We start from the raw sequence: 57,671 nt of genomic DNA, 5'->3' as shown, positions 1-57,671 counted from the left end.
CATGATGAATAATAGTACTGGCATAATATACTCCATCGTGCGTAAAGCCTTTACCGTGTCTATTTTTAGGTGCGATGCCACCTGTTCAAAGCGTGAGGCCTCATATGTACCACGTAAATAAGCTTTCACTAGGCGAATAGCTTGTAGATTTTCCTGTAGTACACGATTTAATCGGTCCACACGCTTCTGTACGCGACCAAAATAAGACACACCCTTTGCAACCATAACAACAAGGAACACAAAAATAATCGGTGCACCTATGACTAAAAAAAGGGCTAGCTGTGCATTCACGACAAAAGCCATGACGATACTACCAACTACTGCAAGTGGTGCACGAAGCATAATACGTAGACTCATAAAGAGCACTGTCTGTACCTGTGTCACATCATTTGTTAGCCGAGTAATCAAAGAGGCCGTTGAGAACTTTTGATAGGTAGCGAGTGTGAACGATTGAATTTTCTCAAACATTGCATTTCTTAAATCAAACGCAAAGCTTTGCGCGGTATGCGATGAAAAATAAGAATTAACTATCCCTGCTATAAAAGCTACGAAAGATAAAACGAGTAATACCGCTCCCCATTGCCATATCATTTCAGGATTTTGGGCTCGTACGCCTTCATCTATTACTTTGGCCATAATGAGTGGCTGAACCAACTCCACAAATAATTCCAACAGCATTAAACATAAAGCAAACATTGCAGTCCATTTATATGGTTTTATATACGAAAAAATTTCTCTCACATTTGTTCACCCCTTTTTTGAGAAGAAACATCTTTACATCTTAATATAGTTCTTATTACTCTTCATTATAGTATTTTTATGCTTTTTCACCTGCGATAGAAAGCCAAGTTACACAAACAAGCATAACAAAAACACCTATTAATTGCCAAAAACCCAATGATGTACCAAACATAATTACAGAAATAACCATGGCCGTTAATGGTTCAATACTAGATAAGATGCTTGTCTCTACCGCTGATATGTATTTCATGCTACTCAAAAATAAGATAAAGGCTATTGTGCCAAAGACAATTAGTGCAAGCATTAGACCTACAACCTTCAAATCCATAAAAACAAGCCACTGATTCGATTGCCAAATGCGACTGATTATGCCTAACGTTAGACCACCAATTAGCATTCCCCAGCCTACAACAAGCAGTACACTCCATTCTTTCATGAGACGTGCTGGATACAGCGTGTAGAAGGCAAAAGTTAAACCTACTGCCACTCCCCATATTAAGGCTTTATTACTAACTAGCAAAGCATCAAAAGAAGCGTTCGTTAGTAATAAAAATAACCCTGCTAGTGTACCAATAATCCCTAACACTTGATATTTAGGTGGCCATTTCTTTAAACTAAGAGAGACATAAGCTACTACAAAGATTGGTGCTAAAAATTGTAGTAAAGTAGCTAGTACTGCATTGCTTTCATTGATTGCTGCTACGAAGGCATATTGTACACCCAACATCCCTGCTACACCAAAGATGATAAGCTGTTTACTCCATATTTTTTGTTGCCATATCCCAAAGATATTTTTCCCCGTTAACACTAAGTATATGAGTAATACAATACCCGCAATTGACAAACGAATTGTTAACATAAAGGAAACTGTCAATGGTGTATGATTGAGTAACCATTCCATTAAAGGACCTGTTGCACCCCACAACATCGCACCCGAGATAATAAAAATCAAACCTTTTAATCGTTCCATCCCAATCCCGCTTCCTTCCTATATACGTACTAAAATTTGTTGTTTTTCTTCAAAACTTTTCTTATATTTTGTTAGTAAAGTCCTATTTTTTTCTCTATCAAATATTTACAAATATATTCATAATGACTAATTCCCGATAATTCTCTATAATAATAGTATATATTGATTACCCAAGGAGATTGAATAAATCATGAGTCAAATCCATAAATCATTTTCGATTGATGAACATTATTTAAATTCACTTCCTTTTCCTGCATTTGTCATAAACCAAGACGGACAAGCTTCTATTTGGGGAAAGAATGCTGAACAGCTATTTGGTTTTTCTGCTACTGATATTAAAGGACATACTACTTCATTCATACATGAAAATCTACTACGTCAGCTTTCATTAGAGACGTTCAAATCAATACTTCAAAGTGAGGATAGTACGTATTTAGATAAGATTCAAGTGTATACAAGTGCCAATGAAGAAATTACTACGGCATTGTTAGCTAAACCGTTAATCGAACAAGGTGAACACCTTATCCTTATTATGTTGATGTTACCTGAATTAATGATTAATTCCGTATCTAATAGTCGAACTTTTACAGACTTAAAACATGGTTTAGACTCAACTTTCATGACTGTGACACTTGACCAAGACGGGTTTATTTTAGAATGTAATGCTGAATTTCTAAAAACAAGTCAATGGACACCAAAGCGCGTTATCGGTAAAACATTTTGGCAACTGTTCCCTGATAATGATGTAAGTGAAAAAATCACCAATAACATCTGGCGCAATTTAAACAATTGCAATACATGGCAAGGTGAAGTCGAAAAAGTTACAAAAACTGGCCAGTCATATTGGGTACTGTTAACAGCTATCCCAACGTTTAATCTAGAAACCAATGAACAACAGTTTATTTTAATTGAAAAAGATATTACGAAATCAAAAACAATTCAGCATCAGCTTGAAAAAATTGCCTATATTGATACCGAGACAGGTCTAATGAATGCCCATCGTCTTGAAAAAGTGATTGCTAGCATGATTGAAGAAGATAGACATTTCTCATTTGTATATTTAAGCATCGATAAATTTTACACATTAAAAGAGTTACATGATCAACAAATTAATCAGAGTCTGATTATTGAATTTACAAATCGTATAAAAATGTATTTCCAAGACAGTGCAATGGCACGTATCAATGAAAATGATTTTGTTGTCATAACACCTTTAAGTGAATGGTTTATTCAAGGCTTCTTATCTTACTTACAACAGCACCCAATATACAGTAGTAATATCGCTGTGCCTATTTCCATTAGCGGTGGCATTACACGCTTCCCTGAAGATCAAACAACCTTCTCTCAATTGATGAAGGCATCGATTGCTACTATTACATCGGTACGTGAAGCAGGTGGCGATAAAATTGTGTCACTATCAAAAGCAACACATAAAGCTTTAAATCGTAAAGCTTTAATAGAAAAACGTTTACTTCAAGCGCTTGATCAAAAGAACCTTAAGGTACTTTATCAGCCACAAGTTGATGTTTACACGGGGAAAATTACAGTCGTAGAAGCACTAGTGCGCTGGGAAGATGAGGTAATGGGGGTTGTTTCACCAGATGAATTGATTCCAATTGCTGAGGAAACAGGACTCATTAACAATATCGGTTCATTTATGTTAGAAAGAGCTTGTGAGCAGGCATTAATTTGGAAGAAGGCTGGTCTGCATTTAAAAGTAGCCATCAACTCTTCAGTACGTGAATTCCGTGATAAAAACATGGCCAAATCAGTACTTGATATGCTAGCAAAAACAGGTTGTCCAGCTAGCCTTATTCAAATTGAAATTACAGAGAAGTTTGCTTTAGAGGCAGAAGCAGCAACCTTTATTACGCAGCAAATGCGTAAACTTGAAAACGAAGGTATCGTTTTCGTATTAGATGATTTCGGTACTGGCTATGGTTCATTCCGCTATATGCAGATTTTGCCAATAGATACATTAAAAATTGATCAAACATTTACAAATTCACTATTAAAATCTGAAAAAACACAAAAGCTAATGCATGGCATGGTGCAATTAGGCAAATCAATGGAACTTAAAGTGGTTGCTGAAGGCGTGGAAACCGCTGAACAAGCAGACCTTTTAATGACATATGGCTGTGATGCTATTCAAGGTTATTATATTAGTAAGCCTGTTACACCAGAAGAAATTGAGACATTACTTGTAAAATAATAGTATGTAGGCTGTCCAAGTACTGGACAGCTTTTTAGTTTAAACATTTAGCAGTTTTATCTTTTGTATACTTTTCTTATTTTCATTTTACTCGTATATATTCCACGGAATATGAGTTGCATGAATACTTCCGCAAATACCAGCCCCATAACAATTGCCCCGGTAATTAAAAACGCCTTTAAACCATATTGCAAGCCTTGTAAATAATCATCTTCCACAACATTCCGCATCGCATTGTATGCCATCCCCCCCGGCACAAGCGGAATAATACCAGCCACAATAAAGATGATCATTGGCATTTTAAAGCGCCGAGCATACAAGTGTGCGACAATGGCAACTACAAACGAACCAAAGAAAGATGCATTTACTACATCCATTCCGTACTCTGTTAATACATAATAAATAAGCCAGCCTACTACACCAACAAAACCACAGTGAAACAGTGTTTTCCGAGGTACATTAAAAATAACCGCAATACCTGCTGTTGCAAAAAAACTGACGATTAATTGTACGATTATATCCAAATCATCCGCCTCCTAAAATGATAGGATGACGGCAATAGCTGCACCGATTGCAAATGCTGTTAAAAACGCCTCTGCTCCCTTTGCCATCCCTGACATAAAATGACCTGCCATTAAATCCCTCACCGCATTAGTAATTAAAATACCTGGTACAAGTGGCATGACCGAACTAATAATAATCTTGTCTATTTCCGCACCATATCCAGATTTTACGGCAAAAAAAGCAATCAGACCAATTATTAACGAAGCAGTGAATTCTGAGAAAAATTTCACCTTCGTTAAATAATTCATCCACACTAGTACAAGGAATCCGAGCCCCCCCGCTATAAACGCAGCAGGAAAATCCGACCATCCTCCTTTAAACATTATAAGAAAACAACCACTCGCCAGAGCAGCTGATAAAACTTGCATATAAATTGGTAAAAAATAATTTGTTTTTTGTATCGACTTTAACTCGTCATGAGCCTCATCTAATGTTATTATGTGAGATGTGAGTCTACGAGATACTGAATTTACCAAGGCAATTTTTTGTAAATCTGTAACCCTACTGGAAATCGAAGTGATTCTCGTCGGCTGTGTCTTACCTAACGAAAAAATGATACCCGTTGGTGTAGCATAACATTGAGCATCAAGCATATTTTGAGATTGTGCCATACGCAGCATCGTATCTTCCACACGGTATGTTTCTGCCCCACTTTCAATCATAATACGACCTGCAAGTAGCAAGCAGTCAATTGTTAACTCATTATCGGCTTCTTGTAATATCATTACAGTTATCTACCTCCTTCAAAAGGTTCCTTGCCAATAGTAAATAGTATCGAACTGCAAATAAAAACTCAACCGTAAATCTTCAACATTTTTTTACATAATTCGTAGATTCATATAACTTTTCCGATACTTCACACGTCTGATTGTATAGATAAATAATTTACAGAGGGGAGCGTATCCACCAAGATGCAGGAACGCAGAAAACGACGCGGCCCAATGATTGATTTCCTATTAATCGGCCTCATTATTACATTAACATCCATTATTCTTGTCATTATCCTTTCAAAGGATGACTTTAAGTTTCAAAAAATTAGTGCTTCGAAAGATTCAAACTCAGATTCTTTAAATAGTAGTTTATCGACTGAAAGCTCTGCGTTTCCAGGGATACGTATTGTAACAGACGTTTCGAATGATAAACGCACACCATTTGCCATTCACTATCCACAAACAGAAAATAAGGTCTTTAATGATGCCGTAATAAAGTACATAACGGATTCAAAAGAAAACTACTTGTCGGAAATGAAAAAAAATGATACTAAAAGTGCAATGGGTGAATTAAATATCAGCTTTGAGACTTTTCCATATCACAAGCAATATTATTCTTTTGTCCTTACAAAAATGCAGTATCTGGGCGGAGCCAATCACGAAGTTTCTACAAAGACATTTTTCTTTAACAATGAAACAGGTGAACAAATCGATATAAAAACATTATTGCAAAATGACGAAAATAACTTGTCCACAATTGCTGCGCATGTCCGTAAAGATTTACAGCAAAATCCTCAACTAAAAGATGAACTCAATAAAGATGAGTTACTTTCAGCAACGGAGCCAAAATGGGCAAATTTCGAGCGTTTTGCTCTTGTAGACGATGCGTTACTCTTTTACTTCGATGAATATGAAATTGCCAACGGTGCAGCTGGTGCCCCAATTGGGAAACTGCCCCTTTCACTTATTAACCCTTTACTAGCATCTGATTTTCAAATTGAGATGGAGACTATGGAACCGACGGAACCAGCAACTCCAGGAGATCCAAATGTTAAGCGCATTGCATTAACTTTTGATGATGGTCCACATCCGATTGTAACAGAACAGATTTTAGACATTCTTGATAAGTATCATGCAAAAGCTACCTTCTTTATGCTTGGCAGTCGTGTACAATATTATCCAGATATCGCCAGAGATGTTCTTGCACGTGGACATGAGGTTGGGAACCATACTTGGAACCATCCTGTATTAACAAAACTACCTTCAGAACAAGTCTTAAAGGAGTATTCTTCAACAGCGGCAGAAATTGAATTAGCTATCAATCAAGGCGCGACTGTCTTTAGACCTCCTTACGGCGCAACAAACAAGAACATAAATGCTCAAATTCCAATTCCGGTAGTACTATGGAGCATTGACACAATGGACTGGAAACATCGCAATGCACAGCAGTTACTACCGTATGTAAAAAATAATCTGCACAATAATGCAATTGTCTTAATGCATGACATTCATCAATCAACTGCGGATGGACTTGATGCTGTACTTGCCTATTTACAAGAACAGGGGTATGAGTTTGTGACAGTTTCTGAAATCCTGCCGTATCGTCAATAAGCAATGACACCGGATAGTTAAAGAACGTTTATCACGATTATCTAAAGAAGAGGCTGGAACAAAAGAGAAAAAGTGTTAGATCGACATCAGTCAATCTAACACTTTTTTGCTGTGAACGTTGATGTCCACTACGGCGGACGTTCCGGAGGCGTGGCCTGAGCCTGTAGTCTCAGGCGTCACGCTAATCCCCCAGGAGTCGCCGCCTTCGCTACCATCAACTAGTGCTCTCTTCTAAATTTTATTTATGCCAAAAGGAAGAATGTCTAAATTTTTTTCATTTTAGATAGCAAAAATTTAATACCTTTACTTCTCTTTCTTAAAATTTAAAGTTTTGTCCCAGCCTCGTTTTTTATTTTATTGGCAGAGTGTCGAGCGATTTGAAGTCCTTCAGCTGATAGCTCTTTACCTCATTGCGGGCAACTGTGTATAGAACATCATCTATATAGACGACACGCTGTACGACTTGCTCCCAATCTTCATACTGATCGCCTGAATTTTCACTAATGATATTGCCTTTTAAAACGATACCCTTTTCTGCTGTGATTTCATATATTTGTGCGCCTTGGCCCTGATATACGATGTCATCTCCTTGCCCTGCTTCATACAGTACAACTGGGAAGCCATAGTAATTGTACTCTGTATGACGGAATAACGCTTTAGGATTATACTGCACTTCTGAGTTTGAACCTTTCCCACCAATCTTGACCATTGATTGCTCTTTTGGATTTTGGAAATCTGATACATCAAATAATGACATTTTCATATTCGTTGTAACGGTAAAGTTACGCTTTGAATAAGCGTCATAACGCTCTTCTGTATCATAACCAATACCGATTAAATGTGTGTCATCCAATGGATGTAAATAGTTGCTATAGCCAGGAATTTTCAATTGGCCTAAAACAGTTGGTTTTTTCGGATTCTCTACATCAATGACAAAGAGTGGATCAACCTGCTTGAATGTCACGACATATGCCTTTTCTCCCATGAAACGAGCTGAATATACTTTTTCACCAGGAGCTAAATCCTTCACTGACCCAAGCTCTTTTAAATTTTCATCTAAAATGAAAAGGTGGTTACGTGATACATTTTGTTCATCCCACATATTACCCTCTGTTGTGACGATGCGGAAATTACCTTTATATTCATCCATTGAATATTGATTCAGTACAGATCCCTTAACTTCAGTTGCACCTACAAAATTCAATGCTGTTCCAGCAATATCCCATTTAAATACTTGTGTATCTACTTGAGTTGGCATCCAAATTCTATCCATAACCATTCCGCCTACCATATCTCCACGGTTTCCGTTATAAATCGGTGTCGTTAAATACAGTGCATTTTCGGACATGTATAGCCCGCTACTACCGCCTAAATATCCCTTCGTAGTGGCTGTTGCTTTGGCCCCATTTTTCAAATCCACAGCGGTAATCAAGCTATACGTACCATCCATAGTGTTTGGTAATATAGAAATTTTCTCAAGCGGTAAACTTTTATAGTCCTTGCTGACCGAACTATCATAAGTTTTTGGCTTTAAATCCAATGTCTCGCCTTCTTTTAGCATCCAATAATTAGGGTGCATATTACCAATTAAATACAAAGTGTCTTTCGTAATGCGTATATCCTGTAAGAATCCTTCTTGTGCGACCTCACGTAAAAAATTAGGATTTTTCGGATTTGTTATATCATAAAAAGTTGCTGTTGTCATACTCGTGCCTGTTTTTTCGATATATTCATCTCCGATTGCTATTAACACATTATCGTACAAGGCTAGCTTTGAAATATACTGTGATTCTTTTAGCTTGACTGTCGTTGCTAATTTTAAATTTTTCGGATTGCTGGCATCTACAACAGTTATGCTTTGATCTTTTACCGCATAGATTATGTCATTTTTGACAACGACAATATCCCCTTCTTCTACACCCTCTACTTGATTATTTGTCGTAGAGGAGTTGCTTGAATCGCTCAGTGAGTTTGCTTTATCTTCGCTACTTGTATTATTTTCTGTACGTGATTCAGATTCAGCTTCACTATTAACATTCGCTAAAATTGCTTTGAAATATTGTTGCAGTTCTTCCTCAGACTTTACAGCTTCCAACTTCTCTACAACCGTAAATGCAATAACATGTGATGTTGTTTTAAGCTCACTTGGTGCAAATGCTTGCTTACGGACATGTAATTTATAACTTCCTGGCGCCAACTGACTAACGATAAGTGTTTTATTATCTTCTCCCAATGTAATGGTCGCAGTCACTTTTCGCCCCTTATCAGTTGTTACATAGACATTTTCTTCCGTAATATTGCTACCTTTTAATGCTTTAGAGAATGATGCCTTCCAGCTTTGAGTCGACATAACCGTATTAACTGCCTTTGCCTCAGCTTTTGGTACCATCATAAAAGTAGAGATACCTGGCAATATAGCTAGTACGGAAATAATCAGAATTGCTATCCACCGATTTTTCATGTTTTTCCACTCCTTCATATACTTGTTTAATCATTAGACTTACAAAAGTTAGGAAAGTTACATTTTTCTGATAATTTTTTCATAAAAAAACGAGGGGAATGAATCCCTCTCGTTTACTCTTCAAACGGCCATTTAGGTAACATTTTAGCTAATGGTTTATCATTTCGTCTACCAAGTACATAATCTGCCTGCATTATTGTATGAATTTCCCGTGTACCCTCATAAATTACCGGTGCTTTTGAGTTACGTAAAAAACGCGCAACAGGATATTCATCCGAATAGCCGTAAGCTCCATGAATTTGGAGTGCGTCATCCGCTGCTTTATTGGCAAAATCACAGGCTTGCCATTTCGCAAGAGATGTCTCTCTTGTATTACGGAGACCTTTATTTTTCAACTCACCAACACGATAAACAAGCAAACGGCTCATTTGATAGCCGGCCTCCATCTTCGCAATCATTTGCCCAACTAGCTGATGCTCACCAATTGGCTTCCCAAACGTTTCACGCTCATGGCAGTACTTCACGCTCGTCTCAATACATGCTTGAATTAGTCCAACTGCACCGGCAGCTACTGTAAAACGACCATTATCCAGTGCTGACATCGCAATTTTGAAGCCCTCTCCTTCTTCACCTAGCCTATTTTCTACTGGAACGCGTAAGTCTTCGAAAAAGAGTTCGCCCGTATTGCCTGCACGAATACCATACTTCCCTTTAATGGCCTTGGAAGTAAAACCAACCATTGAACGTTCAACAATGAAAGCACTGATGCCGTGATGCTTTTGAGCTCTATCTGTGTATGCAAAGACGATAAAATGATCGGCCATATCACATAACGAAATCCATGTTTTTTGTCCATTCAGCACATAAAAATCACCATCACGTATAGCTGTAGTTGACATTGCTGCTACGTCTGAACCTGCGCCTGGCTCCGTTAATGCAAACGCACCAATGCGCACACCCTTTGCCTGGGGAACAAGATATTGCTTCTTTTGCGCCTCTGTACCCCATTGCATTAAAGTCATGCTATTCAAGCCAGTATGCACCGATACAGCCGTTCGAAAAGCTGTATCTCCTCGTTCAAGCTCCTCACAGACGATGGCAAGCGCATTATAATCCATGCCACTGCCTCCGTACTTCTCAGGAACACAGACCCCCATCAACCCAAGCTCTGCAAGTCTTGACCAAATGCTAGCATCGAAGCTTCCTTCTGCATCCCATGTTGCAATTTCTGGTATTATTTCATCATCAACAAACTGGCGTACTGTTTTACGTAGTATTTCTTGCTCAGTTGTAAATTCGAAATTCATGGTCATCACCTACCATTTCACAATCATTGCAGACTTATGAGACGTCTCTTTAATAACAACGCCACGTTTTGCCATTTCCTTAATATACGCATCACCAGGTACAATTGCCTCTGGCGCGAATACACCTCGATTCGTAATCGAGCCTTCACCAATCATTTGTGCAACTACCGATATTGTATTGGCTGTGGCACGGGCCATTGCCGTCTCGTTAATCGTCAAATCTTTACGTACAATCATTTCATACTCATAAGTAACCTGTTGTTGTGCTTTTTCACCTGCCACAATCACACGTAACAGCACAGCATCTGGCTTTGTTCCAAGCTCTAATTGCTTCTTAAGTGCCTCTCGTACTACAGCTCGCACAGGCACCTCCATATTGTCTACCTCAACCTTATTACTAGAATCTAAGAATCCTAAATCTGCTAACAATTTAAACTTCTCAGCATGCCCTTTATAACGAATCGTTTTATACTCTAGTGTTCGAACATTTGGGAATGTTTTATATAATGTCGATATGCCACCAGATGTATAAAATGCCTCAAGTACCCCAAAACCGTCGAAATAAATAGGCTCGACACCCGTTAAGGATGGCACCTCTTGAAGTTTACCTTTTTGAATCATTTTAGAAGGTTCCGTATAGTGGTCAAATACACCATCTAAAGAAAATACGCGTGTATAGTGAAGGGGTGGCTTTGGCTCTGTTGGTATACCACCGACATATAACTTAATAGATTCTACTTCATCTAATTTTGACGCACCATAGCCTGCTAATATATTCACCATGCCTGGAGCTACACCTAAATCAGGAATAATTGTAACACCCTTTGCTTTTGCTTCCTCGTCAAACTCTAAAATCTTTTCTGTCACACCACCGATATGACCACCTAAGTCTACAGAGTGAACACCCGCTTCAATGGCTGCTCTCGCTACTCGCTCATTGAATGAATAAAATAAAGCATTCACAACGACATTTCCTTTTGAGATAACTGACGTCAACGAGTCGTCAGATTCCGCATGAAGCTCTACGACTTCAACTCTATCTGTATGCAACGTGTCAACAAAGCTCTGTGCCGTCTTCACATCAATATCTCCTAGAAATACGCGTTCTACATTGCTATTTTTAATTAAATCACGAGCTACCTCTTTCCCCATTAAACCTGCACCTAATACAACAACTTTCATCATTGAACATCCCCTTTCATTGATCTGTTACTCTGTATCGATTTGTGCTCTTTGTAATTTCCCGCTGTAATCTATATAAATGCTCTTCCATTCTGTATATACATCCAATGCGGCAACGCCTGAATCGCGGTGACCATTCCCCGTGCCCTTTGTTCCACCGAATGGCAAATGAATTTCAGCACCTGTTGTGCCTGCATTTATATAAACAATACCTGTGTCTAAATCACGTTGTGCACGGAAAATTGTATTAACGTTTTGTGAGAATATAGAGCTAGATAAGCCAAATTTCACACCATTATTTACTGCAATTGCTTCATCTAAACTTGCAACTTCAATGAGAGAAACTACCGGCCCAAAAATTTCTTCCTGCGCAATAATCATATTAGGTTTCACATTCGTAAACAATGTTGGTTCATAGTAAAACCCTTTATCATAAGGTTCCTCATTTAAAATCCTTCCACCAGCTAGTAATGTTGCACCTTCTTGTTTACCAATCTGTACGTAATGATTTATTTTCTCAAGGGCAGCTTTACTGATAACAGGACCGATTTTTACGCTTTCATCTAAGCCGTCTCCAATTGTTAAATGCTGCATTGCTTCTAAAAGAAGCTTTTCTAATTCTTCTCTTACATCTTTATGCACGATAACGCGACTACATGCTGTACATCTTTGACCAGCCGTGCCGAACGCACTCCATAAAATGCCTTCCGCTGCAAGGTGTAAGTCTGCATCGTCCATGACAATAACAGCATTTTTCCCACCCATCTCTAACGAAACTTTTTTCAAATGTTTACCACCAAGTTCCGCTACCTTACTCCCTGTCGTAGTAGATCCAGTAAACGAAATCACTTTTACATCTGGATGCTCAATTAATGCTGTCCCCACAGTTGGTCCTGTACCAAAGACAATATTTGCAACACCAGCTGGCAAACCTATTTCTTGAAAAATTTTACCCATTTCGTAAGCCATCATCGGTGTTTCATTGGATGGCTTCCAAATAAACGTATTTCCTGCCACAAGCGCAGGAAACGACTTCCATGTAGCAATGGCAACGGGGAAGTTCCAAGGTGTTATTAAGCCCACAACCCCTATAGGAGCACGTACACTCATGGCAAATTTATTGGCAAGCTCTGATGGTGTTGTCTCCCCAAACAATCGTCGTCCTTCTCCCGCCATATAATAAGCCATATCAATACCTTCCTGTACTTCGCCTCTTGCCTCTTCAATAACTTTTCCCATTTCTTTTGTTAAAACAGTAGCTAGGTATTCTTTCTTTTCCTTCATCTTTTGTCCGATGGCATATAAATAATCTGCACGTTTTGGTGCTGGCACTAGTGCCCATTCTTTTTGTGCTTGCTTTGCTACCGCTACCGCCTCATCTACCTCACTTGCCGTTGAGCGCGGTATAGTTGCTAAATGCTCACCGTTTGCAGGGTTCGTCACTGCTATACTTTGTAAATGCGAATGGCTTAACCATTCACCGCCAATATAGTTTTTAACATCCATTACAAACACCCCCTGAAAGATTTCAATGATGCCTCAGCTGAATTACGCCAAATTTGAAGTAGGCTACTGACTGCGAGATGCATACTAGTTTAGTTGTTGAGCCTATAACTCAACATTTGCAATTGAAAACGTCCACCGCTTTCGTGAAGATAGGATTTTCATATAGATGCCACACGTTTTAGGTTAACAACTGCGTAATCCCTTCAAAAATTGACTTCCGCTGGAGGATTTACCTTCATTCAACTTTGTTATTTGAGCACCCATTGAAGAAAGGATGGACCCCACATTCAATGTACAATCCCCAAAAAATATCTCGCTGAACGAAAATAAATAATACACATTCTAGTTTTTTATATTCGACATTTTCTAGCTTATTCCCTTTTTTTCTAAAATAATTAATTATGCAGTGAAACTATTGTGCCTTATAATCGTATACAGTAACAACAAAATTACTATTGGAGGAATTGCATAATGAATAACCATGAAATTGACTACAAAATATTTGGAGACGACATGCAATACGTGCAAGTTGAACTAGATCCACAGGAGACCGTGGTTGCGGAAGCAGGAGCTTTAATGATGATGGATCAAGCTATTGAAATGGAGACTATTTTTGGCGATGGCTCTAAAGGGAATGCGCAAAGTGGCTTTATGGGGAAATTACTAGGTGCAGGAAAGCGTATAGTTACAGGCGAAAGCTTATTCATGACCACATTTACAAACGCTGGTACAGGGAAACGTCATGTGTATTTTGCATCCCCTTATCCTGGTAAAATCATTCCAATGGATTTAAGTCAATTGAATGGAAAAATTATTTGTCAAAAGGATGCTTTTTTAGCAGCCGCTAAAGGCGTTTCTGTTGGTGTCGAATTCCAGAAAAAAATTGGTGTAGGTTTCTTCGGTGGAGAAGGTTTCATTATGCAAAAGCTTGAAGGTGATGGTATGGCCTTCGTACATGCTGGTGGTGCTATTCATCAAAAAACTTTACAACCTGGGGAAGTTTTACGTGTTGATACAGGATGTTTAGTCGCTATGACATCCGATGTAGATTACAATATCGAAATGGTTGGGGGCGTAAAAACCGCTTTATTTGGTGGTGAAGGTATTTTCTTCGCAACTTTACGTGGCCCTGGTACAGTCTGGGTTCAATCATTACCATTCAGCCGCTTAGCGAGCCGTATCTTTGCAGCAGCGCCAATTTCACAGGGCGGTGGCGGCAAATCTTCAGGCGAAGGCGGAATTGGTGGTCTATTTGACATGTTCAATAAATAATAAGTACCATTTATCTTTTAGTCACTAGCAAATACCGGTCAGTTGATTTCCCACCTCTGGGTATCTTACTGACCGTTTATACGGGTTAAAGTGAAACTTCAAACAGTGGGGTTTTCTTGATCCCCACTGTTTGCTAGTTGAACCAATCGGGTTTTTACGGTCAGTTGGTCGCCATCCTATGGGTATCTTACTGACCGTTTATACGGGTTAAATCGGAGCACATCTCTAGTAGGTTGCGCTCCGCTTTTTAGTCTATTCGATTGGACACAGCCTTACCCTGCCCGTATGCCGTAAGTGCGTTGACATTTAGCGTCAGCATCGCAGTTCTCGTTTTCAATGAAGCACTGCCAATATGGGGAAGTGCCACAACATTCGGAAGCGTCAATAACGGATGATCCATCGAAATCGGCTCATATTCAAAAACATCTAGCCCTGCTGCCCAAAGCTTGCCATTTTTCAAGGCGTCATAAAGTGCATGCTCATCAATAATGCCTCCCCGAGAAGCATTAATCAGTACTGCATCATCCTGCATCATCGCCAGTTCTTTCGCTCCGATTAATCCTACTGTATCGTTGTTAAATGGTGTCATAATTACAACAAAATCTGATTGTTTTAAAAGATCCTCAAGAGGTACATATCGAAAACCATACATTTCTTCGGCCTCATGGCGACGTCTACGATTATGATATATTACCTTCATGTCGAAACCTTTTGCTCGTCTTGCAACTGCCTGACCGATTCGTCCCATTCCGATAATCCCTATAGTTGTACCTGACACATCCTTACCTACTAACTGCATTGGGTACCAGCTTTGCCATTTGCCATCACGCAAATAACGCTCACTTTCTGGAATTCTTCGTGCAGTTGCAAGCAATAAGCCAAATACTAAATCGGCTGTTGTATTAGTTAAGACACCTGGTGTATTTGTTGCCATGATACCTCGTTTGCGCAAAGCTACCACATCAACATTATTGAAACCAACTGCTAAATTTGTCACGAGCTTTAAATTGGGTGCATGTGAAAGTAATTCCTCATCGACCTGATCCGCAATCGTTACCCATAATACTTCACAGTCTGCAACAGCTGCTAAAAGTTTGTCTCGTGGAATAACGATTTCTTCCTCCTGCCACTGCTCAATATCATAAAACTCCTCTAACGGCTCGACAATATGCGCCGGAAATTTACGTGTAATAAATAATTTCTTTTTCATGTTTCCAACACCCCTCAATTCATTTCCCCATTTCGCCTTTAGCGTATCACTAATAAGTCCAGTGCTCAAGCATCCATTTACGTCCGATGGCGGCTTTTAAAGCAAACAAAACAATCAATCTCTAGCAACTTTCTGTTTCTATCCATCACTCTAATCATTCTATCGATCATTTTAAGGTTTCTATCCGTCACTCTTGCCATTCTATCCAGCAATTCAATTTATTTCACTACAAAAAAACTATGCACATTCTCAGTGCATAGCTTTCCATCTATATAGTTAAAATTCTTTTATTGTTGTATCTAGGCGACTCGCAACTTTCTTCAATTCTTCTGAAGACTCACCAATGGCTTCAATGATATTCGCCAATTCCGTTATTTGATTGCCCACATTTTGGAAGTTTATGATGGATTCCTCCACCGAGCCTGATATGGCATCGAAGGCTTTCAAGGATTCAACGTTTTGTTCAATACTGTTATTCACTAGTTCTTGAATTTCTTGAATCGCTTGTACAACCTGATTTGTAATACCAGTCGACATCCCAATTAAATCCGCAATTTGTTGCACTGAATTTTTCGTTTGATCTGCTAGTTTACGTACCTCATCGGCAACTACCGCAAAACCTTTTCCATGTTCACCTGCACGAGCAGCTTCAATGGCTGAATTTAGGGCAAGTAAGTTTGTTTGTCCTGAAATGTTTTTTACCATTTCAACAACCACATTAATTTTAGAGGATGAGTGATTTAATTGTTCCACCATCTTCGCCATGTCAACAGTCTTATCATTTATTTTTCCAGTTTGCTCATTTATTAATACTATTTTTGAATAACCTTCTGTTGATACCTGTTGCATTGTTTTTGCATCATCTATGCTTTCCTTCAAGAATGCTTTAACTTGCTTCGTACTAGAAATAAGCTCCGTCACTGCCTCATTCGTTTCATGGGATTGGCTGTCAATCTGCGTTGAAATCCCACCTACAATTCCCTTTATATGGGCACGTACATTGTTTCGTTGCTCCTCTAATAACGTATTAGCGTAATGATCGTATTCCTCTAAGACAATTTGTTGCTCGAAATTACAAATTTTACTTATAGCATCACAATACTTTTCTTCTTCACCTTTCGATAAATGCAGCTCATAAACAATCTTCCGTAATGATTTTTCAAGATTTTGAAATGCAGCTAAATACCACTTGGGATACAAATTAATCTTGACATGCATCTTTCCAACACGTCGCCGCTTTTCTAAGAACGCTTCATCAATTCGCCCTTCAAACATTTCTATTATATGATGACGTAACGTTTGGCGTAAACGCTCACTCGAACTGTGCTTTTGAATAACTTCTCGTAAAGCAGGAACACTTTCAACTACATTATAAAAAGCCTCTACCACATCGACAACATTTTGCTCAATATAAGGCTTCAAGCTTCTAATGAATTGTAAATCTTGTTCGGTAAGATTGACGAGCTCTAACTGAAGCAAACGTTCCTGATCTTGAATAAAAACCCCTGTATTTGATACATCACTAATCACAATTATATTTTGCTTAGGTCTATTCCCAAATTGAAACATTTTTCCACCCCATAATATTATCTTGTGCCACCCTATACCTTTTTTCCTAAACCCTATGCAATAGTTACAAGTATTATTATCTTATATAATTTTGATTATAATGTATATTTTCTCTTATTTACAATGAAAAAATTAAAATTCAATATAAATAAACGCCAATTACTAGTTCTTTAAAACTACCAACGCAATGATAAACCATTAAAAAAAGTAATCACACTCGAAAAATACACGAAATATATGATTAAAATTATCTATATTCACAAAAAAACACTCATCCTTGTGAAAGATGAGTGACTTTTCGATTACATAAATATAATAATACTTAAAATAGCCGCCAATACCAAACGGTAAATTGCAAATGGCATCAGTTTAACTTTTGAAATCAGTGCTAAGAAGAACTTAATGGATAGTAAAGCAAATATAAATGAACTAATAAAGCCGACTGCATAAAAACCAAAGTAATCCATTGACAGCGTATCCCAGTTTTTCAGTACTGATACAAGACTTGCCCCTGCCATAATTGGGACCGCCATTATAAATGTGAAATCAGCTGCTACACGGTGACTAATCCCAAAAAGGACCCCACCCGAAATTGTGGCACCAGAACGTGAGAAACCTGGCCATAGAGATAAACACTGAACTAAGCCCACTTTGAAAGCTAAGCCATATGAAATATCATCTAACGAATCAACCTTTGGCTTTCTCGGTGCAAATTTATCGGCAACAATCATTAAAATTGCGCCAGCCACTAATGCATAGATGACATGCTCTACTTTAAATAGATGATCGTCTATAAAATCCTTAAATGCGAAACCTAATACTACTGCTGGTAGCATACCAACAATCACATGCATTAAGTTGAATCGTCCTTTCATCGATCTTGATTGACCATCAATATTGTATAAACCAACTAGGCTTAACATGCGCTTCCACATCACGACGATTACCGCTAAAATTGAACCTAGCTGTACGACGATTTTAAATGTGTTAGCTGGATACTTCCCTAAAAATTCTTCTGTTTTTAACCACATATCATCCACGATAATCATATGTCCTGTAGACGATACTGGTGCAAACTCTGTCATTCCCTCAACAAAGCCTAAAATAAGTGCCTTTAACAACTCTAAAAAATCCACATCGTCACCTTACCTTTTAACATTATTCAACAATCGTTGCGCCAGCTATATGCCAGCCACATTACGCAAGACGTAATTAATTTTTCCAAACACCCACTAATTATAAGATACTCTTTTTCCATATACTATAACTTTTTATCGAAAAGTAATATCCACTACCCAAAGCTCAGATCGACTCCCTATTCGCATCGGTGGACCCCAGAACCCAAATCCTGATGAAACAAGTGTATGCATTTGATCCTTCAACTTATAACCATAATCAAGCTCAAATACACGTGCCGTAATATAGTGATTTGGCCACATTTGACCCTTATGCGTATGACCTGACATATGAAAATCCACGCCCTCCTGCGACGGAGTTTCAAGATCATTCGGTGTATGATTCATGACAAACCACGGCAAAGTATCAGTATGTCGTAATGCATCTAATTGCTGTCTTTCTTTATTTGTAATATCTTCTTGTCCCGTTACTATAAACGCATTTCCAACTCGAATTGTTTCATCTCTTAAAATCTTCACACCGGCTTTATCCATTTCTTCTACAAATTCAGGGATTTTCTTGCCGTAATATTCATGATTGCCAAGTACACCGTAAACACCGTAAGTAGCAGTTAGTGATTTCATCACCTCTGCCATTCCTTCTTTTACAAACCATTTAGGATCATCATCAACAATGTCCCCTGCTAAAAAAACAATATCTGGTTTGGCTTCATTCGATAAATTAACAAAACGTTGTAAATGCTTTTTATTTGAAAGCACCCCTAGATGAAAATCCGAAGCAACGACGACACGCATCGAAGACAGTTCACTCTCTTTTTTATCCATCGATATTTCTAAATTACGTACTACTGGAGAATAAGCGAAATATGAACCAACTATACATAAGAAGACTAACAAGGCCATCGCTATACTTCCTATTATTTGTACATTGTTAAATGGCGTTAACCAAATAACAATTTGTGCTACCAAACAAAGCATCAACCCATACTCAAATACAAACATCCAATAATTCCCGACTATTGAAAACACTTTTAACGATTCATGTATCCGTCCAATAACAATACTAAAGGCTATAACATATAGTACCGACCAATACAATACCGGATAATTGAACCACTTCATCGCAACAAGCCACTGCTTTGCGCCCCACCCTAAATAGAAGGTTAACGCGCCATATATACCGACTACAAATATTCCCATTGTCACTTTCGCCATATAAAAGTCCTCTACTTTCATATATTCATAGTTGATTATAGCATTACAAATTAAAATCGTATTTTCAAAGCCCTTTTATTTTTTATTTTCTTTCAGTAACATGATATATGTAAGAGAGTATTTACGTTTAAACAAGCGAAAAGGGGTGTTATTCGAATGGTAAGATATAAATTTGAATCAACAGAGCATGAGTTATTCCGTAAAACCTTACGTAAGTTTTTAGCTGAAGAGGCTGAAGTACACTATGCGCAATGGGAGAAAGATCATCTTGTACCACTAGATTTTTGGCGCAAGTGTGGAGAAATGGGCTATCTATGCCCTCAAGTAGAAGAACAGTACGGCGGCCTAGGATTAGATTTTAGCTTTAGTGTTATTATCCAAGAAGAGCTTGAACTTATTGGTTCTAGTCTGATTGGAATTGGTCTGCATAATGATATTGTCGTTCCCTACATCGAGGCTTATGGGACAGATGCCCAAAAATCTCGCTGGCTACCGAAATGTATAACAGGAGATTACATTACGGCTATTGCCATGACAGAGCCAGGCACAGGCTCTGATTTAGCGAATATCCAAACAACAGCTTTACGTGACGGTGATCATTATATTGTCAACGGACAAAAAACATTTATCACTAATGGCATTCATACAAATTTAGCAGTTATAGCGGTGAAAACTAATCTATCTGCGGTGAAAAAACATCATGGAATAAGCCTTCTCGTAATAGAGGAAGGTACACCTGGATTTACCAAAGGTCGAAAACTAGAAAAAGTCGGGATGCACGCGCAAGATACCGCCGAATTATATTTTGAAGATTGTCGTGTTCCAGTAGAAAATCTGCTTGGTGAAGAGGGAAAAGGCTTCACCTACATGATGGAGAAGCTGCAACAGGAGCGTTTAGCAGTAGCTATTGCTGCCCAAACGGCAGCTGAGGATATGTTAGCTTTAACAATAGATTATGTAACATCACGTCAGGCTTTCGGAAAAGCCATTAGCGACTTCCAACATACACAGTTTAAAATTGCGGAAATGGCAACAAAAATTGAACTGGGCAAAACTTTTTTAGAATCTTTAATAGAAGAACATATTGCTGGCAAGAATGTTGTAACCAAGGTTTCAATGGCGAAATACTGGATTACCGAAAATGCGCGAGAACTATCTGCGCAGTGTATGCAGCTGCATGGTGGTTATGGCTATATGGAAGAATATAAAATTGCAAGACGTTATCGTGATATTCCTGTAATGTCGATTTACGCTGGCACAAATGAAGTGATGAAAATGATTATAGCAAAAAATTTAGGATTATAAGAAATTGGTTTATTCTTTTGTAAATTGCACATATTTTTTCGACGAAAGCAAAGCAACAGGAGCACAGAGGAGGTTCGGTGCTCGCCCATGGAAAGTGAGCGGAATGATTCGCAAAACAGCAAAATAAAATAAAAAAGATCAAAGAAATAGGGCACTTCCTGTTCAAGATTAACAAGAAGTGCCCTATTATAAGTTGAAGGACATTAGATAAATTAAAGTTATAAGTTTTTCAGTGTCCTCGCTTTCTGCCAACTGCCCTTTTTACACGAACGGTATACGAACAATCACTTTAAATAAGTCTCCATCAACGTCTATGCTCATTCGCGCCCCGTGTAAATCCACAATTGATTGTGCAATGGCTAAGCCGAGACCTGAGCCCTCAGTATGACGTGAAGCATCCGCTCGCTTAAAGCGCTCAAACAATTCATCGGCATTTTCACTGATTTCATATTTTGCAACGTTCTTAACGGTGATTTCTGCATCACCATTAGCTGTACGCTTTAATGTAACATAAACACGGGTACCTTCTAATGCGTATTTCAATACATTGACAATTAAGTTATCAATGAGTCTCCACCATTTTTGTCCATCAACATTAGCATAAAGTGGTTCATGTGGCATCGCCATTCGTAAATCTAAACGTGCTTGCACTAAGTCCTCCTCATGCTCACCAACTGCCTGCTGGACAAGCTGTGTTAAATCAACCCGACTTCGATGAAGCTCAATATTTCCACTTGCCATTTTCGATACTTCAAAGAGATCCTCAATCAGTACTTTTAGACGCTCTGATTTTTTATCGAGAATATGAATATACTGCTTGCGCTCTTCATCTGTAATATCCGATTTCTTTAGTAAATCTGTATAAGTAATAATGGATGTTAACGGTGTACGTAGATCATGGCTAACATTCGTAATAAGCTCTGTTTTCAAACGTTCACTTTTAGCCTGCTCATGCATTGACGTCCGAACACCTTCGCGTAAGTGATTAAGATTTTCAGCATGTTTAGCAAGCGGTGATTTTCCCTTTATCTTTACATCTCTATTCAGACGCCCATCTGCCATGTCTTTCGTATCCTTCATAATACGGTTTAAATAACCCATTCTGGATAGAAAAACAACCATTGCTGGTATACCTACAATCGCACAGACCCCAAATACGAATACTGGAAACCCGCCAGCTATCATCGTAGCAACAAGACTACCACCACCAAAAAAGGCAGCTGCAACCATCACTATGGAATGTAATGCGATGGAACGATTTAAAAATAGATCAGTTAGGGAATCTCCTAACCCCCATAAATAACTGTCTTTCAAGTTATCTCCCAATTTTTTTACTGTATTCACTCGTTCATACAACCAAATAAGTTGTACCAAAAACGCGATACCTAAAATAATTAAAACTAATAGTGTAAATAGAAAATTAGTGAAAAAATTTACATAATTAGATTGGTAAGCATGTTCAATCGCTTCAAAAGTAGCATACGAAGAAAACCAATACATACAGCCCGTAATGAACAATAAAGCGACTTGGATGTCAATTCGTAGCTTATTAAGATGATTTTTTTCTGGGAAGCCTTGCACGGTTTGAAGTACTTCTTTACGCCCTTTCCATGCAAAGATTGCCGCTATAATACTTGTAAGCCAAATAATAAAAAACATGTATTGATTACGTGTAAAACGTTCATAGCCTTCCATCACATCCGCTGATTGTGCTGCTGACTTAGAGATTGTGATAGTACCTATGTAATCGGTGGTTTCCCTGAATGAATCTGAATCTAAAGAAGCTTCATTACTATAAAAAATGTGGCTCAAACTATCACTAATATTCCAAGTACTTAATGGATGCTGTTGTGTATACTTTATTTTGTATGCACTACTATCGGAAACATTACCTGAACTGAACATTTTTCCAGTTTCAGTATTTGTTAATTCATAAGACCAGTAATTATAGTTTTTAGCGAAATTTTTTGCTTCCACTTGCGCAGATTTTATATATTGATCAACAAGTGCTTCCTTTTCTGCTTGAATTTTCTCCCGAACATATTCATCGTCTTGAAAATTAGTCGTAATGTCCTTAATTTTTTCATCCCGCTCGTTTTCAAGCTTTGTCATCAATTCAGTCGCATTGACATCAGCCGCTTCTTGAATACGCCCCTCATATTGCGCATGAATACTTGCTACTTGGTCACTTAGTGAACCATAGTAATTACGATGTTCTTCAATTTCATTTGTTGTGACTTCTATCTTGCTCTTTAATTCATCAGCATTTGGTCTATTCAATACCAGCGGCCCCAACTCGGATTGAAAATTATCAAGCTCATGTTGAAAATTTTCTGATTGAAAATAAGACTTCCCGATATACTGATAGCCAATCTTTGTAAATGTAAAGACACCAAAAATCAACCAAATTAAACAAATAAGTGCGAGAAGAGATTTCCACTTTTTCCCCATTACAATGACTCCCCTCTAAAAAATTCTTTCTAGCAATTGTAAAACTTCAGACGAACGGGTATTTACCATCTGATACGCATAGACACCAAAATAGATAAGGCCGATAACCCCAGCCACAAAACCTGCTATTGTTAGATAATGTTCTATTTTATTTTTCCATTTTATAGCCAACGCCCCATACCACCTTTAAATAGCGCGGGTTTTTCGGATCTGCCTCAATTTTTTCACGTATTTTGCGGATGTGTACAGCCACAATATTTTCCGCATTGTAGGCTTCCTCATTCCATACACGCTCATAAATTTCTCGAATCGAAAAAACACGCCCTGCATTTTTCATTAGTAATTCTGTAATTTTATATTCAATTGGCGTTAAACGAACAGGCTCGCCTTCCAAAATAACTTCTTTAGCATCCTCATCTAATACCAGACCGTCAATCTCAACTTTTGCCGTTCCATCATTGTATGTCCCAAGTTGTACATAACGTCGTAGCTGCGATTTAACACGTGCCAAAAGCTCTAATGGATGAAATGGCTTTGTGACATAATCATCGGCCCCAACGGATAAGCCATGAATTTTATCGCCGTCCTCCGCCTTTGCACTTAGCATAATAATTGGAATATTGCGTTCTGCACGGATTTTAAATGTTGCAGTAATGCCATCCATATTTGGCATCATAATATCTAAAATTATCAAATGGACTTCATTGCTTTCAAGCTTCGCTAGCGCCTCTACACCGTCAGCCGCTTTAATCACATCGTAGCCTTCGTTTTTTAAGTAAATTTCAATACCATCACGAATATCTTGATCGTCATCTGTTACAAGAACTGTTAACTTCGTCATGATATACACCTCGCTCTCAAATAATAGTGTACCTTTCAAATCTTAAAAACCTGCTAGCATAAAAATGAAGAAATTCTTAAGCTTTATTCTGATCTTTCTTCCCTTGCAAGCATGACAGTAGCGGCAAGCAACATTGCTCCCCAAATTAAGACGTCAAATTTAACTATTCACCCGTAAGGATTACGCCCCGTATTGTTGCAGCAACAGGTCTGTTAGTGATAAATTTCGGCAAAGTGGTACTATTTTTTCTAAAACCACTTTTAATTAATATTTAGGCTTGTACGCATAACTATCATAAAGATTTGTCCTTATGTACTTCATTATCCAGCTATATACCGCGCCACGCTATTTGAAAACGGACCTCATGCACTGAACGAACTATCATTACAACTACAGGCTATGCTTCTAGCTGTCCATTAGCTTTTTACTAAAAATTGTGTACACTGCAAGGGGTTTTTCTGCAAAAGAGCTAACGCAACCCCAATCATCATTATCACTAACTATACAGTTTTATCCAAAAACAGACAATTCCTATTTTTCTTCTTTTCTCATTCAACGTTATTAGGTTTTCTGTTAAAGAGAAGTTATAATAAAAACAACAGAAGGAGCGAGCGATTATGTACAAAACAATTGAAGAAACTGCTATTGACCTTGGTATGTCAGAACACCAAGTACATCGTCTTGTTTACGAGGGACGTATCCACTCTGTCTATGACGGCACACAAGTGCTTATTAACAGCGGACAATTTAGCACTTACTTTGAGCAATTAGAGCGCATTAAAGAGGAAATCGAAATTTGGCGCAATACACCTATTCCAGAAGATATTGATATCAAAGATGAAGACTAAAAATACCAGGCACCCAAACAATTCAGAATTGTTTGGGTGCCTGGCACTTTGTTAAATCGTTACGACAAATCCCGCTCGTTTGCCAATAATCTCTGCGTAATCCTCGACCATAACACTTGCCGTTGGATACATACCTGCACCAGGTCCAACAAGTGTTAATGTACCGATGTAATTTGTGTCCAACGCTACTGCATTATTGACGTCATCAACGGGGTAAAGTGGGTGCTCTTTATCTACTAGTTGTGGGCCAACTTTTGCTACCACACGCCCATCAGCAAACTTTTCAACCTCTGCCACGTGACGATAACGCAAGCCCTTTTCACACGCTTCTTTTACTTGCTGTGCCGAAATACTATCAATACCAATTACTTCGACATCTGCCCAATCTGGTTGCTCACCAAATGCTAACGCACTCAAAATCATTAATTTTTTGAAGGCATCTTGACCTGATATATCATTATATGGGTCAGCTTCAGCATATCCTAATTTTTGTGCTTCTATTAGAGCATTGTCAAAGGACCAACCCTCAGCTCGCATTTTCGTTAAAATATAGTTACAAGTACCATTTAAAACTCCTTGGATACGACTTACATCATTTACAAGCAAAATATTTTTCATCGTTTTAATGACAGGTACGCCACCAGCTGTTGTTGCCTCGAATCCAACAAAGACACCATTTGCTTTAGCTAGTTCCTGCAACTCTAAACCACGCTTCGCAAACATCACCTTATTAGCAGTAATGACATGACATTTATGTTCGACAGCACGTTTCAAATAGCCAAAAGCGGGCTCTTCATTGACGATTGCTTCGAAAACAACCTGCATACCTGGCTCTGCTAAAACCTCATCCATACTTGTTGTCATCAAATGTGCTGTACCGGGTACGCGTTCACGGCTAGCGTCTGTAACTAAAATTTTTGCTACTTCTAACTCTATACCTAATTTATTTTTAAGCTCTTCACGCTTTTCCTTTAAAATATGATAAATACCTTGACCTACTGTTCCAAATCCTAAGATCGCTGCCTTTATAGTTGCCATTCCTGTTATTCCCTCCAACGTACACTTCCGCGGTTTTAATAAAGATAAAAATTTGTGCCTCACACAAATTCTAATAATTCGAAATTCAACTTAAAGAAAATTGTAACGTAAATAAATACTTTGCACAAGAAAAATCTTTCTAGGATGGACATTTGTTTTCTCTAGACGTGCAAAAGAAATCGTTTTCATTGCCTTTATTATACGTTTTTTTGCTTCATCTATAATTTTTGAACAAAAAATGACGATTCCTTTATAAAAAACTACGTCTTTCTTCTATTATATATATGTATGTAAAGTCGTAATATAGAATTGTTCTTTTGAAAGATAGCAACAAAATAATTTTTCTTTACACACGTTTTGCTAACGAACCAAAATATCCAACAGCTATTTCTTTTCCAACATCAAAATTACTGCTGTTTTAATCTGCTTAACAAAAAAGCTCATTCCCTATAGCAGTAGAGAATGAGCTAATATTATATTAAGAAGAGTTAGCTTGCTGTTGTTAATAATACATAACGGTAATGTGCTAATGCTACTTGTACAAGAATCTCTTCTTCTTGTGTAAAGTTTGGTACAGAATATGTACGTTCTACTAATTGAAATGTACCATACTTCAAATAATACTCTGTTGCTGGTAAAGAAATATGATTTGTACCATAAGCTTGATACGTCTCGTAAACTTCTTTCACTGTGTAGCTTTCTTCTTTAGTATGCACAATTTCCTTAAAAGCAGTATGCCCGAAAGTTTGATGCCATTTTTTTTCAACTATCGAAAGTAAGCTTTGAATGGAAATATTATTCACAAACTCATGACTTTCATTTAATTCGTAAATAAAATAAGACGCGATGTTATGTGCACTATAAACATTTCCCATTTCAAACACTCCTTTTCCGATCATTTTAATAGGATGGGAGTAGTTGCTGGCTATGCTCCTACTCTCCTATCCAGCTATATATTCAAAAGTGGGGGAGCACTTATGAAAACAATTTTATGTTTAAAGCATTTTCCAACATCACATCAACTACCTTTAAGTTCAAGAGGATGTGTGTTTTTTTGAGAGCTTATAGCTCTTACAATGAACATCTATCGAATGGGATGAGAAGTCATTTACAACTACATTTACTTACGTTCTTGGTTGGTAGCCCTCGAACCTTTTACTTAATCCCTAGTATATAGCATGGTTTTAGAGAAGTCAACAATACTTATATAATTACTAGGTATTATTTTTAGAAAAATTCATATAAGCAACCGAATGAGGTATGCGCTTTATGGAGCAACGTTTCACGTATTGCCAAATGAGGCTTTTCACATGAGAAAATACGAAAAACGTGACATCACTTAAGCATCAATATTTGAATGCTTCTTTATTAAAAATTAAGCTTCTACTTCTTGTTGCGCCGCAGTTACTTGCGCAATAGCTTGTTGTAAATCGGCAATAATGTCCTCTATTGCTTCTAAGCCTATGGATAAGCGGATGAGCGACTCAGATACTCCTGTCTGGATTAATTCTTCCGCAGATAACTGCTGATGTGTTGTAGAAGCAGGATGAATAATTAATGATTTTGCATCTCCTACGTTTGCAACATGTGAGAATAATTTCACACTGTCAATCAGTTTACGACCTGCTTCACGTCCACCTTTTATGCCGAATGTAAGCACGGAGCCGAAGCCATTTTTCAAATATTTCTTCGCTAAATCATGAGTAGCGAAATCTTCTAAACCATTGTAATTTACATACTCCACAGATGGGTGGTTGCGTAAATATTCAGCTACAGCTAATGCATTTTCATTATGCTTAGGAATACGCAAATGGAGCGTTTCTAAACCTTGTAAAAAGTTGAATGCAGCATCAGCGCTTAATGTTGGTCCGAAGTCTCGCAGTAATTGCACGCGCAGTTTTGTAGCAAATGCAGCCGCTGCCGTATCGATACCGTAACGTAAACCATGGTAGGAAGCATCTGGCTCTGTAAAGCCAGGAAATCTTCCTTGTGTCCAGTCAAATTTTCCTGCATCTACAACAACGCCACCTAAAGTTGTTCCGTGACCGCCAATCCATTTTGTAGCGGAATGAACGACAATGTCTGCACCAAAATCAATTGGTGTAGAACCATATGGTGAAGCAAATGTGCTATCGATAATTAATGGTAAGCCATTTTCATGTGCAATGTTAGCTACTGCTTCAACATCTAGTACTTTTAAACTTGGGTTGCCGTAACCTTCAGCAAATATAGCTTTTGTTTTTTCGTTAATGGCTGAACGGAAATTTTCTGGATTTGTTTCATCTACAAAAATAGTTTTAATACCGTAGTTTGGTAATGTATTTGCTAGTAAGTTATATGTGCCTCCGTATAAAGAACTTGCTGCTACAATTTCATCGCCTGAGCCTGCAACATTTAAAATCGAAAATGCGATAGCTGCTGCACCAGATGAAAGTGCTACTGCAGCTGTTCCGCCTTCTAATAAAGCAACGCGTTTTTCAAAAACATCTACAGTTGGGTTGGTAATACGTGTATAAATATTACCCGCTTCTTCTAGAGCGAAAAGACGTTGCGCATGAGCAGTGTCTTTAAATACGAAAGCTGTTGAACGGTACACGGGAACTGTACGAGAGCCTGTGACTGGGTCTGGCTCTTGGCCTCCGTGTAATAATAAGGTCTCTGGTTTAAAATTTGTCATTTTTGTTCCTCCTAAAATGGTTATTTTTTTACGATGGTACCGGAGATGAGGAGGATTTTCTGTAGAAAACAAAAACCCTCTTCAGTTAAGAAGAGGGTTGCGGTTGCAAGTTTTCCTCCCCTTATCTGCCAGATCCAAGTATGAATCTGTAGGAATTAGCACCTTAGCAAGTAGGTTACTCGCTGGTTGCCGGGCATCATAGGGCCTATCCCTCCGCCGCTCTTGATAAGAGTATGTGATTCAATTTCCATCGTTGTTACACAGTATAAACATAGAGTTTTTTTCTGTCAACAGTAAAATTTGATTTTTTCTGAAACTTCTGTCTGCTCCGTAACGTAATATGAACACATACACTACTTTAAAATAGATTTTTCGAGAGGAGTATTTTTATGGTAAAAGCCTTGATAATTTTTCTTATTGTTGGCTATCTAATCGGCTGTATTCATGGCTCAAAAGTAGCACAATTGTTATCGGGGGTAGATTTAAAAAAATCTGGGCATGGCAATGCCGGCGCCTCAAACGCAACACTTTCACTCGGATGGAAATATGGCATATTAGTGGCGCTTATCGATATTGGGAAAGGCGTTGCCGCCATTATTGGTGTACATCTCTATTTAGCTGGTGCTTTGCATTTAACTGAAGTACAAATTTGGCTCTTAACATATACAATTGCAGCTGGAGTAATTTTAGGGCATAATTTCCCATTCTATATGGGTTTTAACGGTGGCAAAGGAACTGCTTCGATAATAGGGATTTTGCTTGCCGTCGATTGGAAAATCGGACTATTTGCACTCATCTTATTTGTCATTTTATCATTTGCCACAGATTATTTAATCGTCGGCGTCCTAGAATTTTATGTTGTATTTTGTACAGCTACTTTTTTATGGATTCCAGGAATAGGACCAACAATAATTGCACTTATCCTTTTTGGCATAGCACTTGTCTTACATATTGAAAATATTAAACGACTGATTCATGGTACCGAGCCTAAAGTAACTGCTGCCTTTAAGAAAAAGAAATAAGCACTATCACATTGGATATTTTTGTATTTTCTGTGACCATCTATTCTCTCGTTATAACTTAATATTGCTACAAATAGAGGGTTCTTTATGTTCTTGCACTTTTTACAATAATTAGACAAAATTACTTTCTTAATAAAGCATTTTATGGACCGATGTTATAGAAAACTAGAGTCATATTTATCGTTAGAAAGGATGAATTTATATGTCTACTCTCGAAAATGCAGCACCTAAACGCAATTTGAAGCCACTATGGATTGGCCTGGCATTCGCGGCACTTATTATTATTACATTTTTACCGAATAGCGGCGATTTACCCATAGCAGGCCAACGTGCTTTAGCGATTTTAGCTTTCGCAGTCATCCTTTGGGTAACTGAGGCAGTATCGTATCCTGTCAGTTCTGCCATGATTATTGCTCTTGTTACAGTTATGCTTGGTTTAGCCCCCTCTATGGATGATCCTACAACAGATTTAGGTACTTCAGGGGCGTTAAAAATGGCCTTAAGCGGATTTAGTAACTCTGCAGTTGCTCTTGTTGCCGCAGCTCTATTCTTAGCCGCTGCCATGCAGATCACTAATTTACACAAACGACTGGCTTTATGGATTTTATCGCTAGTTGGCACTAAAACGAAGGCAATTGTATTCGGTGCTATTTTAGTATCAATTGTACTAGCATTCTTCGTACCCTCTGCTACAGCACGTGCTGGTGCAGTCGTACCAATACTACTTGGCATGGTGGCAGCATTTGGCTTACCACGAGATAGTCGCCTGGCCGCCTTACTCGTTATTACATCTGTCCAAGCAGTTTCCATTTGGAATATCGGCATTAAAACAGCCGCAGCCCAAAATATGGTTGCCTTAAACTTTATTAAAGAACAGTTCGGTGTAGATATTTCTTGGGGTGCTTGGTTATTATACGCAGCGCCATTCTCAATCATCATGTCAGTGGCTCTTTTCTTCATAATGATTACGTTAATTAAACCTGAGACAAGCAATATTGAAGGTGGTAAAGATGTCATTAAAAAGCAACTTGCTGATTTGGGTCCATTAAAAGCACCTGAAATTCGTTTAATCATAACATCGGTAGTACTTTTATTTTTCTGGGCAACAGAAGACAAGCTTCATCCATTCGATACTACAACTGTCACAATTATTGCTATTGCGATTCTATTAATGCCTAAAATCGGTGTTTATACATGGAAAGAAGTTGAGCCACATATTCCTTGGGGGACAATAATCGTTTTCGCAGTTGGGATTATGTTAGGGACAGTGTTGCTCAGTACGAAAGGTGCGACATGGTTATCAGATACTGTATTCGGTTCATTAGGTCTTGATTCTATGCCAATCCTTGCAACAATCGCGATTGTTACACTTTTTAATATTCTTATTCATTTGGGCTTTGCCAGTGCTACAAGTTTAGCTTCCGCACTGATTCCGGTATTTATCGTATTAGCTTCAACATTAACTACAAATGTTGATCAAGTCGGTTTCGTGTTAGTCCAACAATTTGTCATTAGCTTTGGTTTCTTATTACCGATTAGCGCACCCCAAAACATGCTTGCCTACGGTACAGGTGCCTTTTCAACGAAAGATTTCTTAAAATCAGGCATTCCATTGACGATTATCGGGTACCTTTTGGTCCTTTTATTCACAGCGACATATTGGAAATGGATTGGATTGTTATAATAAAAAGAAAAGCCTTGAGAGACAGTTGTCTTCCTCAAGGCTTATTTTACATATATTTTTATTTAGCAAAGGATGGATCTTTCATCGTACCGTTCTTTGCTAAGTTAACGTGCCATGACAATGCTTTTTCTAAATCATGTGGTGTTTGGTGACCACCTGTCGCTTCATTTGCTGCATTAAAGTACGCCCATAATTGTTCCCGATAATCTGGATGTGCACAGTTATCAATAATGCGACCAACTCGCTCTTTTGGTGCTAGGCCACGTAAATCTGCTACACCTTGTTCTGTGACAATAACATCTACATCATGCTCCGTATGGTCGACATGCGACACCATTGGCACGATACTTGAAATTTTACCGCCTTTAGCGTATGACTTCGTCACAAAAATTCCCAGACGTGCATTGCGTGCAAAATCACCAGAACCACCAATACCGTTCATCATTTTTGTACCTGATACATGTGTAGAGTTCACATTACCATAAATATCTAATTCAAGCGCCGTATTCACGGATATTAAGCCGAGTCGACGAATAATTTCAGGTTGATTAGAAATTTCCTGCGGACGTAATACTAATTTGTCTGCATATTTTTTAAAATTACCGTATACACGGTTTCCTACTTCTTCAGATAGGGTAATAGAAGTAGCAGATGCGAAACTAACTTTACCGGCATCAATTAATTCAAACACTGCATCCTGTAATACTTCTGAATACACTTCTAAGTTTTCGAATTCAGAATCTTTGAATCCTAATAATACAGCATTTGCTATTGAACCGACTCCTGATTGTAATGGGCGTAAGCTCGTCGTTAAACGATCTGCTTTAATTTCCTCGCGCAGGAAATTCAGTAGATGGTTAGCCATAATATCTGTTTCTTCATCGGCTGGGACAATTGTTGATGGTGCATCTAGGATATCTGAAATCACAATACCTTTTACTTTATCTAAATCTAGTGGAATACCAATAGTACCAAGGCGATCCGATGCATTCTGCAGAGGGATGGGTGCACGTTTACCTTGAGGACCTGGCACGTAAATATCATGGATACCTTCTAATGCATCAAGTTGCGCTACGTTTAACTCAATGATTACTTGGTCAGCCTCTTGTACAAAAATTGGAGAGTTACCAACTGAAGTTGTCGGAATGAGTAAGCCGTCTTCTGTAATAGCAGCCGCTTCGATAATGGCAAAATCGATTGGACCAATGATGCCTTGGCGTACAAGTTCAGCATTGTGTGACAAATGTGCGTCAACATATGCGATGTCACCGCTGTTAATTTTGTTACGAATACCAGAATCTGCTTGGTAAGGTCCTCGCTTGCGAATTGCGCCGGCTTCTGCTAGGTATTGGTCAACTTCTGGTCCAAGCGATGCACCTGTGTATACATCTACCTTGAAGTTCTCTGTTTTTGCTTTCTCTACAAGTGCAAGCGGTACCACTTTTACATCACCAGCACGTGTAAATCCACTCATCCCAAGTACCATGCCATCCTTAATCCAAGATGCGGCTTCTTCTGCTGCTACAACTTTACTTCGTAGCTGTTCATTACGAAGTTTTTTCGCTAACTTTTCTTCCATTCTTTATTCCTCCCATTCGTATTTACTCCAACTAGATTATTTACCCTATTTTTTTGGTTCTCCCCACCAATTTTACAAGGCATAAAATTAAATAATCTGTCGCATACATAATTTTACACTATTCAGAATATTTAAGCCATATCTTACAAAATATTTTACTTTACGAGATTTTCTAACCATAAAATAAATTATTTAAAAATAGTTTTAACTGGAAATTAACCGATTACTTATAAGGAATATATTCGATTTTACAGGAAAAGCGTGATATGCTTTTGGTATATATACAAGGGAAAAAAGGAGAAATTATGATGGTGAAACAATTATTACGTAATCATTCTTCAGTTCGTATTTACGATGGCACACCTATATCAAAGGAGATTGTTGAAGATTTAATAGCTACTGCTCAAATGGCAGCAACCTCTCATTTTGTACAAGCTTATAGTGTTGTTTGGGTAACCGATGAAGAGAAAAAAGAAAAATTAGGTTTACTATCCGGTAATCCACGCCAATTCGAAACATCTGGCGGTGCCTTTGTTTTTTGCGTAGATTTCAAACGCCTAGAAATGGCCGGTAAATTAGAAAACGTTGACATTATTGCAGATTCAGCGGAGAACGTACTTGTTGGAGTAGCCGATGTATCGTTATTCGCGCAAAACTTCGTGATTGCAGCAGAATCTATGGGATACGGCATTTGCTATATCGGTGGTGTACGTAATAAGCCAGAGGAAATTAGCGAACTATTAAATCTACCAGAATTCGTTTTCCCACTGTTTGGCTTAACGATTGGTGTTCCCGCTCGCCGCAACGAAGTAAAACCCCGTTTACCAGTAGCAGCAGTGCTTCATGAAAATGAATATAATGCACAGAAATATGAAGAACTTTTACCAGCTTATAACGAAACATTGGAAGCTTACTATAATAGTCGATCCTCAAATCGTAAAATCGATAATTGGACTAAGCAAATGGCTGACTTTTTAATTGAACAACGCCGTCCATTCATGAATGATTTCCTAGCAAGAAAAGGTTTTAATTGGAAATAAATATATATTCAATAAAGTAGGGTTACTATTGTATGGTATTAACCCTACTTTTTTCTATTATTATAAAAGATACTCTTGGATATAGTAAATTTTTCTTAGTAGATAGGTTTAATTATGGTACAGATTAAACGAAAAGACTCTTCCCTTTTCCAACAATTCCATTACTATTAATACAAGGTGCTCTATATCGAAGGGAGTTTGTTCAAATGTCCTATGTCAATAAACATCTTGCACGTACCTTAGAACAGCAACATAAAAGAAGTATAAGAGGTTTATTTTTAAAAATTCAAGACTTAAATAATGAATGTACGCTATTAAGAAAACGACTTGAACCTCAAATTGACTTATCTATTTATAAAGATGCAGTGGATTATGTTGATCAATTCGTGTCTCATACGTCCATACTAAATTTAAAATTCATCACGAATACACAAAATCTAGAAGTCGTTGTATTACATGCCCTCTTATTAGAGCATATTTTACATAACGAAACAGCTCATTCATTCGAATATGAAAATCAATTGCTTCAAGGCTATATTCAAGAAATTTTAGCATTAAATGATCATGCCTCAACACTTTTTACGAACCACCATGAAAAGATGCTTTATTACATTCATTCACAAACTATATAAAAAAGACGATCATTGCAACTAATTTCATTGCGCTGATCGTCTTTTTGATTATTGAAGCCCTTTAATAATTAATGTGCGAACTGGTAAGAATTGCTCGCCTGTATCTCCATACGTCAGGATTACTTCATCACCTGCTTGTAAATAAATCGCAAGTGGTTCTGTCTCTGCACTGATTAAATAGTTTTCACCATTATCCAGTAAAAACGAAACTAGCGTAAAGTCGCCTAATCGTTCTTTGTGAACGCGCAACACTTTCCCACTTGTATCTTTTTCCTCTGCATTTGAACTACCTTCGACCGAGCTTCCACCACGGTTAAGCGCCGTTTTATATAATTTCAACGCTTCTTTTGGCGTTGTGGCAAAGGCTGAAATTTCAGGGTTTGCTGCTGATACGATGAAGTAGTTTTGTAGGAAACCATTCGCATCGAGTACCGCTGTTAGCCAGCTTGCTTCACCGTAGAAGTTATACAATACAGGCATTTCACCTGTCCATTTCTTCTCAATAAATTTCTTTTCAATAATTTGCAATGCCCCTTGAGAATCCATATAAGAAGCATCTTGATTACCCGTGTAATAAGTAGCTTGCCCTGTTCTCGCGTTCGTTAACGAGTAACCTAGCATCGAGTCAACACCCTCTTTTGGACTTGTAAAGTCAGTGAAGTAATACATGTCGCCAGCTTCATCGAAAATCGGGCTGACATTTGACTCTGTCCCTTCATCTGAAGGTAGCTTCACATCTTTTTTCCCAAACATACTATTCCAATAACCATGAACATATTTACCAAAGTAGCTATTTTGTAGACTTACTGTTTCAGGTGATACTGCCCCATCTATAAATTCTGGAACATCCGCTAACTTCACAACCTCTGATTTTCCGGATAATGCATCAACCAACACTATCCCTTGCACGTCAAAGCCATTGCGCGCTGAAATAAATTCTCCGTAGGAGCGAATATAGTAAGGCTTACCATCGTCATCAACTTCAAGCTGGACATCCCCGTAAAAAATTAGGAATGGATGTTGTAAACGCATATGACGTTCTAAATTAGCATTTAAATAAGCTGAAGGAATGTATTTCATTTCTTGTGCAACAAACTTTGGATTATCTGCGGAGTCAGTAGCACTCATTGTAAAGTAGCCAGGCGTCGTATCGCCATTCATCCATTTAAAGAAACCAGAAAATTCAACTGGTGCGATATAAACATACTCACCATTTACCTTTTGAATTTGTAAACGTCCCAACTCATAATAACTTGTGTTTGGTACTTGCCCAAACGCTTTTTTCATTTTATTACGGACAAACTTTGGCGGCACACTAGCAGGTGTTTGTGTTTCATCGAAAGGTTTAATTTCAACCTCTTCCTTCATTTCCGCAGATTTGAATTTATCATTTGCATTCCATAAAGGAGCTGATAATACATATGCTGCAACAACTAGACTTGCCAAAAATAAAGTTCCTTTAATTTTTCGTTCGATGCCACTCGCTAAGAGAGCACCACCTAATGTTAATAAAATGATTGCTGGCCAAAAGACAAGCCAGTTTACATCAATTTTTGTTACATACAGTGTAATACCAGTCGCTAAAAATCCTAGAATAAAGGCTCCAATAAAAAAATATCCGATAACCTTCTTCGACTGACCATCTTCTCGCTTTTTTGTTATAAGCGGCGTTAATAAAACACTCGCAATTAGTGCAATGACTGCTGAGGCTATTAATAGCTTGGTCATTCCATTCACCCTCTCTTCACTTACTGTCTTACTTATTTACGATTACATAACGCAAAAGTTTCAATCATAAAAATATTATAGAAACAAAGGAATTTTAACATAAAAAGAGAATTTCAAGTGAAAGGAGTTGGAAACATGGCTAAAAAGATAATAATTACTTGTATTACTGTGCTCGGCCTTTACTATATTTTTTTCTTTTCCCATATTACGGAGAGTATGAAACTCATATTTAAAGTCATTCCCATGATTTTAATTATTTTATTGGCCGCTACGCAAAAAGTATTAGACATTAAAAAGTATCAAATGCTCATCATTATTGGTCTTATTTTTTGTATGATCGGTGACTATACGCTACGTTGGTTTTTGTTTGGCTTAACAAGTTTTTTAATTGGGCATATTTTTTATATCTTTGCGTTTGCAGGCACAAACACGCGAAAGGTGCCGGTATCGGCGAGAATTTTGCTTCTTGTATATGGCTTAAGTATGGCCATTTGGATTGCTAGTACAGTCTTTAAATCCGGCGAAACAGTGCTAAGCATTGCTGTCCTTGCCTATATTTCAGTAATATTAATGATGGGTTGGACATCTATTCGTACCGGCTCAACTTTTGCGACTATTGGTGCTATGCTATTTATTGCATCAGATTCTTATTTGGCCATTAATAAATTCGTTATGCCTTTACCATTTTCACACGAAGTTATTATGCTGACATATTATAGTGCGCAATTGCTAATTGCACTAAGTATTCTTCAATATTCCGAAATCCGAAGTAAAGTGATACAATAAGGTGCCAGGCACTCAAACAATTCAGAATTGTTTGAGTGCCTGGCACGACATATACCATTAGGAGGCCATTGCAATGAAAGAACAAGTAATTGAACGTTTAATCCGCTACGCTAAAATTGATACACAATCAGACTTCACAAGTGAAACAACGCCTTCCACACAGAAGCAGTTTGACTTATTACATGTACTTAAAGAAGAGCTCGCAACAATCGGTTTAACCGATATTACATTAGATGATAATGGCTATTTATTTGCAACACTAGAAGCCAATACGGATAAAGATATTCCGACAATCGGCTTCTTAGCGCATGTGGATACAGCTACTGATTTTACAGGCACAAACGTTCTTCCTCAGCGTATCGATAATTATGATGGTGGTGACATCCGATTAAATGAAAACCTAGTCATGTCTCCAGTGGATTTCCCTGAACTAAAAAATTACATGGGGCAAACACTTATCACAACAGATGGAACAACGCTGTTGGGAGCCGATGATAAGGCTGGCATCGCTGAAATTATGACAGCAATGGAATACCTAGTGAAAAACCCTACAATTAAGCACGGGAAATTACGTGTAGCCTTCACTCCTGATGAGGAGATTGGCCGTGGCCCGCATAAATTTGATGTTGCAGCATTTGGTGCAGATTATGCTTATACAATGGATGGCGGACCACTTGGTGAGCTTCAATATGAAAGCTTTAATGCAGCAGGTGTAAAGGTTATTACAAAAGGAACGAGTGTACATCCAGGCTCGGCAAAAAATAAAATGGTCAATTCCATCACAATGGCCATCGCCTTCCAAAACGAAATGCCTACTGATGCAGTACCTGAAAAAACAGAGGGTTATGAAGGCTTCATCCACTTAATGAACTTCAAAGGCGCTATTGAACATACAGAGCTTTCCTATATCGTACGTGACCATGACCGCCAAAAATTTGAAACGAAAAAACAAATAATGCTTGATGCGGCAGCTAAAATTCAAGCACAATATGGTGAAAATGCACTCACTATCACTATTGAAGATCAATACTATAATATGGGTGAAAAAATTGAGCCTGTAAAAGAAATCGTTGACATCGCACGTACGGCAATGGAAAAATTAGATATTGAAGCTAATACTCTACCGATTCGTGGAGGTACTGATGGTTCACAACTTTCTTATATGGGCTTACCTACGCCAAATATTTTTGCAGGTGGCGAAAATATGCATGGTAAGTTCGAATATGTATCAGCAGAAACAATGGAGAAAGCTTCGCAAGTTATTATTGAAATTGTCCAACTTTTTGAACAGCAAGGTAAATAAACTACCCTTTTTGCTGGCTGTTTAAAACAGTAACAACATAATTTTTCTTTACGGAGAAGGTTTTACGACTTTCTTCGTAATTTTTTCAATGTTAATAACTGAATTTTCTCATTACATAAGTAGTTAGCGTGTTAAACTCAAATTGGGGTGAAATTGTTATGAAAGAAATTGCATTAGGCATTTTAGCTTCTCTTTTTTTTGCTGTAACATTTATTTTGAATCACGCGATGGAGATGCAAGGAGGTAGTTGGCTGTGGAGTGCATCATTAAGGTACTTCTTCATGGTGCCATTTTTACTTGTTATCGTCTTCTATCGAAAGGGCTTTTCACAGCTTACAACTGAGATGAAAACACAGCCTATAGCATGGCTTCTTTGGAGTTTTATTGGCTTTGTGTTATTTTATGCACCTCTCACATTTGCAGCAGCATTTGGGCCAGGCTGGCTCGTTTCTGGTACATGGCAATTCACGATTGTTGCAGGAGTCCTACTTGCTCCTTTCTTTGTGTCAGTAATCGCTGGGAAAACTGTACGTCAAAAAATCCCGTTAATTTCATTACTAATATCATGTATCATTCTAGTCGGCATTTTGTTGATTCAAGTACCTCAGGCTCAGTCCGTTCCTTTAAAAAACCTGATGCTCGGCATTTTACCAGTCGTAGTAGCAGCATTCGCTTATCCACTTGGCAATCGTAAAATGATGGACATTTGTGGTGGAAGAATTGATACGTTTCAACGCGTGCTTGGCATGACGATTGCATCAATGCCAGCATGGATTGTAATGGCGTTTTATGCAATCGTAACTGTTGGACTCCCATCAAAAGCCCAAGTTCTACAATGCTTATTAGTCGGTATTAGTTCAGGTGTCATTGCTACCATTCTATTTTTCATTGCCACAGACCGTGTACGCGATCATCAAGGCAAACTGGCCGCTGTGGAAGCGACACAATCCACAGAAATTATTTTTGTGATTATCGGTGAGGTACTCTTGTTAGGAATTGCCTTCCCAGATCCTATTGCACTTGCCGGACTCGGTGTCATCATTGTCGGTATGCTATTGCATAGCTATTATACAATGCTACTCGGCAAAAGGAATTCCACCGAACAATCATTATCTTTAGATTAAAAAGGACCGTCCAATCAGTCCCTAAAATCAAACAGGTGAGGAAAAACGAATTGTTTTCCCTCACCTGTTTTTCTATTATTAAGATTTCCGCCCTTCACTCAAAAAAGCAACGGAATATTATTTATAAGACATTAGTCGGGCGCTATATCCATCGATTAAACCATAGCCTGGTGCGAAAAATTCAACCGAGGATATTTCCACAACATTATTAAACGTACCTGCTGGTGTTATTGTGAATGTGTAATGAATGGCACGAACAAATTCCTCTTCTTTCATTCCATGCCTCATTATAGTCACTTTCGAGCCTTCTGTAACTGGCTTTTCAAATATATATTTGGTACCATCCATTTCATAATTAAAGGTTTGTTCTGTTTCATGATAGTCAATGATTCGATTTTCTTTCTGCGCTTCAAAGCGATTATTGGTCATTTTCTTATAAACCGTATTCCCATACACTAACTGCTGAAGTGTATCGTTTGGCAAGAAAGACGTTGTAATAATCGGTGATTCGTTCGGTCTGATGGTAGCTAGAGCTTTTTTCGGTACGTGATATGTTTCCCCACCTATCTCAACCCAAGCTGTGGCATTTTTTTCTGTCAATAACGACACTTCATCAAAACGCTTTAGCTCTTTTTGCTCTCTGTTACCTTCACCAATAACCCCATATCGAATATATCGTTTCCCTTGAGTTTGCACAGGTTGGAGCAACGCTACAGGAATATATGTAAAAATAAAGTCTTCCCCCCATGTTCCAAGCACTTGCACTCTAAGATATCCATTTATTTCAAGTCCTAACGATTGAAAGACAGTTCCTTTTGAATACTTCCCCCCTGCGCTTCCTCCAGCTATTGGACCTCTTAAATGCTGTACATCAGCTGTTAGCTTATAGAGTCCTTCATCTCTTTTGGTTGTTTCGGCAATGCGAATATCTGTGGCATCAAGATAGCTCTTTTCAGTAAGCCCATCAGTTCGAAGATATTCGTAGTATAAATTTTCACCAATAGAAAGATTATACCTAGGGCCTCTATATTCAGAACCATCGAAATAATGTGTTCCATAGATATAGTCATTGTCTTGACGACTGATGTTAATATAGCCGGGATTATCGTAAAAAGAAGCGCGGATATTCAAAGGTACTTTCTTAAAAACAACTAAATCCGTTGCTTGTACACGATAACCCGAGCTCATCCAATAAAATGTTTTATTTTTATACTTTTCGATATTATAAACTCGGAAATAGTTGTTGCGCTTGACTGTCATCGAGCTAAACGTACCGTTTGCATTCTTCTTGTACACTTTTACATCTTTTGTAAAGGTCATTTTCCCCGTTTGCCCCTTGACAATTTGTGCCCCGTCCCACTGTACTTCCGCTTTAGAGGATGATGGGTTTGTTAAAAAGGCGATAACTACGAGGAATGTGAAAAAATATTTCTTCATTTACTTCCCCCACTTAGTTCTAAATTGAATTCCCATTTTTTATTATACTATACCCAGCCTGTTACTGATTAACTAATACCCTTTCTAAAGACAATCAAAAAAAGAGCGACTTATCCATATAGGCATAAGTCGCTCTGAGATTTTCACGTTCCCAAAAAATGAGGGGGGTTTTAGGAGCGTTTTCATGAACTAGCAAACTTCTGGAGAAAAGTAGCTAAAGTCCATCCTCTCTACACTCGTTTTGTAGAAGAGGAATAATCTTTATACGATAATGATAATCATTATCAATTAAAATGTCAACAACTATCTGAAAATTTTTTTAAGTATTTTCTCAAATGATTTACAATGCCTTTTTAAGCGTGCGTCGATACTGCCATTGCTTCACTTGAAAATATAAAAAACAACCGATACAAAAGCCTGCAATTGCCACTGCTGAAGCAATAGCGACCATTACTGTAAAAACATAGCCTACTATTTGCCAATGTAAAAGGAATGCTATAAATCCACCCGCTAAACAAGAGCTTGCAATACTCGAATTGAATTTTTGTTGTTGTACATCCTCTGGAATATACGCAGATGGAGTCTTTTTCAAAAATAACTTTCCAAATCGAATAATTGGATTAAAATTGCATATTACTCCAAGTAAATTTGCTACCAAAGGAATCGCTAATATCCAAGCATGCCCTGTGGTCCAAGTCAGGATGACACTCAAAAGAATTGTCCACTGATTAAGTCGAACAAGCGGTCTTGGAATTGCATATGGCTGTGACAATCTAAAACCCACCTTTCAGATATGTTTAATGCATATTACTACACATCATACTATTTGTGAAGCAAAAATGAATAATTTATAATTAAGAAGAGAGAATCATCATTGACGTACCGATATTCATTGTATTCGGAGGTCAGTAAAGCTCTGAGCGCTACTACCAGAGGCCTTATAGTCCGGACGTCTCTTATAGAATAAAGTGAAAAGAAAAGGTGATGACAATGCCAGCTTTAACGATGGATCAAGTTAGACAACTAAATTCCTACAGTATATATACAACAGAGCCTAAGCGCACATTATTTACATTGGCTGATATACATAAAGACTTTTACCACACTGATTTTTTAAACCTAATGATGGGCATTACAGATGCTGCAACCGAAACCGCAGCTATTTCCCACTTCTCTCGCCGTTACGGTATGTTTTTCGCCATGCAACTGTACATGCTTGCAGCCTATGACGAGGTTTGGGATGGTAAGCCAATCGAGATTCGTTTTGATGCAGCAAAAGAATTTAATAGTTTTACCGTCGCTACGTTTGTTAATCCAAACGATTGGCGTTATGTGAATGAGGATGAACGTCAGGCGGTCATTGAGAAGATTCTGTATGATGGGCATGTCATTGTACAACAGCTACGTAAAGTAACATCGATATCTCCGCTGACAATTTGGGAGAATTTCTTCGGGTATTTGTTGTGGCATTATCATATGTTGTTGTCTAATCCAGGTCTCGCTGATCAAGCTATGGAGGATATTGAAATATTAGAGAATCCTAAAACATGGTCTCGCTTCTCCCAAAAATCATGGTGGGCTGAGTATACGGGCGGCCAAAGTCCAACTAACTTAGTAAATATACCTTTACGTAAATCCTGTTGCTTTTCTAAAGACATTCCTGGTTTAATGGCATGCGGTTTTTGTCCACTTAAAAAATGATAAAAAAACCTTACCCTCACATTAAAAGGAAATGAAAGTGCTAATAAAATAGCTAAATCTTTGGGGGTTGATAAAAAGGCAATTTTTAAATGGGTTAAACAATATGAATACAATGGTGTTGAAGCTTTTATTTAGCCATATACAAATTACACACTAAAGTTTAAAATGGATGTACTAAATTTTATGATTGAAAATGGTACGTCCTTAATCGAAACGGCAGCGATTTTTAAGATACCTGCCCCTTCAACAATTAGTGCCTTCAATCAATGAAAAAGGGGCGTCCATCCATGAAAAAAGAATTCAATAAACAATCGAAACAAGCACCAATTGAAGGTTCTACCGAAGCACTTGAAGCACGTATTAAACAACTAGAAATGGAAAATGAGTATTTAAAAAAATTGAATGCCTTAGTTCAAAATAAGGACAAAGCACAAGTAGTCTATGCGTTAAGGCAGAAATATTCGGTGATAGCACTTGTAAAACTCGCTGGCATTCCACGAAGTACGTACTATGATTTAGTACAACGTATGAATCGACCAGATCCAGATGCCGATTTAAAAGCAGAAATAAAGGCGATTTATGAAGAACATGAAGGGCGTTATGGCTATCGTCGTATTCGTGACGAGCTAGCGAATCGTGGGCAAAAAGTAAATCATAAAAAAGTGCAACGAATCATGAAAGAACTGAGTTTAAAGTGTAATGAGGGAATTTGAAAGTATAGAGCATTTTAAAATAGCATTAGAAAAATATATCAATTACTATAATACGAAACGGATTAAGGCAAAATTAAAAATGAGTCCGGTGCAATACCGAACTCATTTTACCCAAGCTGCCTGAAATAACCGTGTCTAACTTTTAGGGGTCACTTCAAAGGTAAGGTTTTTTGTTTATCTTAGCAACCAACATGAATAATGGCACTTAGACATTCAACAATTTACTACTCTGTGCCTGATGCTATTTTTCATAAACAACGAACCAATCATGTTGTTCTTCATACATCGATGTTCCTAAGTAGCCCTGCTTTAATAGAATTTGTTGTCCATTTGTATCCCCCATCGGCAGAGATTTTTTTTCACTAAAGATAGGTTGTTCGTGGTGTAAATCTTTATAAAAGATATAGCGTAATTTATCAACATACTTAATCTTTAAACCCTTTATCACTAGCCCTTGCGAAAATTTATCCTTTAAACTTGGTATATTATAAGGTTTGACTGTTGAACAAACGTAATCATAACTTGCTAAATCGATATGATTCATCACAACTTTTGCTAACTTTTTTTGTAAACCAAAGCCTTGATATTTCGGTGAGACATTCGATATTTCTTGATATAATACTCGATGAAATTGATCCTCGGCAATGCCACAATCATAACCTAAATGTTCTTCCTCAATAGGAGGATTTAATAACGCTCGGAAGGCAATTAATTCATCCTCCACATAAGCGCCCATCATCATGCCATTGCCGCTTAAAATATACTCAAATTCCTCAGTACTTAGTGGCTGCAATATACTTCGATCATGCAATGATTCATAAACCTCTTGTTGCAATTCTTCAATAACATGTAAATGCTTTCTTTGTAATTGTGTAACAAAAAACGGCGTATCCCCGAGCATTCCTTCATAAACCTTGTCCATTTCGCCGCCTCCTTAGGCTGTTACAACTGTTGAGAACGCACTTAATTCTTTAATAACTTCATCATCTACGTCTACACCTAATCCAGGCTTCTCTGTTAAACAAATGAATGGTACATCGTAATGTAGGTTCCCGATGTCCTTCGCGAATTTAAGAGGGCCAGTTAATTCAACGCTTGTCATAATTTTTTTAGAAAATGCCACATGGAAACCTGCTGCTGAGCCGACAGATGACTCCACCATTGATCCTATTTGACATTCAATACCTGCCATTTCAGCCATTACTGCTAGTTTCATTGCAGGATAGATGCCACCACATTTCATTAACTTAATATTTACTTTATCTGCCGCACGCTTAGCAATAATCTCACGCATCTCGCGTACCCCTCGAAGGCCTTCATCAATCATTAAAGGGATATCTGATTTTGACTTAATTTCTACCATTCCATCTATGTCTTCACTGTCTACAGGTTGTTCTAACCAATCTAGATTTAAATCCTTCAAATCGCGTAAACCTTGCAGTGTTGTGGAAGCATTCCTCCATCCTTGGTTTACATCCACACGGATAGCAATGTCCTCACCTACACGTTTACGTACTTCCTTTATGCGAGCAACATCGCGTTTTACCTCAGTACCCACTTTCATTTTAAAAGACATATATCCCATTTCAACGCGTTTAGCTGCCTCATCAGCCATTTCTTTAGGTGTTCCAATACTTAATACATGCGTAATAGGGAATTTCTCATGATAGCGGCCACCTAAAAGTTGATAAACCGGCACTTGCAATGCTTTCCCAGCAATATCAAAGCAAGCAATATCAATAGCCGCCTTTGCTGCTGGCACACTTTTAATAATTTGGTCCATTTTATCGTGAATTTTTTCGATTGCCATTGGATTTCCCCCTATAATAGCAGGTACTAGTTGGTGCTTTAAGACTGCATAAGTGCTTTCCCAGGACTCACCTGTAACATGCTCATCAGGTACTGCTTCTCCATACCCTACGATGCCAGTATCAGTCGTCATTTTCAAAATGATTGAGGGCATTGTATCATATGTAGCATAACTAATGATGAATGGTTCGACTAATGGTAAATTAATGGCAAAAATTTCTACTTGTTGAATTTTCATTTTCTATCAAACTCCTGTATAATTTATAGTTGTCGTTAATACGTCGTTAATTACTTAAAAAATATAGAAAAGGAAAGATGCTCATGTCTACAAAAATAGCCGTACTATGCTCCGAGGCATTTAAAAAGCGTATACTTAGTATCGCACATAATATAGATGACATTCAATTAGAATTTTATCTATATAATCAACCTGCTGATGCCCCAACTTTGCTGAAGCAAATTAAACCATGTGATGCCCTTTTATTAGGAGGCACACTTCCCTATCTCCATGTTCAATCATTACTAAAAACATTACCAATTCCTTGGAATTATATGAAACAAGATGAAACAGCTATTTCCACAACATTATTATCACTTATAACCAATCATACCATCTCTTTAGACAGAGTCTCCATCGATGTTATGAATCCTATATTTGTAGATAACGTTCTCACTGATATAGAATATAGCGGACCAAAACCATATGTCTACCCTATCTCAATTGCAGAAGCACCCAATCTTATTTTGCAAAAACATATTAAATTATGGCAGGAAAAGAATATTGATTTCGTCATAACAAGTATTCATACTGTGTTTGATGAATTACAGGATCTGAATATTCCAGCAATGCGTATGTTGGATGCAACAAGCTCGATTATCCAATACTTAGAAGAAACAAAATCACAATCATTACTTACAAAGTCTGAATCTGTCAAAGCTGCAGTTGGACTCCTTGAACTGAGTGACAATAACGAAGCCAATACCTACATTTTAAATCATATTACGGCCGCTACACATTCCACCTTTAAGCAAATTACGACAAATTATTTCGAACTTTATACAACCGCCGGACATTTACAAAATGCTTTTGAAAAGGAGAATATGCATAAACTAATACAACAAGTAGAACACCCTTTTAAGCTCGCATTTGGCTATGGCCACTCTATTTTTGAAGCAGCTCAAAATGCAAAGTACGCATTAAAATTTGCCAAGCCTTTTGAAATTTATATACTAGATGAACATAAAAACTTATTAGGACCTTTTCCAAATACTGAAGCTAAAATATCCTTAAAAACAAATGATCCTTACATTTTACAATTGGCCAAGCAAACAAATTTAAGTCCGTTAAATATTTCTAAAATTATAAATTTCAGTCGAGAAAGACAATCTTCGCAGTTTACATCTCATAATCTTTCTGAATATCTACAAGTTTCTCGTCGAACAACAGAACGCATCATAAAAAAATTAGTTGATCAAGGCTATGCCAAAATAGTTGGGGAAGAGATGCCACACCAACAAGGTCGTCCTCGCACAATCTATGAACTGAATTTCGCAACCTATTAAAATTCAATTATCAGACAAAGGGCAGTATAACAAGCCCCTTTGTCTATTATCTTACTAGAATAACACTTTGAAATTTAGATTAAAAAGTTGTGCTCCCCTTCTAGGACTAACTACAAACCTCACATATCATCACTTTTCTGAAATCAATTTCCGAATTAATCTGCTACCACCATATTATTAATATCGTTATCTTGTGATTCTTTCTTGCGCTGCTTAGCTTCTTCTATTTCTTCTGGCGTCAACTTCACAATTTTAAAACCGAGATAACCATAAATAATCGAAATAATTGGAACAATGAAGTTAATGATAGCATATGGTGCGTATTCCATTGCTCCAACGCCTAATGTTGCAAGTATAAATACTCCACATGTATTCCACGGGAAGAATACAGATGTCAGCGTCCCGCCATCCTCCAATGCACGAGATAAATTTTTCGAATGCAAGCCGCGTTTTTCATAAACGTCAGCAAACATTCGTGAAGGCACAACGATAGAAATATATTGTTCAGAACAAGTTGCATTAGTCGTAATACATGCAGCAATCGTTGAAGCAATAAGGCTACCCGTAGATTTCGCAAATTTTATAACAACATCCATAAGCGCCTTCAACATGCCGGAATATTCTAACACTCCACCAAATGTCATGGCAACAATTGTCATTGAAACCGTATACATCATAGAATCTAAGCCGCCACGATTAAATAGCTCGTCCACCATTTCATTACCTGTGGATATGACAAATCCTTCTTGCAATGCATGGACAGCCATTGTCGGAGTTCCACCTTGTACGAAAATTTGTAGCAAGAATCCTGAGATTATTCCGATAACTAATGCTGGAATAGCGGGTACCTTTTTAGCAACCATAACAATTACACCAATAGGTACTAACAATAACCACGGTGAAATCACAAAACTTTTTTCCATCACGTCCAGTGTTGTCATTATTTTCTCAGAATTCATCGATATATCCGCAAAGCTTCGGCCCATAAAGCCGAAAGCGAGAAGTGCAATGATTAATGCTGGTATTGTTGTATAAAGCATATGTTTTATATGATCAAACAAGTCTGTATTAGTTAGACCTGCTGCTAGATTTGTTGTGTCAGATAATGGGGACATCTTATCACCAAAATATGAACCAGAAATAACTGCTCCTGCAATCATGGCTGCTGGGATTCCCATACTTAAACCGATACCCATACCAGCTACCCCAATAGTCGCCATTGTTGACCAAGAGCTACCAATTGCTAGCGAAACAATCGCACATAACAGCATTATCGTTACTAAGAACCATGCCGGAGAAATTAATTTCAAGCCATAAAAGATCATCGTGGCAACAACTCCGCCACCGATCCAAGCCCCGATTGTCAAACCTACTAAAATGATGATGACAATTGCTGGCAATGCTAAACGAATCCCTTTATACATCATTTCCTCGATTTCTATCCACTTGAAACCATGTTTTTTGGCAATAATTGCTGCTACAGTTGTTCCCACAATTAGTGGTACATGTGGACTTTGCTCTAATACAACTACTGTTAGAAGCATTGTAAAAATCATTATAGCAAAAGTCAAAAGTGCCCATCCTGCACTAATATCCTTTTTCATCATCATCCCATCCCCTTTTTTTGCACCAATAACCAGTTTGGAAATTTAAAGACGCAAATATTTTTTTACGATTTTTAGCATAATATTCAAAAAATATAAAGTCAACGCAAAAAATTTATGCTTCTCTAGCAATTATGCCTGTTAAAGCGAAAAAAAACGTTTCCAAATAGCTTTTACAAGCAATTCAAAACGCCGTATATTTATGCATTCAGTCTTAAAAAAGCTGAATCAAAAGTATATTATTACTTTTGATTCAGCCATTTTCTAACCAAGTTTTATTCGGGATGTTTTTCTAACACGCAAGCAAGCACTTTCGACGCATCAATTAATGCACTACGTTCGAACGTCATTTTAGGATGATGTAATCCTGGCGCTAAATTGGCACCTATACCAATCATTGTTGCTTTTAATTCAGGTTTTTTAACTGTATAGAAATGGAAATCGTCACTGCCAGGCGTTGTAATTTCTTCAGCTAGATAGCCTTCACCCAATGTTTCAATAATAGCATTTTTTGCCATTTGAGCAGCAATTGAAGAAACCTCTGCTCCAGGTGTAAAGTCAATCCATTTCCAGTCCATACCAATTTCATATTGCTGTTGTATCGATTTCAAACCAAACTCAATACGGTTACGCAGTAATTCCAGTTGATGATTTCGTTGAGCACGAATATCCATTGAAAAACTAGCACTTCCGGGAATGATATTTGTACTACCGCCATCCGCAACAATCTTCGTTAATTTTGCAGAGTGTGGCTCGAATGGTGATAAATGAATACTGTTTAACATTAGTTGGATAGCCATAATGACATCTATTGCATTTTTTCCTTGATGTGGTCTTGCGCCGTGTGCATCAATACCACGGATTGTTCCATCTAAGAAATAAGCTGCCCCATGATGTATTGCAGGCGATACCTTCCCTAGCGGTAGCTCTTCTATAGGTCGTAAATGAACACCAAACAAATGTGACACACCATCAACTGCTCCACGCTCAAAGGCTGCGCAAGCACCATTTCCAACCTCTTCTGCAGGCTGGAAAATAAAGCGCACTCGATGCTTCAATGGGCGATCTTTCAGTAGTAATAAAGACCCTAGTATCATCGTAATATTAGCGTCATGACCACACGAATGATTAGCTTGCCATTTACCATCTACCTCTTGCCACAACGCATCAATATCTGCACGGACTGCTACAACTTCATCTCCTGTACCAATTTCAGCAATTAGCCCTGGCACATCACCTAGTAAACGATAAGTTACCTGTAATTCATCTAGTATAGACGCAATTTTTTTAGTTGTTTCAAACTCCTTCCAACTTACCTCTGGATTACTATGAAAATGTTCAAACCATTGATACATTGTGTCTTCTAGCATTGCTGCACTTGTCATAACTACACCTCTATATAGCTTTTTTCTTCACCATTATACATGATAGCTTTTCAGAAAAGTAAATACACTTTAAGTACCATATAAATTCAATAATTTACATATTCCTAATACACTGCTCCACATGGCAGGTGGCCATCTTCGTAAAAATTTCACTCATGTTATGCTCTTATGTAGTATTATTGGTAAACAATGACTTTACACAATATGAAAGGCTGTGTTAAAAGTTTTCTTCACTTTTATCACAGCCCATATCTTTTATAAACTTGTAAAAAAACCTTCTGGGTATTCTTCATGATGGACTATTGTTAGTTGCTCCTCATTTTTTTCATCATTTATTTGAAAAACAGGCTCTTGATCCATTAGATATGTTTCAAATTTTGAGTTTAAAAATTTTATCATTTTTCCACCCCCTATATTAATTGAATTTTCTGATAAAAGAATTATACAATAGTTTTACAAAGAAAAGCAATGATTAATGCTTTATATGCATAATAAATATGAATTCAATCTCAATTTAAGATAAAAAGTAAAAGCGTCTCAGATATACCTCTGAGACGCCTTATTTTTTCTTTTTTATGCCGTTACACTCTTTGAAGCTTCATCACCGTTTCCTCCGTATTTATGCTGTGTTAGATACTGGATAACTACCAATACAATAAAGATTGCTAATCCGGCCCAATCAGAGAATTTCTCTGGATAGATGAGTAATAAACCAGCAGCAATAGCAATAATACGTTCAATCCATAGCATTTTACGATACCAGAACCCTATTACCCCTGCCCCGATAGACACCATGCCCGTTACAGCCGTAAATACTACCCATAAAATTTGCGGAATCGTTGTATCAATCATCAGTAACGCAGGTGAGAACACAATCATATAAGGAATGATAAAAGCTGCAATGGCAAGCTTTGCAGAATTAACACCCGTTTTAATCGGATCTCCACCAGAAATACCAGATGCAGCAAAGGCCGCAAGTGCTACAGGAGGTGTTATATCTGCGATAATACCAAAATAAAAGACAAAGAAATGTGCTGATAATAGGACAACAACTGGCACTAGTTCTTGTGGTGTATTCGGTGATAACAACGCCACAATTGCTGGAGCAGCTATTGTTGATGTAATAACATAATTTGCTGTCGTAGGTGCACCCATTCCAAGAATTAAGGAAGCAATCATCACGAATACAAGTGTTAAAATGATACTACCTCCAGCTAAAGCTACTAAGCTATTCGCTAAACTTAAACCTAGGCCTGTTTTGACAACTACACCTACGATAATACCCGCACAGGCTGTAGCAGCTACAACACCAAGTGCTGTACGTGCACCTTCAACTAATGCATCAATAATATCCTTAGGTTTTAAACGTGTATCTTTGTTAAACATCGCCACTCCAATTGAAATAAGAATACCGTATAGTGCCGCATGCATAACAGGCGTACCCGTTAACATTAAAATGATAATAGCAATAATCGGTAATAATAAGTAAATCTTCTTAAACACTTCTCTACGATTCGGCATTTGGTCGTCACGTAAACCGCGTAAGCCAACGCGTTTTGCCTCGAAGTGCGTCATAATCCAAATTCCTGTAAAATATAACAACGCTGGGATTGCTGCTGCTTTGGCAATATCCCAGTAAGTAATACCACGACCGATAAATTCTACCATTAAGAACGCTGCAGCCCCCATAATCGGCGGCATTAATTGACCACCTGTAGAAGCAGCTGCCTCAACAGCGCCTGCAAACTCTTTTCGATAACCAAGCTTTTTCATCATCGGTATTGTATACGAACCTGATGTAACAACATTTGCCACAGAGCTTCCTGAAATCATTCCTTGAAGGGCACTTGAGAATACAGCAACTTTCGCCGGACCACCAATCAGTTTCCCCGCAAATGCTACTGCTAAATCGTTGAAGTATTGCCCCACACCGGTTTTTACAAGAAAAGCCCCGAATAATAAGAACACAAAGATGAATGTCGCTGATACACTAATTGGTGTACCTAAAATCCCATCTGTCGTAAAGTACATAAGGTTGACAATACTTTCTATATCCTGTCCTCGATGTGCCATAAATGCCGGGAAGTACGGTCCAAAGTATGCATATATAAGGAAACATACTGCAATAATTGTGATTGGTAAACCTACTGCCCGTCTAGCCGCCTCAAGAACTAATACCACAGCAATTAGGCCGACAAAAAAGTCCAATTGCGTTATAGTACCGTTACGATTGACAAGCTCTGTATAATTCAGTGCCCAATAAGAGCCTACTACGACGGATAATAGTGCTAAAATATAATCAAACCATGCAATTTTATGCTTTGGCGCCTTCTTTCGAGCTGGAAATAACAAGAAAATCAGTGTTAAACCAAAACCTAAGTGAACAGTACGCTGAATTGGTGCTGTATATTGACCAAATATGGCAGTGTACAATTGAAACAATGAAAATGCTAACAAACCATAGAAGATTACATACTTCATGATTCCTGATATTGTACGCACATTCGATTCAATATCATATTTTTCAAGAATTGCTTGTTGCTCTTCAGCGGAAATTTGTTCAAATTCTTCTACTTTTACATCATTGTTGGGTTCTTGTTTTTTAGTCATTTCAACCTAACTCCTTTCCATTGGTCATAAAGAGATATGTGTTTCACTTCAAATAAATAGGATTTTCCTCTTTGTAAACCTTTTTTTAAATCATATTCATAATCCTTGTATGCCAATACTAGATCTAAATCTATATCGCCAATGTAAATAGTAAAGTTTTCAATTGTTTCATTATCAAATTGCAAATAATATTTACCGTCGCGTTGGGTTAACGTTTGATTTTCCTCTGCGTAGCCTGGCATACCTATCGCCAAATCCTCATACTCCATCCCAAGCATTTGTATACGTTTTTTTTCGACACATTTGTAATACTCAAGCACATCAGATTTATGAATCGAATGTGTATATCTAATACGGAAAGTATCGTCCGTAACAACTGGTATGTAGTGTAATGTGGGAGATTCTACACGTGTTTCAGTGAATGCAAATACCTTTTGAAGAGGACAAAACATCATTACGATAACACCTACAGATAATAGCACTGTTACTATTAACATTTCCCTCTGTCGCATTACATCTGTTCCCCCACTTTATAAGCCATTCGTTAATCGTTACGTTTAACACAAGAAAAGGGGCTCGAAGCTTTACGCAATCCGAGCCCCTTTGTATGTTTAAGAAGTATAAATCTTATCAATGTCTAGGTACCCCTTGCCCTGCTTACCTATAAAACTTATTGTGTAAGCAAGTGCAGATGTGCTTACCTATGGTAAATTATTTCTTCTCATCAAAGTACTTTTGAGCGCCAGGATGGATATCAATGCTGATACCATCTAAACCAGTTTCAGCTTTGATAAGACGACCTTTGTCATGAGAAATTTTATCAGTATTATCATAGATTGCTTTTGTCATCGCATAAACAACATCTTCTGGAAGATCCTTTTTCACAGCTAGCATGGCAAGAACAGAAACAGTTTCAACATCACTTCCGATACCATAGGTACCAGATGCTACAGTATCTTTTGCGTAGTATGGATATTTCGCAATTAACTCATCTGCTTTACCAGCATCTACACCAATAATATTTACTTTTGTTGTAGCATTTAACGCTTCAACAGCACCTGTTGGTGTACCAGCTGTAATGAAGGCCGCATCAATTTGACCTGATTGAAGACCATCTGTCGACTCCCCGAAATCTAAGTTTTGTGCTTTAATGTCATCCATAGTTAAACCATGGATTTCAAGTAGTTGTTCAGCGTTTGCATAAGTACCAGAACCTGGAGCACCTACAGAAACTTTCTTACCTTTTAAATCCGCGTACGTTTTAATACCTGATGCTTCAGTTGTTACTAATTGAACTGTTTCTGGGTAAAGTGCGCCTAGAGCAGCAATCGTATCAATTTTTTTACCATCGAACATTAACTTACCTTCAGTTGCATAATAAGCAATGTCTGTTTGTACAAATGCAATTTCACCTTTCCCCTCTTGTAAAGCCGTCATGTTAGCAGCAGACGCTTGGGAAACTTCAGCTGTCGTTTTAATGTCTGTTTCAGTTGTAATTAAATCGGCAAATGTACCACCAAGTGCATAATACGTACCTTGTGTACCACCTGTTAATAAACTTAAAAATTTAATATCAGATTTTGGTTTGTCAGTTGTAGCTGAATCACCATTTGAATCTTCTTTTTCTGTATCGTTCGAATTGGTACCACTATCAGATCCACATGCAGCTAAAATTAATAGCGCTAATGCACTTAATAGCATTAATAATCTAAATTGCTTGTTCTTCATTCCAAAATTTCCCCCTATAAAATAAATTTAGTAATATATTTAAAATTATCAAATTTGGTATAATATTGTCAATCTATTTATAGTAAATTCAGTCTTTTATAATTATACCTACCCATAAAATTCTATTTTATAACATCTTTTAAGGAATTCTATTTAACCCTTCATTTATCTGTAATAATCAAATAATTTCTACAAACAGGTTTGACGTTAAATTTCGATAATGTATATTATATGTATAAAAAACTCCCAGTTTTTGTTTTTAATTCAAGCTATTTCAAAATAAAAACAGCTATATCTAAAAGGCATACAACCCCTTTTGATACAGCTGTTTTTTATTATTGAATTACACCGCAAGCAATTCTTGCCCCAGAATTGCCAGAAGGATCTGTTTTATAGTCGTCGGCTGCTTCATGAATGACAAGTGCACTGCCATCTTCATCAAACAATGAATTTTCCATATTTTTCTGTAAAGTGATACCTTCCGCTAAAAATGTTAAATCTACAACGCCATCTTCCCCGATTTCTAGGTTTGGTAAGTCTCCTAAATGATAACCCTTCGGATTCAATTTACCATGCTCTTTTTTAGTTGGGTTAAAATGCCCCCCCGCAGATTCAAACGTCGGTGCTTCACACTTTCCTACAGTATGAATATGAATACCTTTCGTTCCTGAAGGTAATCCCGTTAAAGCTAACGTCATCATGACACCATTATCCTCTTCTTGAAAATATGCATTTCCATAACTTTCATTTTTCGAACCAATAACCTTTGCGGTTGCCGTTAATGATGAGTTTGGATTGGAATTGGATTCTGAGTCGGCATTTACCGTTACTTGTTTCTCGTTCTTATCAAAAAAATTACAGCCACCGACAAATACTGTTAACGACATGATTAATATAGTTATTTTTTTCATAAAAATACCTCCCTTTAATTCTGATGTTACCCATCTCAACACATACTTATGCAATTTAGATACGGATTTCGAGACTCAAGCAACATCGATTTTTCTTTTTTCTCAAAGAAAAGAGGTATCCCAAGTTTTTGAGATACCTCTTTTACCAAACACTAATTTAAAATTTTTACAGTAACTGTTCGGACACCCCAATTTCGAGCTTGTCCATCCGATGGAATGAAGACATCAATTTTATTACCTTTAATCGCCCCACCAGTATCAGCCGCGATCGCTTCTCCATACCCTTCAACCCAAACCTTTGTGCCAAGAGGAATAACACGTGGATCAACAGCGATTACTTTTAGTCCGGGGTTTGATCGTATGTCTGTCCCGTTTGCTGTAATGCCCGAGCATCCTTCGCAATAAGCTGTATAGGCGGTCGCACGCATTGTATATGTTTTCCCTGAAGCATTCGCTGGTGCGCTCGTTGATTTAGTGGTTGCAGCAGCAGTGGCAGCAGGTTTCTTGTAGGTGCTCACTGCGGTTTTTGGCTTTGCCGCTGATGCTTTAATGGCTAATAATTCACCCACGTAAATCAAATCTGATGAGAGATTATTCCATTCTTTTAATTCGGCCACTGTTACATCATAGGTACTTGCCAGTTTAAACAATGTATCGCCGGCTTTAATCAGATGGTTATCTTTTATTGAGTCTTCTTTCTTGGCTTTCTCGATATTCAAGTCCTGATCCGGATAAATCCATATCGAATCAATTTCGTTTAATTTTTGCAACTCAGCTACGCTTAAATTATATTCCCGCGAGATTCCCCACAATGTGTCGCCCATCTTAACACTATATACTCCCTCAGCAGAAGAGGAACTTGCAAACATACTCACGCCAAGTGTCAAGGCTACAGCAAAAGCTATTGCTTGTTTTTTCATATTAAGTAATACCTCCATTTTTTTATTTCCTGCAATCTCCTACTAGCACATTAGCATTAGGCTCATATATGCAAGCAAGCATTCAGATTACAACTAAACAACACAGGACAATGGACCTGATATTACAAATTATTACTAAAAAAACGGAAAAATATACAATATCAATTATATATTTAGCAATTCAAACAATTTTATGGAAATAAATTTTGCGAAGCTACCCATTATTATCAGGATGTAAAAGTTGGAAACTCGTAGTTTTTAACCGATAATAGGGATAAGGAGGAATGTGGAATGAATATTGCCGCTATGATGAGCAACAGTTAATGGAACTACAAATAACCTTATAAATGAGTGGACTGTAAAATGCACTTAACTTAAATTCGGCAGTTGCAGTTAATGAATAAAAGATATGCCTCAACCATAAGTTACTACACATCCTTATAAAGGAGCAGTTATGGATGTTTCTATTTAAAAACTAGGTTGTTATTACTATGAATACAGCCTTTTACAATAAGTAAAGCTATTCGTTTCATTAGCACATTAGCGAAAGAGGAATTGGTAATAATATGTATTTCATTTGAAAGTTGGTGCCCGTCTGTGATTAGAGTAATAATAATGGACGATGAGCCATTAGCTCTTATTAACATGGAAAAAAAGTTACAAGAATTTGATATGATTGAAATCGTTAAATCCTTTTCAACCTTAAACGATTTGCTTACCGAGGGACCAACTTTGGATATTCAAGTAGCATTTTTAGATGTTGAAATGCCTGGTATGAACGGCTTAGAAATAGCTCAATTATTAAAACAATGGCATAACAATATTTATATCGTTTTTGTTACAGCGTACCGAGATTACGCTGTTCAGGCATTTGAAATTCAATCCCTCGACTATTTATTAAAGCCCATTTCCAAATCTAGATTAGAGACAACAATAAATAGAATTCAAGAACTCTTCCAGTACGAAAAAAAATTGCCACCATTACAGCACATTGAACCATCACTCAAAATACAATGCTTTGGTGGGTTTAATGTCTCCTTTAATGATAAGATTGTTCATTGGCGAACTGTGAAAACTAAGGAGCTGTTTGCCTTTTTGTTTTCTCATCTTAATAGCCATATTCCTCGAGATACCATTATCGATGCACTATGGGCAGAGACAGAATATAAAAAGGCTAGAGTACAATTGCATACTACCATTTCCTATTTACGGACAACACTGTCTACTTTAGGTTATGTAAATGTGCTACATTATGCAAATGGGTGCTATACCTTGCAGTTAGAGGAATTTCAGTGCGATGTTCTAGACTTAGAGCAATTATTAAAACAAAAAGATGAAACTGAGGAGCTAGATATAGAAAAAGCGGAGACGTTTATTGATAATCATCAAGGTGATTATATGGCAACATTAGATTATCCATGGATAAATAGTAAAGCAAATTTCTTTAACAACCAGTTTACAATCTTACTAAATTTTTTAGTAGAACATTATACCGCTACACATGCTTTTAAAAAGCGCGAACTTACCTTACTGTTATCTTTAGACTATAGTCCTTATTCAGATAAA

The 57,671-nt window shown here is 37.6% G+C and carries 48 protein-coding genes, 1 pseudogene and 1 riboswitch (2 of these 50 cut by a window edge); of the genes and pseudogenes, 17 read left to right on the top strand and 32 right to left on the bottom strand.

Features of this window, described 5'->3' with window-relative positions:
- Both C9J31_RS02285 and C9J31_RS02280 read right to left on the bottom strand, forming a co-directional pair.
- Positions 1-741: the 5' portion of an ABC transporter ATP-binding protein gene (locus C9J31_RS02285; protein WP_107948367.1), read on the bottom strand. Its footprint begins 981 nt before the window's first position; 741 of the gene's 1,722 nt are visible here — the first part of the coding sequence; the start codon lies at positions 739-741; its stop codon lies beyond the left edge, outside the window.
- A gap of 76 nt (positions 742-817) precedes the next feature.
- Positions 818-1,711 carry a DMT family transporter gene (locus tag C9J31_RS02280; RefSeq protein ID WP_107948369.1) on the bottom strand — a complete coding sequence of 298 codons (894 nt, stop codon included), beginning with the start codon at positions 1,709-1,711 and terminating at the stop codon, positions 818-820.
- Positions 1,712-1,901: 190 nt separating this feature from the next.
- On the opposite strand from C9J31_RS02280, the gene C9J31_RS02275 reads away from it, so the two are divergent.
- Positions 1,902-3,923, top strand: coding sequence for an EAL domain-containing protein (locus C9J31_RS02275; RefSeq protein WP_107948371.1), 2,022 nt, complete (start codon positions 1,902-1,904; stop codon positions 3,921-3,923).
- A gap of 56 nt (positions 3,924-3,979) precedes the next feature.
- Here the strand turns inward: C9J31_RS02275 and C9J31_RS02270 are convergent, their stop codons facing one another.
- Both C9J31_RS02270 and C9J31_RS02265 read right to left on the bottom strand, forming a co-directional pair.
- The gene (locus tag C9J31_RS02270; RefSeq protein WP_107924498.1) at positions 3,980-4,447 is read right to left on the bottom strand and encodes a threonine/serine exporter family protein; all 468 of its coding nucleotides are present in this window, start codon (positions 4,445-4,447) and stop codon (positions 3,980-3,982) included.
- 12 nt (positions 4,448-4,459) lie between these two features.
- Positions 4,460-5,212, bottom strand: a complete 753-nt coding sequence (locus C9J31_RS02265) for a threonine/serine exporter family protein (protein WP_107924499.1) — start codon at positions 5,210-5,212, stop codon at positions 4,460-4,462.
- A gap of 186 nt (positions 5,213-5,398) precedes the next feature.
- On the opposite strand from C9J31_RS02265, the gene C9J31_RS02260 reads away from it, so the two are divergent.
- Positions 5,399-6,808 (top strand): polysaccharide deacetylase family protein, encoded by a 1,410-nt coding sequence (locus tag C9J31_RS02260; protein ID WP_107948372.1) that lies wholly within the window; start codon positions 5,399-5,401, stop codon positions 6,806-6,808.
- A gap of 349 nt (positions 6,809-7,157) precedes the next feature.
- Here the strand turns inward: C9J31_RS02260 and C9J31_RS02255 are convergent, their stop codons facing one another.
- From C9J31_RS02255 to C9J31_RS02240, 4 genes are all read right to left on the bottom strand, one after another.
- On the bottom strand, positions 7,158-9,269 hold the full coding sequence (locus tag C9J31_RS02255; RefSeq protein ID WP_107948374.1) for a beta-propeller domain-containing protein: 2,112 nt from the start codon (positions 9,267-9,269) through the stop codon (positions 7,158-7,160).
- Between the two features lie 113 nt (positions 9,270-9,382).
- On the bottom strand, positions 9,383-10,576 hold the full coding sequence (locus C9J31_RS02250) for an acyl-CoA dehydrogenase family protein (protein ID WP_107948376.1): 1,194 nt from the start codon (positions 10,574-10,576) through the stop codon (positions 9,383-9,385).
- Between the two features lie 9 nt (positions 10,577-10,585).
- Positions 10,586-11,758 (bottom strand): saccharopine dehydrogenase family protein, encoded by a 1,173-nt coding sequence (locus C9J31_RS02245; RefSeq protein ID WP_054768025.1) that lies wholly within the window; start codon positions 11,756-11,758, stop codon positions 10,586-10,588.
- A gap of 27 nt (positions 11,759-11,785) precedes the next feature.
- Positions 11,786-13,264 carry an aldehyde dehydrogenase family protein gene (locus tag C9J31_RS02240; RefSeq protein ID WP_107948378.1) on the bottom strand — a complete coding sequence of 493 codons (1,479 nt, stop codon included), beginning with the start codon at positions 13,262-13,264 and terminating at the stop codon, positions 11,786-11,788.
- 471 nt (positions 13,265-13,735) lie between these two features.
- Here C9J31_RS02240 and C9J31_RS02235 point away from each other — a divergent pair, with 471 nt between their 5' ends.
- Entirely contained in the window at positions 13,736-14,536 is an 801-nt protein-coding gene (locus C9J31_RS02235; protein ID WP_107948379.1) for a TIGR00266 family protein, read from the top strand.
- Positions 14,537-14,783: 247 nt separating this feature from the next.
- On the opposite strand, the gene C9J31_RS02230 is transcribed toward C9J31_RS02235, so the two are convergent.
- From C9J31_RS02230 to C9J31_RS02215, 4 genes are all read right to left on the bottom strand, one after another.
- Positions 14,784-15,746: a 2-hydroxyacid dehydrogenase gene (locus tag C9J31_RS02230; RefSeq protein ID WP_107948381.1), complete on the bottom strand. Its 963-nt coding sequence runs from the start codon at positions 15,744-15,746 to the stop codon at positions 14,784-14,786.
- Positions 15,747-16,022: 276 nt separating this feature from the next.
- Positions 16,023-17,315: a globin-coupled sensor protein gene (locus C9J31_RS02225; protein ID WP_107924539.1), complete on the bottom strand. Its 1,293-nt coding sequence runs from the start codon at positions 17,313-17,315 to the stop codon at positions 16,023-16,025.
- A 302-nt stretch (positions 17,316-17,617) separates the two neighbouring features.
- Positions 17,618-18,451: an undecaprenyl-diphosphate phosphatase gene (locus tag C9J31_RS02220; RefSeq protein WP_054768020.1), complete on the bottom strand. Its 834-nt coding sequence runs from the start codon at positions 18,449-18,451 to the stop codon at positions 17,618-17,620.
- Between the two features lie 135 nt (positions 18,452-18,586).
- Positions 18,587-19,666 carry a metallophosphoesterase gene (locus C9J31_RS02215; RefSeq protein ID WP_107948382.1) on the bottom strand — a complete coding sequence of 360 codons (1,080 nt, stop codon included), beginning with the start codon at positions 19,664-19,666 and terminating at the stop codon, positions 18,587-18,589.
- A gap of 156 nt (positions 19,667-19,822) precedes the next feature.
- On the opposite strand from C9J31_RS02215, the gene C9J31_RS02210 reads away from it, so the two are divergent.
- Positions 19,823-20,971, top strand: coding sequence for an acyl-CoA dehydrogenase family protein (locus C9J31_RS02210; RefSeq protein WP_107948384.1), 1,149 nt, complete (start codon positions 19,823-19,825; stop codon positions 20,969-20,971).
- A gap of 261 nt (positions 20,972-21,232) precedes the next feature.
- Here C9J31_RS02210 and C9J31_RS02205 read toward each other — a convergent pair whose 3' ends face one another.
- Genes C9J31_RS02205 through C9J31_RS02195 form a run of 3 tightly spaced genes read right to left on the bottom strand, consistent with a single transcriptional unit; the run spans position 21,233 to position 24,263 of the window.
- Entirely contained in the window at positions 21,233-23,422 is a 2,190-nt protein-coding gene (locus C9J31_RS02205) for a histidine kinase dimerization/phospho-acceptor domain-containing protein (protein ID WP_107948386.1), read from the bottom strand.
- Positions 23,423-23,437: 15 nt separating this feature from the next.
- On the bottom strand, positions 23,438-23,593 hold the full coding sequence (locus tag C9J31_RS02200) for a hypothetical protein (protein ID WP_167395951.1): 156 nt from the start codon (positions 23,591-23,593) through the stop codon (positions 23,438-23,440).
- Complete coding sequence (locus C9J31_RS02195) at positions 23,571-24,263, bottom strand: response regulator transcription factor (protein ID WP_107924540.1); 693 nt, start codon at positions 24,261-24,263, stop codon at positions 23,571-23,573. Before C9J31_RS02195 ends, C9J31_RS02200 begins: the two co-directional genes overlap by 23 nt.
- 617 nt (positions 24,264-24,880) lie before the next feature.
- On the opposite strand from C9J31_RS02195, the gene C9J31_RS02190 reads away from it, so the two are divergent.
- On the top strand, positions 24,881-25,111 hold the full coding sequence (locus C9J31_RS02190) for a MerR family transcriptional regulator (RefSeq protein WP_107948388.1): 231 nt from the start codon (positions 24,881-24,883) through the stop codon (positions 25,109-25,111).
- 51 nt (positions 25,112-25,162) lie between these two features.
- On the opposite strand, the gene C9J31_RS02185 is transcribed toward C9J31_RS02190, so the two are convergent.
- The 3 genes from C9J31_RS02185 to C9J31_RS02175 all read right to left on the bottom strand — a co-directional run bounded on the left by C9J31_RS02185 (position 25,163) and on the right by C9J31_RS02175 (position 28,826).
- Positions 25,163-26,149 carry a homoserine dehydrogenase gene (locus C9J31_RS02185; RefSeq protein ID WP_107924509.1) on the bottom strand — a complete coding sequence of 329 codons (987 nt, stop codon included), beginning with the start codon at positions 26,147-26,149 and terminating at the stop codon, positions 25,163-25,165.
- A 488-nt stretch (positions 26,150-26,637) separates the two neighbouring features.
- The gene (locus tag C9J31_RS02180) at positions 26,638-27,024 is read right to left on the bottom strand and encodes a hypothetical protein (protein WP_107948389.1); all 387 of its coding nucleotides are present in this window, start codon (positions 27,022-27,024) and stop codon (positions 26,638-26,640) included.
- 500 nt (positions 27,025-27,524) lie between these two features.
- Complete coding sequence (locus C9J31_RS02175; RefSeq protein ID WP_107924510.1) at positions 27,525-28,826, bottom strand: O-acetylhomoserine aminocarboxypropyltransferase/cysteine synthase family protein; 1,302 nt, start codon at positions 28,824-28,826, stop codon at positions 27,525-27,527.
- A 118-nt stretch (positions 28,827-28,944) separates the two neighbouring features.
- Positions 28,945-29,058: riboswitch (SAM riboswitch) on the bottom strand.
- Between the two features lie 157 nt (positions 29,059-29,215).
- On the opposite strand from C9J31_RS02175, the gene C9J31_RS02170 reads away from it, so the two are divergent.
- Together C9J31_RS02170 and C9J31_RS02165 are read left to right on the top strand one after the other, a co-directional pair.
- Positions 29,216-29,848: a glycerol-3-phosphate acyltransferase gene (locus C9J31_RS02170; protein ID WP_107948391.1), complete on the top strand. Its 633-nt coding sequence runs from the start codon at positions 29,216-29,218 to the stop codon at positions 29,846-29,848.
- Between the two features lie 202 nt (positions 29,849-30,050).
- Positions 30,051-31,532, top strand: coding sequence for a DASS family sodium-coupled anion symporter (locus C9J31_RS02165; protein WP_054768022.1), 1,482 nt, complete (start codon positions 30,051-30,053; stop codon positions 31,530-31,532).
- A 58-nt stretch (positions 31,533-31,590) separates the two neighbouring features.
- Here C9J31_RS02165 and C9J31_RS02160 read toward each other — a convergent pair whose 3' ends face one another.
- Positions 31,591-33,111, bottom strand: a complete 1,521-nt coding sequence (locus tag C9J31_RS02160; RefSeq protein WP_107948392.1) for a succinyl-CoA:acetate CoA-transferase ScpC — start codon at positions 33,109-33,111, stop codon at positions 31,591-31,593.
- 308 nt (positions 33,112-33,419) lie between these two features.
- On the opposite strand from C9J31_RS02160, the gene chrR reads away from it, so the two are divergent.
- Positions 33,420-34,151 (top strand): class II chromate reductase ChrR, encoded by a 732-nt coding sequence (chrR, locus tag C9J31_RS02155; protein WP_107924541.1) that lies wholly within the window; start codon positions 33,420-33,422, stop codon positions 34,149-34,151.
- 206 nt (positions 34,152-34,357) lie between these two features.
- Entirely contained in the window at positions 34,358-34,783 is a 426-nt protein-coding gene (locus tag C9J31_RS02150; RefSeq protein ID WP_107948394.1) for a hypothetical protein, read from the top strand.
- A 48-nt stretch (positions 34,784-34,831) separates the two neighbouring features.
- Here C9J31_RS02150 and C9J31_RS02145 read toward each other — a convergent pair whose 3' ends face one another.
- Complete coding sequence (locus C9J31_RS02145) at positions 34,832-36,511, bottom strand: hypothetical protein (protein ID WP_107948396.1); 1,680 nt, start codon at positions 36,509-36,511, stop codon at positions 34,832-34,834.
- A 135-nt stretch (positions 36,512-36,646) separates the two neighbouring features.
- On the opposite strand from C9J31_RS02145, the gene C9J31_RS02140 reads away from it, so the two are divergent.
- The 3 genes from C9J31_RS02140 to C9J31_RS02130 all read left to right on the top strand — a co-directional run bounded on the left by C9J31_RS02140 (position 36,647) and on the right by C9J31_RS02130 (position 39,724).
- Entirely contained in the window at positions 36,647-37,297 is a 651-nt protein-coding gene (locus C9J31_RS02140; RefSeq protein WP_107948398.1) for a lysoplasmalogenase, read from the top strand.
- A gap of 73 nt (positions 37,298-37,370) precedes the next feature.
- Positions 37,371-38,600, top strand: a complete 1,230-nt coding sequence (gene pepT / locus C9J31_RS02135) for a peptidase T (RefSeq protein WP_107948400.1) — start codon at positions 37,371-37,373, stop codon at positions 38,598-38,600.
- A gap of 158 nt (positions 38,601-38,758) precedes the next feature.
- Positions 38,759-39,724 (top strand): DMT family transporter, encoded by a 966-nt coding sequence (locus tag C9J31_RS02130; protein ID WP_107948402.1) that lies wholly within the window; start codon positions 38,759-38,761, stop codon positions 39,722-39,724.
- Between the two features lie 117 nt (positions 39,725-39,841).
- Here the strand turns inward: C9J31_RS02130 and C9J31_RS02125 are convergent, their stop codons facing one another.
- Together C9J31_RS02125 and C9J31_RS02120 are read right to left on the bottom strand one after the other, a co-directional pair.
- Positions 39,842-41,161, bottom strand: coding sequence for a hypothetical protein (locus C9J31_RS02125; RefSeq protein WP_107948404.1), 1,320 nt, complete (start codon positions 41,159-41,161; stop codon positions 39,842-39,844).
- A 340-nt stretch (positions 41,162-41,501) separates the two neighbouring features.
- Complete coding sequence (locus C9J31_RS02120) at positions 41,502-41,933, bottom strand: DUF4395 domain-containing protein (protein WP_107948406.1); 432 nt, start codon at positions 41,931-41,933, stop codon at positions 41,502-41,504.
- Between the two features lie 218 nt (positions 41,934-42,151).
- On the opposite strand from C9J31_RS02120, the gene C9J31_RS02115 reads away from it, so the two are divergent.
- The 3 genes and pseudogenes from C9J31_RS02115 (at position 42,152) to C9J31_RS24385 (ending at position 43,699) form a co-directional block, all read left to right on the top strand.
- The gene (locus C9J31_RS02115; protein WP_107948408.1) at positions 42,152-42,862 is read left to right on the top strand and encodes a Fe-S oxidoreductase; all 711 of its coding nucleotides are present in this window, start codon (positions 42,152-42,154) and stop codon (positions 42,860-42,862) included.
- 21 nt (positions 42,863-42,883) lie between these two features.
- Positions 42,884-43,560: pseudogene (locus tag C9J31_RS02110) on the top strand (IS3 family transposase); the annotation flags it as partial.
- 1 nt (position 43,561) lies between these two features.
- A complete protein-coding gene (locus tag C9J31_RS24385) occupies positions 43,562-43,699 on the top strand; it encodes an IS3 family transposase (protein ID WP_435528828.1) in 138 nt (45 codons plus the stop codon).
- A 117-nt stretch (positions 43,700-43,816) separates the two neighbouring features.
- On the opposite strand, the gene C9J31_RS02105 is transcribed toward C9J31_RS24385, so the two are convergent.
- Both C9J31_RS02105 and C9J31_RS02100 read right to left on the bottom strand, forming a co-directional pair.
- Entirely contained in the window at positions 43,817-44,497 is a 681-nt protein-coding gene (locus tag C9J31_RS02105; protein ID WP_107948410.1) for an N-acetyltransferase, read from the bottom strand.
- A 12-nt stretch (positions 44,498-44,509) separates the two neighbouring features.
- Complete coding sequence (locus tag C9J31_RS02100; RefSeq protein ID WP_107948411.1) at positions 44,510-45,622, bottom strand: mandelate racemase/muconate lactonizing enzyme family protein; 1,113 nt, start codon at positions 45,620-45,622, stop codon at positions 44,510-44,512.
- An 83-nt stretch (positions 45,623-45,705) separates the two neighbouring features.
- On the opposite strand from C9J31_RS02100, the gene C9J31_RS02095 reads away from it, so the two are divergent.
- The gene (locus C9J31_RS02095) at positions 45,706-46,947 is read left to right on the top strand and encodes a hypothetical protein (RefSeq protein ID WP_107948413.1); all 1,242 of its coding nucleotides are present in this window, start codon (positions 45,706-45,708) and stop codon (positions 46,945-46,947) included.
- 155 nt (positions 46,948-47,102) lie between these two features.
- Here the strand turns inward: C9J31_RS02095 and nhaC are convergent, their stop codons facing one another.
- The 8 genes from nhaC to C9J31_RS02055 form a co-directional block, all read right to left on the bottom strand.
- Entirely contained in the window at positions 47,103-48,551 is a 1,449-nt protein-coding gene (nhaC, locus tag C9J31_RS02090) for a Na+/H+ antiporter NhaC (RefSeq protein ID WP_107924542.1), read from the bottom strand.
- Positions 48,552-48,826: 275 nt separating this feature from the next.
- A complete protein-coding gene (locus tag C9J31_RS02085) occupies positions 48,827-49,936 on the bottom strand; it encodes an amidohydrolase (RefSeq protein WP_107948415.1) in 1,110 nt (369 codons plus the stop codon).
- A 255-nt stretch (positions 49,937-50,191) separates the two neighbouring features.
- Positions 50,192-50,335, bottom strand: coding sequence for a hypothetical protein (locus C9J31_RS02080; protein WP_167395952.1), 144 nt, complete (start codon positions 50,333-50,335; stop codon positions 50,192-50,194).
- Positions 50,336-50,509: 174 nt separating this feature from the next.
- Positions 50,510-52,546: a TRAP transporter permease gene (locus tag C9J31_RS02075; RefSeq protein ID WP_107948416.1), complete on the bottom strand. Its 2,037-nt coding sequence runs from the start codon at positions 52,544-52,546 to the stop codon at positions 50,510-50,512.
- Positions 52,543-53,058: a DUF1850 domain-containing protein gene (locus tag C9J31_RS02070; protein ID WP_107948418.1), complete on the bottom strand. Its 516-nt coding sequence runs from the start codon at positions 53,056-53,058 to the stop codon at positions 52,543-52,545. The genes C9J31_RS02075 and C9J31_RS02070 overlap by 4 nt, the downstream gene beginning before the upstream one ends.
- Before the next feature lie 199 nt (positions 53,059-53,257).
- A complete protein-coding gene (locus C9J31_RS02065; protein WP_107948420.1) occupies positions 53,258-54,274 on the bottom strand; it encodes a TAXI family TRAP transporter solute-binding subunit in 1,017 nt (338 codons plus the stop codon).
- 335 nt (positions 54,275-54,609) lie between these two features.
- A complete protein-coding gene (locus C9J31_RS02060; RefSeq protein WP_107948422.1) occupies positions 54,610-55,185 on the bottom strand; it encodes a superoxide dismutase family protein in 576 nt (191 codons plus the stop codon).
- A gap of 152 nt (positions 55,186-55,337) precedes the next feature.
- The gene (locus C9J31_RS02055) at positions 55,338-56,105 is read right to left on the bottom strand and encodes a LysM peptidoglycan-binding and 3D domain-containing protein (RefSeq protein WP_107948575.1); all 768 of its coding nucleotides are present in this window, start codon (positions 56,103-56,105) and stop codon (positions 55,338-55,340) included.
- 597 nt (positions 56,106-56,702) lie between these two features.
- Between C9J31_RS02055 and C9J31_RS02050 the strand changes: the two genes are divergently transcribed.
- Positions 56,703-57,671 carry the 5' portion of a response regulator gene (locus C9J31_RS02050; protein WP_107948424.1) on the top strand. 159 nt of this gene lie beyond the right edge of the window, so only the first 969 of its 1,128 coding nucleotides appear in the window; its start codon is at positions 56,703-56,705; the stop codon falls past the right edge of the window.

The sequence above is a fragment of the Lysinibacillus parviboronicapiens genome (assembly GCF_003049605.2).
GTDB lineage: Bacteria > Bacillota > Bacilli > Bacillales_A > Planococcaceae > Lysinibacillus > Lysinibacillus parviboronicapiens.
This window is presented reverse-complemented; position numbering and strand designations above follow the sequence as displayed.

Bases quoted from the DNA above. Each gene is read 5' to 3' on its own strand.
- C9J31_RS02195 (WP_107924540.1), bottom strand. From the start codon at position 24,263: ATGACGAAGTTAACAGTTCTTGTAACAGATGACGATCAAGATATTCGT.
- C9J31_RS02230 (WP_107948381.1), bottom strand. From the start codon at position 15,746: ATGAAAAAGAAATTATTTATTACACGTAAATTTCCGGCGCATATTGTC.
- C9J31_RS02235 (WP_107948379.1), top strand. From the start codon at position 13,736: ATGAATAACCATGAAATTGACTACAAAATATTTGGAGACGACATGCAA.
- C9J31_RS02145 (WP_107948396.1), bottom strand. From the start codon at position 36,511: ATGACCAAGCTATTAATAGCCTCAGCAGTCATTGCACTAATTGCGAGT.
- chrR (WP_107924541.1), top strand. From the start codon at position 33,420: ATGGTGAAACAATTATTACGTAATCATTCTTCAGTTCGTATTTACGAT.
- C9J31_RS02150 (WP_107948394.1), top strand. From the start codon at position 34,358: ATGTCCTATGTCAATAAACATCTTGCACGTACCTTAGAACAGCAACAT.
- C9J31_RS02130 (WP_107948402.1), top strand. From the start codon at position 38,759: ATGAAAGAAATTGCATTAGGCATTTTAGCTTCTCTTTTTTTTGCTGTA.
- C9J31_RS02095 (WP_107948413.1), top strand. From the start codon at position 45,706: ATGTCTACAAAAATAGCCGTACTATGCTCCGAGGCATTTAAAAAGCGT.
- C9J31_RS02080 (WP_167395952.1), bottom strand. From the start codon at position 50,335: ATGATAAAATTTTTAAACTCAAAATTTGAAACATATCTAATGGATCAA.
- C9J31_RS02225 (WP_107924539.1), bottom strand. From the start codon at position 17,315: ATGTTTCAATTTGGGAATAGACCTAAGCAAAATATAATTGTGATTAGT.
- C9J31_RS02185 (WP_107924509.1), bottom strand. From the start codon at position 26,149: ATGGCAACTATAAAGGCAGCGATCTTAGGATTTGGAACAGTAGGTCAA.
- C9J31_RS02245 (WP_054768025.1), bottom strand. From the start codon at position 11,758: ATGAAAGTTGTTGTATTAGGTGCAGGTTTAATGGGGAAAGAGGTAGCT.
- C9J31_RS02115 (WP_107948408.1), top strand. From the start codon at position 42,152: ATGCCAGCTTTAACGATGGATCAAGTTAGACAACTAAATTCCTACAGT.
- C9J31_RS24385 (WP_435528828.1), top strand. From the start codon at position 43,562: ATGAGGGAATTTGAAAGTATAGAGCATTTTAAAATAGCATTAGAAAAA.
- nhaC (WP_107924542.1), bottom strand. From the start codon at position 48,551: ATGAAAAAGGATATTAGTGCAGGATGGGCACTTTTGACTTTTGCTATA.
- C9J31_RS02215 (WP_107948382.1), bottom strand. From the start codon at position 19,666: ATGGCGAAAGTGACAATGGGAATATTTGTAGTCGGTATATATGGCGCG.
- C9J31_RS02125 (WP_107948404.1), bottom strand. From the start codon at position 41,161: ATGAAGAAATATTTTTTCACATTCCTCGTAGTTATCGCCTTTTTAACA.
- C9J31_RS02205 (WP_107948386.1), bottom strand. From the start codon at position 23,422: ATGGGGAAAAAGTGGAAATCTCTTCTCGCACTTATTTGTTTAATTTGG.
- C9J31_RS02265 (WP_107924499.1), bottom strand. From the start codon at position 5,212: ATGATATTACAAGAAGCCGATAATGAGTTAACAATTGACTGCTTGCTA.
- C9J31_RS02070 (WP_107948418.1), bottom strand. From the start codon at position 53,058: ATGCGACAGAGGGAAATGTTAATAGTAACAGTGCTATTATCTGTAGGT.
- C9J31_RS02140 (WP_107948398.1), top strand. From the start codon at position 36,647: ATGGCTAAAAAGATAATAATTACTTGTATTACTGTGCTCGGCCTTTAC.
- C9J31_RS02065 (WP_107948420.1), bottom strand. From the start codon at position 54,274: ATGAAGAACAAGCAATTTAGATTATTAATGCTATTAAGTGCATTAGCG.
- C9J31_RS02175 (WP_107924510.1), bottom strand. From the start codon at position 28,826: ATGACAAATTTTAAACCAGAGACCTTATTATTACACGGAGGCCAAGAG.
- C9J31_RS02060 (WP_107948422.1), bottom strand. From the start codon at position 55,185: ATGAAAAAAATAACTATATTAATCATGTCGTTAACAGTATTTGTCGGT.
- pepT (WP_107948400.1), top strand. From the start codon at position 37,371: ATGAAAGAACAAGTAATTGAACGTTTAATCCGCTACGCTAAAATTGAT.
- C9J31_RS02190 (WP_107948388.1), top strand. From the start codon at position 24,881: ATGTACAAAACAATTGAAGAAACTGCTATTGACCTTGGTATGTCAGAA.
- C9J31_RS02180 (WP_107948389.1), bottom strand. From the start codon at position 27,024: ATGGGAAATGTTTATAGTGCACATAACATCGCGTCTTATTTTATTTAC.
- C9J31_RS02240 (WP_107948378.1), bottom strand. From the start codon at position 13,264: ATGGATGTTAAAAACTATATTGGCGGTGAATGGTTAAGCCATTCGCAT.
- C9J31_RS02280 (WP_107948369.1), bottom strand. From the start codon at position 1,711: ATGGAACGATTAAAAGGTTTGATTTTTATTATCTCGGGTGCGATGTTG.
- C9J31_RS02255 (WP_107948374.1), bottom strand. From the start codon at position 9,269: ATGAAAAATCGGTGGATAGCAATTCTGATTATTTCCGTACTAGCTATA.
- C9J31_RS02085 (WP_107948415.1), bottom strand. From the start codon at position 49,936: ATGACAAGTGCAGCAATGCTAGAAGACACAATGTATCAATGGTTTGAA.
- C9J31_RS02275 (WP_107948371.1), top strand. From the start codon at position 1,902: ATGAGTCAAATCCATAAATCATTTTCGATTGATGAACATTATTTAAAT.
- C9J31_RS02160 (WP_107948392.1), bottom strand. From the start codon at position 33,111: ATGGAAGAAAAGTTAGCGAAAAAACTTCGTAATGAACAGCTACGAAGT.
- C9J31_RS02170 (WP_107948391.1), top strand. From the start codon at position 29,216: ATGGTAAAAGCCTTGATAATTTTTCTTATTGTTGGCTATCTAATCGGC.
- C9J31_RS02055 (WP_107948575.1), bottom strand. From the start codon at position 56,105: ATGAAAAAACAAGCAATAGCTTTTGCTGTAGCCTTGACACTTGGCGTG.
- C9J31_RS02165 (WP_054768022.1), top strand. From the start codon at position 30,051: ATGTCTACTCTCGAAAATGCAGCACCTAAACGCAATTTGAAGCCACTA.
- C9J31_RS02105 (WP_107948410.1), bottom strand. From the start codon at position 44,497: ATGGACAAGGTTTATGAAGGAATGCTCGGGGATACGCCGTTTTTTGTT.
- C9J31_RS02210 (WP_107948384.1), top strand. From the start codon at position 19,823: ATGGTAAGATATAAATTTGAATCAACAGAGCATGAGTTATTCCGTAAA.
- C9J31_RS02075 (WP_107948416.1), bottom strand. From the start codon at position 52,546: ATGACTAAAAAACAAGAACCCAACAATGATGTAAAAGTAGAAGAATTT.
- C9J31_RS02260 (WP_107948372.1), top strand. From the start codon at position 5,399: ATGCAGGAACGCAGAAAACGACGCGGCCCAATGATTGATTTCCTATTA.
- C9J31_RS02100 (WP_107948411.1), bottom strand. From the start codon at position 45,622: ATGAAAATTCAACAAGTAGAAATTTTTGCCATTAATTTACCATTAGTC.
- C9J31_RS02250 (WP_107948376.1), bottom strand. From the start codon at position 10,576: ATGAATTTCGAATTTACAACTGAGCAAGAAATACTACGTAAAACAGTA.